Annotated in this window: 50 protein-coding genes (1 of these 50 cut by a window edge); 38 read left to right on the top strand and 12 right to left on the bottom strand. The window is 41.0% G+C overall.

Translation table 11 applies throughout. From position 1 onward, the window contains the following. Positions 1-26: 26 nt before the first annotated feature. Together prpF and J4G44_RS11705 are read left to right on the top strand one after the other, a co-directional pair. Positions 27-1,217, top strand: coding sequence for a 2-methylaconitate cis-trans isomerase PrpF (gene prpF / locus J4G44_RS11710; protein WP_207973678.1), 1,191 nt, complete (start codon positions 27-29; stop codon positions 1,215-1,217). A gap of 194 nt (positions 1,218-1,411) precedes the next feature. Beyond that, on the top strand, positions 1,412-2,347 hold the full coding sequence (locus J4G44_RS11705) for a polyprenyl synthetase family protein (RefSeq protein WP_178866902.1): 936 nt from the start codon (positions 1,412-1,414) through the stop codon (positions 2,345-2,347). Positions 2,348-2,471: 124 nt separating this feature from the next. Here J4G44_RS11705 and J4G44_RS11700 read toward each other — a convergent pair whose 3' ends face one another. After that, complete coding sequence (locus J4G44_RS11700; RefSeq protein WP_207973677.1) at positions 2,472-2,828, bottom strand: hypothetical protein; 357 nt, start codon at positions 2,826-2,828, stop codon at positions 2,472-2,474. A 440-nt stretch (positions 2,829-3,268) separates the two neighbouring features. On the opposite strand from J4G44_RS11700, the gene ndhC reads away from it, so the two are divergent. The 16 genes from ndhC to J4G44_RS11620 all read left to right on the top strand — a co-directional run bounded on the left by ndhC (position 3,269) and on the right by J4G44_RS11620 (position 20,144). Continuing rightward, positions 3,269-3,814, top strand: a complete 546-nt coding sequence (gene ndhC / locus J4G44_RS11695) for an NADH-quinone oxidoreductase subunit A (protein WP_004975445.1) — start codon at positions 3,269-3,271, stop codon at positions 3,812-3,814. 6 nt (positions 3,815-3,820) lie between these two features. Beyond that, on the top strand, positions 3,821-4,498 hold the full coding sequence (locus tag J4G44_RS11690; protein ID WP_004975447.1) for a NuoB/complex I 20 kDa subunit family protein: 678 nt from the start codon (positions 3,821-3,823) through the stop codon (positions 4,496-4,498). 85 nt (positions 4,499-4,583) lie between these two features. Then, the gene (gene nuoC, locus J4G44_RS11685; RefSeq protein WP_004975450.1) at positions 4,584-6,371 is read left to right on the top strand and encodes an NADH-quinone oxidoreductase subunit C/D; all 1,788 of its coding nucleotides are present in this window, start codon (positions 4,584-4,586) and stop codon (positions 6,369-6,371) included. A gap of 14 nt (positions 6,372-6,385) precedes the next feature. Then, entirely contained in the window at positions 6,386-6,895 is a 510-nt protein-coding gene (gene nuoE / locus J4G44_RS11680) for an NADH-quinone oxidoreductase subunit NuoE (protein WP_004975451.1), read from the top strand. Continuing rightward, positions 6,892-8,229, top strand: a complete 1,338-nt coding sequence (gene nuoF, locus J4G44_RS11675; RefSeq protein WP_004975453.1) for an NADH-quinone oxidoreductase subunit NuoF — start codon at positions 6,892-6,894, stop codon at positions 8,227-8,229. The genes nuoE and nuoF overlap by 4 nt, the downstream gene beginning before the upstream one ends. An 11-nt stretch (positions 8,230-8,240) precedes the next feature. Continuing rightward, positions 8,241-10,925 (top strand): NADH-quinone oxidoreductase subunit NuoG, encoded by a 2,685-nt coding sequence (nuoG, locus tag J4G44_RS11670; RefSeq protein WP_131261530.1) that lies wholly within the window; start codon positions 8,241-8,243, stop codon positions 10,923-10,925. Between the two features lie 3 nt (positions 10,926-10,928). After that, complete coding sequence (gene nuoH, locus J4G44_RS11665; protein ID WP_004975457.1) at positions 10,929-11,948, top strand: NADH-quinone oxidoreductase subunit NuoH; 1,020 nt, start codon at positions 10,929-10,931, stop codon at positions 11,946-11,948. 18 nt (positions 11,949-11,966) lie between these two features. Continuing rightward, on the top strand, positions 11,967-12,509 hold the full coding sequence (gene nuoI, locus J4G44_RS11660; protein ID WP_004975460.1) for an NADH-quinone oxidoreductase subunit NuoI: 543 nt from the start codon (positions 11,967-11,969) through the stop codon (positions 12,507-12,509). Next, a complete protein-coding gene (gene nuoJ / locus J4G44_RS11655) occupies positions 12,509-13,027 on the top strand; it encodes an NADH-quinone oxidoreductase subunit J (RefSeq protein ID WP_171062597.1) in 519 nt (172 codons plus the stop codon). Before nuoI ends, nuoJ begins: the two co-directional genes overlap by 1 nt. After that, a complete protein-coding gene (nuoK, locus tag J4G44_RS11650; RefSeq protein WP_004975463.1) occupies positions 13,027-13,335 on the top strand; it encodes an NADH-quinone oxidoreductase subunit NuoK in 309 nt (102 codons plus the stop codon). Before nuoJ ends, nuoK begins: the two co-directional genes overlap by 1 nt. After that, positions 13,332-15,227 (top strand): NADH-quinone oxidoreductase subunit L, encoded by a 1,896-nt coding sequence (gene nuoL / locus J4G44_RS11645; protein WP_131261529.1) that lies wholly within the window; start codon positions 13,332-13,334, stop codon positions 15,225-15,227. Before nuoK ends, nuoL begins: the two co-directional genes overlap by 4 nt. Before the next feature lies 1 nt (position 15,228). After that, a complete protein-coding gene (nuoM, locus tag J4G44_RS11640) occupies positions 15,229-16,842 on the top strand; it encodes an NADH-quinone oxidoreductase subunit M (protein ID WP_004975471.1) in 1,614 nt (537 codons plus the stop codon). Between the two features lie 3 nt (positions 16,843-16,845). Next, positions 16,846-18,339 carry an NADH-quinone oxidoreductase subunit NuoN gene (gene nuoN / locus J4G44_RS11635; RefSeq protein WP_154320447.1) on the top strand — a complete coding sequence of 498 codons (1,494 nt, stop codon included), beginning with the start codon at positions 16,846-16,848 and terminating at the stop codon, positions 18,337-18,339. Positions 18,340-18,465: 126 nt separating this feature from the next. Next, positions 18,466-19,101, top strand: a complete 636-nt coding sequence (gene upp / locus J4G44_RS11630; protein WP_004975475.1) for a uracil phosphoribosyltransferase — start codon at positions 18,466-18,468, stop codon at positions 19,099-19,101. Positions 19,102-19,182: 81 nt separating this feature from the next. Further along, positions 19,183-19,476: a cold-shock protein gene (locus J4G44_RS11625; RefSeq protein WP_004975478.1), complete on the top strand. Its 294-nt coding sequence runs from the start codon at positions 19,183-19,185 to the stop codon at positions 19,474-19,476. Positions 19,477-19,562: 86 nt separating this feature from the next. Further along, positions 19,563-20,144 (top strand): cold shock domain-containing protein, encoded by a 582-nt coding sequence (locus tag J4G44_RS11620; RefSeq protein WP_207973676.1) that lies wholly within the window; start codon positions 19,563-19,565, stop codon positions 20,142-20,144. Positions 20,145-20,178: 34 nt separating this feature from the next. Here the strand turns inward: J4G44_RS11620 and gigC are convergent, their stop codons facing one another. Then, positions 20,179-21,060, bottom strand: coding sequence for a LysR family transcriptional regulator GigC (gene gigC, locus J4G44_RS11615; protein ID WP_019837525.1), 882 nt, complete (start codon positions 21,058-21,060; stop codon positions 20,179-20,181). 84 nt (positions 21,061-21,144) lie between these two features. On the opposite strand from gigC, the gene J4G44_RS11610 reads away from it, so the two are divergent. Then, a complete protein-coding gene (locus J4G44_RS11610; protein WP_179988594.1) occupies positions 21,145-21,906 on the top strand; it encodes a ferredoxin--NADP reductase in 762 nt (253 codons plus the stop codon). A gap of 7 nt (positions 21,907-21,913) precedes the next feature. Continuing rightward, positions 21,914-22,585, top strand: coding sequence for a hypothetical protein (locus tag J4G44_RS11605; RefSeq protein ID WP_207973675.1), 672 nt, complete (start codon positions 21,914-21,916; stop codon positions 22,583-22,585). 138 nt (positions 22,586-22,723) lie between these two features. Here the strand turns inward: J4G44_RS11605 and J4G44_RS11600 are convergent, their stop codons facing one another. After that, positions 22,724-23,146 (bottom strand): hypothetical protein, encoded by a 423-nt coding sequence (locus J4G44_RS11600; protein WP_004975486.1) that lies wholly within the window; start codon positions 23,144-23,146, stop codon positions 22,724-22,726. Between the two features lie 201 nt (positions 23,147-23,347). On the opposite strand from J4G44_RS11600, the gene J4G44_RS11595 reads away from it, so the two are divergent. The 4 genes from J4G44_RS11595 to J4G44_RS11580 all read left to right on the top strand — a co-directional run bounded on the left by J4G44_RS11595 (position 23,348) and on the right by J4G44_RS11580 (position 26,205). After that, a complete protein-coding gene (locus tag J4G44_RS11595) occupies positions 23,348-23,626 on the top strand; it encodes a hypothetical protein (protein ID WP_004975487.1) in 279 nt (92 codons plus the stop codon). 254 nt (positions 23,627-23,880) lie between these two features. Beyond that, positions 23,881-25,602, top strand: coding sequence for a mechanosensitive ion channel (locus J4G44_RS11590; RefSeq protein WP_180005977.1), 1,722 nt, complete (start codon positions 23,881-23,883; stop codon positions 25,600-25,602). A 95-nt stretch (positions 25,603-25,697) separates the two neighbouring features. Then, positions 25,698-25,868 (top strand): hypothetical protein, encoded by a 171-nt coding sequence (locus tag J4G44_RS11585; RefSeq protein ID WP_171501094.1) that lies wholly within the window; start codon positions 25,698-25,700, stop codon positions 25,866-25,868. Between the two features lie 169 nt (positions 25,869-26,037). Next, entirely contained in the window at positions 26,038-26,205 is a 168-nt protein-coding gene (locus J4G44_RS11580) for a hypothetical protein (RefSeq protein ID WP_004975492.1), read from the top strand. Between the two features lie 183 nt (positions 26,206-26,388). Here J4G44_RS11580 and J4G44_RS11575 read toward each other — a convergent pair whose 3' ends face one another. Both J4G44_RS11575 and J4G44_RS11565 read right to left on the bottom strand, forming a co-directional pair. Then, complete coding sequence (locus tag J4G44_RS11575) at positions 26,389-27,591, bottom strand: BaiN/RdsA family NAD(P)/FAD-dependent oxidoreductase (RefSeq protein WP_207973674.1); 1,203 nt, start codon at positions 27,589-27,591, stop codon at positions 26,389-26,391. Positions 27,592-28,209: 618 nt separating this feature from the next. Next, a complete protein-coding gene (locus J4G44_RS11565; RefSeq protein ID WP_180079853.1) occupies positions 28,210-29,082 on the bottom strand; it encodes a 1-aminocyclopropane-1-carboxylate deaminase/D-cysteine desulfhydrase in 873 nt (290 codons plus the stop codon). A 124-nt stretch (positions 29,083-29,206) separates the two neighbouring features. Between J4G44_RS11565 and J4G44_RS11560 the strand changes: the two genes are divergently transcribed. Both J4G44_RS11560 and J4G44_RS11555 read left to right on the top strand, forming a co-directional pair. Beyond that, positions 29,207-29,416, top strand: coding sequence for an NF038215 family lipoprotein (locus J4G44_RS11560; RefSeq protein WP_178867172.1), 210 nt, complete (start codon positions 29,207-29,209; stop codon positions 29,414-29,416). Positions 29,417-29,491: 75 nt separating this feature from the next. Beyond that, on the top strand, positions 29,492-30,115 hold the full coding sequence (locus J4G44_RS11555; RefSeq protein WP_207973673.1) for a LysE family translocator: 624 nt from the start codon (positions 29,492-29,494) through the stop codon (positions 30,113-30,115). Positions 30,116-30,176: 61 nt separating this feature from the next. Here the strand turns inward: J4G44_RS11555 and J4G44_RS11550 are convergent, their stop codons facing one another. The 3 genes from J4G44_RS11550 to metG form a co-directional block, all read right to left on the bottom strand. After that, positions 30,177-31,154 (bottom strand): MBL fold metallo-hydrolase, encoded by a 978-nt coding sequence (locus J4G44_RS11550; protein ID WP_180079857.1) that lies wholly within the window; start codon positions 31,152-31,154, stop codon positions 30,177-30,179. A 46-nt stretch (positions 31,155-31,200) separates the two neighbouring features. Continuing rightward, positions 31,201-32,745: an LA2681 family HEPN domain-containing protein gene (locus J4G44_RS11545; RefSeq protein ID WP_207973672.1), complete on the bottom strand. Its 1,545-nt coding sequence runs from the start codon at positions 32,743-32,745 to the stop codon at positions 31,201-31,203. Positions 32,746-32,809: 64 nt separating this feature from the next. Next, a complete protein-coding gene (gene metG / locus J4G44_RS11540; RefSeq protein WP_207973671.1) occupies positions 32,810-34,867 on the bottom strand; it encodes a methionine--tRNA ligase in 2,058 nt (685 codons plus the stop codon). 278 nt (positions 34,868-35,145) lie between these two features. On the opposite strand from metG, the gene apbC reads away from it, so the two are divergent. From apbC to J4G44_RS11505, 7 genes are all read left to right on the top strand, one after another. Continuing rightward, positions 35,146-36,399 carry an iron-sulfur cluster carrier protein ApbC gene (gene apbC / locus J4G44_RS11535; protein WP_207973670.1) on the top strand — a complete coding sequence of 418 codons (1,254 nt, stop codon included), beginning with the start codon at positions 35,146-35,148 and terminating at the stop codon, positions 36,397-36,399. A gap of 371 nt (positions 36,400-36,770) precedes the next feature. Further along, positions 36,771-37,364: a LysE family translocator gene (locus J4G44_RS11530; RefSeq protein ID WP_179991473.1), complete on the top strand. Its 594-nt coding sequence runs from the start codon at positions 36,771-36,773 to the stop codon at positions 37,362-37,364. Between the two features lie 460 nt (positions 37,365-37,824). Then, on the top strand, positions 37,825-38,394 hold the full coding sequence (gene dcd, locus J4G44_RS11525; RefSeq protein ID WP_004975507.1) for a dCTP deaminase: 570 nt from the start codon (positions 37,825-37,827) through the stop codon (positions 38,392-38,394). A gap of 242 nt (positions 38,395-38,636) precedes the next feature. Next, the gene (locus J4G44_RS11520; RefSeq protein ID WP_207973669.1) at positions 38,637-40,727 is read left to right on the top strand and encodes a hypothetical protein; all 2,091 of its coding nucleotides are present in this window, start codon (positions 38,637-38,639) and stop codon (positions 40,725-40,727) included. Between the two features lie 13 nt (positions 40,728-40,740). Continuing rightward, entirely contained in the window at positions 40,741-41,457 is a 717-nt protein-coding gene (locus tag J4G44_RS11515) for a hypothetical protein (RefSeq protein WP_004975509.1), read from the top strand. Positions 41,458-41,490: 33 nt separating this feature from the next. Continuing rightward, positions 41,491-43,737: a DUF6160 family protein gene (locus J4G44_RS11510; protein ID WP_180044334.1), complete on the top strand. Its 2,247-nt coding sequence runs from the start codon at positions 41,491-41,493 to the stop codon at positions 43,735-43,737. 14 nt (positions 43,738-43,751) lie between these two features. Beyond that, positions 43,752-45,158: a hypothetical protein gene (locus tag J4G44_RS11505; RefSeq protein WP_167846168.1), complete on the top strand. Its 1,407-nt coding sequence runs from the start codon at positions 43,752-43,754 to the stop codon at positions 45,156-45,158. 58 nt (positions 45,159-45,216) lie between these two features. Here J4G44_RS11505 and J4G44_RS11500 read toward each other — a convergent pair whose 3' ends face one another. The 4 genes from J4G44_RS11500 to J4G44_RS11485 form a co-directional block, all read right to left on the bottom strand. Continuing rightward, positions 45,217-46,932: a proline--tRNA ligase gene (locus tag J4G44_RS11500; protein WP_179988582.1), complete on the bottom strand. Its 1,716-nt coding sequence runs from the start codon at positions 46,930-46,932 to the stop codon at positions 45,217-45,219. 123 nt (positions 46,933-47,055) lie between these two features. Next, entirely contained in the window at positions 47,056-50,160 is a 3,105-nt protein-coding gene (locus J4G44_RS11495) for an efflux RND transporter permease subunit (RefSeq protein WP_207973668.1), read from the bottom strand. 63 nt (positions 50,161-50,223) lie between these two features. Beyond that, positions 50,224-51,357: an efflux RND transporter periplasmic adaptor subunit gene (locus J4G44_RS11490; RefSeq protein ID WP_004975519.1), complete on the bottom strand. Its 1,134-nt coding sequence runs from the start codon at positions 51,355-51,357 to the stop codon at positions 50,224-50,226. 49 nt (positions 51,358-51,406) lie between these two features. After that, positions 51,407-52,051, bottom strand: coding sequence for a hypothetical protein (locus J4G44_RS11485; protein WP_131261508.1), 645 nt, complete (start codon positions 52,049-52,051; stop codon positions 51,407-51,409). Positions 52,052-52,327: 276 nt separating this feature from the next. Here J4G44_RS11485 and pilG point away from each other — a divergent pair, with 276 nt between their 5' ends. From pilG to J4G44_RS11460, 5 genes are all read left to right on the top strand, one after another. Next, a complete protein-coding gene (gene pilG, locus J4G44_RS11480) occupies positions 52,328-52,711 on the top strand; it encodes a twitching motility response regulator PilG (protein WP_004975524.1) in 384 nt (127 codons plus the stop codon). A 32-nt stretch (positions 52,712-52,743) separates the two neighbouring features. Next, a complete protein-coding gene (locus tag J4G44_RS11475; protein ID WP_004975526.1) occupies positions 52,744-53,112 on the top strand; it encodes a response regulator in 369 nt (122 codons plus the stop codon). A 3-nt stretch (positions 53,113-53,115) separates the two neighbouring features. Further along, positions 53,116-53,652 carry a chemotaxis protein CheW gene (locus tag J4G44_RS11470; protein ID WP_180051661.1) on the top strand — a complete coding sequence of 179 codons (537 nt, stop codon included), beginning with the start codon at positions 53,116-53,118 and terminating at the stop codon, positions 53,650-53,652. A gap of 46 nt (positions 53,653-53,698) precedes the next feature. Next, on the top strand, positions 53,699-55,774 hold the full coding sequence (locus J4G44_RS11465) for a methyl-accepting chemotaxis protein (protein WP_179988579.1): 2,076 nt from the start codon (positions 53,699-53,701) through the stop codon (positions 55,772-55,774). Between the two features lie 169 nt (positions 55,775-55,943). Next, positions 55,944-57,671, top strand: partial view of a hybrid sensor histidine kinase/response regulator gene (locus tag J4G44_RS11460; RefSeq protein ID WP_180044340.1) — the start only. It continues 2,847 nt past the right edge of the window; only the first 1,728 of its 4,575 coding nucleotides appear in the window; the start codon lies at positions 55,944-55,946; its stop codon lies off the right edge, out of view.

Genomic DNA, 57,671 nt, shown 5'->3' with positions numbered 1-57,671 from the left:
AATCAAAAAACAAGGGAATAAAATTCATGCGTTTTGCACCACAAGTTAAAATTCCAGCAACATATATGCGTGGCGGTACCAGTAAAGGTGTATTTTTTAAACTTGATGATTTACCTGCAGCAGCGCAGCTGCCAGGCAAAATTCGAGATCAAATTTTATTGCGTGTGATTGGCAGTCCAGACCCTTATGCCAAGCAAATTGATGGAATGGGCGGTGCAAGCTCAAGTACCAGTAAAACCGTAATTTTAGCCAAAAGCACTCAACCCGATCACGATGTCGATTATTTGTTTGGGCAAGTTTCGATTGATCAGCCATTTGTCGATTGGAGTGGCAACTGCGGTAACTTAACAGCTGCAGTCGGTGCATTTGCGATCAGCAATGGCTTGGTCGATGCCAGTAAAATTCCAGAAAATGGCATTTGTACTGTACGTATCTGGCAAAAAAATATTGAAAAAACCATTATTGCGCATGTGCCTATGGCGCATGGTCAGGTGCAGGAAACGGGTGATTTTGAGTTGGATGGCGTGACTTTTCCTGCCGCAGAAGTACAAATTGAATTCTTAGACCCTGCCGATGATGGCGAAGAAGGTGGGGCAATGTTCCCAACTGGAAATGTGGTGGATACTTTGCATGTGCCAGATATAGGAACATTCCAAGCGACCTTTATTAATGCGGGTATTCCAACAATTTTCCTAAATGCAGAAGAAATTGGTTATATAGGCACAGAACTGCAAGATGCAATCAATGGTGATGCACAAGCTTTGGCACGTTTTGAAACCATTCGCGCTTATGGTGCTAAACAAATGGGTTTGATTCAGGAAATTGCTGAAGCTGAAAAACGCCAGCATACGCCAAAAATTGCCTTTGTTTCTGCGCCAAAAAGTTATGTATCTTCAAGTGGTAAACAAATTCAGGCTGAAGATACCGATTTATTGGTACGTGCATTGTCGATGGGTAAATTACACCATGCCATGATGGGTACAGCAGCAGTCGCGATTGGTACAGCTGCAGCCATTCCGGGAACATTGGTCAACTTGGCTGCGGGCGGGGGAGAGCGTGAAGCAGTGCGCTTTGGACATCCATCAGGTACGCTTCGTGTGGGTGCGCAAGCCTTACACGAAAATGGACAATGGCAAGTGAAAAAAGCCCTGATGAGCCGTAGTGCACGTGTATTAATGGAAGGTTGGGTGCGTGTACCTGCGGAAACATTAGAATAAGTTTTGTTTGCAGTGCAAGGCGCAGTGAAGGATAGGATAGACGAAGTGTCATAGATTCTAGTTAACTAAATACAGCCTCTATTTCGATAGGGGCTTTCTTATGGCTGAAATGTTATATCAGTTCAGTTAAGGCTTAAAAAACTTTGAATTACAGGTACAATGCTGCAACACAGGCAGCTTACTGCTTATTAGACATGAACCAACCACTCGAGGCGAATGTGTCATCACTTCACGATTTACAGGCGCATGCATTAACCGCAGCCCAACAACGTATTCAGCAAGACTTGCTTACCGCTTTAGAGGCTTTTGCATTGCCAGAACCGTTAAAGTCTGCCGTGCATCATGCCGTCATGTTGGGTGGAAAACGTGTTCGCCCTGCCTTGTGTTATGCCACCGCAGCATTAAGACCGAATCAAAACTCTGCTGCGGTACGCCGTGCTGCAGTTGCGATTGAGCTGATTCATTGCTATTCATTGGCACATGATGACTTGCCGTGTATGGACAATGACTTGTTGCGTCGTGGGCAACCGACGTGCCATGCAGCGTATGGTGAAGATACAGCATTGTTGGCAGGCGACATTTTACAGTCGATGGCATTTGAAATTTTAGGCAGTCGTTTGTTTGATCAGGCTGTTGCAGTAGATCAAGGCATTGTGCTCAAACAGATGCAAATTTTAGCCACCGCTTCTTCAAAAATGGTCTGTGGTCAGGTTTTAGACTTGCAGTCTGAAGGTAAACAGGTAGATCAGGCGACTTTGGAAAATATCCACCGTAATAAAACAGGGGCGTTAATTTCTGCAGCGGTGATGATGGCCGCTGTGACCGTGTTTGATGGACGAGATAAAGCGATTCCGCAATTGCGTGAATATGCGCAGGCGATTGGTTTAGCCTTTCAGGTACAAGACGATATTTTAGATATTATTTCGGATACTGAAGTACTAGGTAAAACTGCAGGGAAAGATGAACAAGTTGAAAAATCGACCTATCCTGCACTCATGGGCTTGGAAAAAGCACAAGCTTATGCACAAGAATTGCACGATCAAGCCTTTGCTGCGTTGGCATATTTTAAAACTGATACCGTCTTAGAGTTACAGCAAATTTCCGAGTTTTTATTGTCACGTAAAAGCTAAATTATTCTAGATGGAGGGCTTGTGGCTCTCAATACTCAAAAGCGAGCAGATGCTCGCTTTTTTGTGCTTTATGAAAGTGTTAGCTGTTTTAAGCGACACACTTTAATGCAGATTCTATACGGCTTTATTCTTGTAGCGTTGCATCAGGTGGTAAAATTGCTTTGCTTTGTTTTAAGCTGTCTAAAGCCTCGCGGTTAAAATCTACCAACAAAGAATTATTTTGTGGATCAATCGCATAACGGCTAATTAATTTTTGATCGCCTTGTAAGGTTTCAAGGCGGTATTCATCTGCAATATTCATAATGCCGTCTAAATTAATGGTGGCAGATGCTTTGTCTTGGCGAAATAACTCGTAAATATCACGCAGGTCAAAAATTGCATTTTGTGCGTCAGGATGTTTTTCAAAATAATTTTGCAAATGACGAATAAATAATTGCGCAAACATAAAGTAATTTGGTTTGTGGGTATAGTCTAAGCTCATGTGTTTACTCCTTATTATTCAAATTTTTAATGCTTACTAGGAATAGCACACTCTGGGTGAAAAATTAAAGAAACTCAGGGGCTAAGTTGCAAAAACTACACAAAATTTTGTGCGGCTTAAACTAAGCTGAAACCTGAAGTTGCGATGATCTCTCTATAAATTTAAAAACTTTGCAACGAACCGCTCAATTGGTGTTTTGGAAAAAATAATCACAACTGACTTATCTATTTGTTAAAGCGATTAAGAGCCCTACGGAGTAGTGGAATTCTAAAATATCAAGTATTTGAATAAAAAATCATCCGAAAGACTAAGACTTATGAACTAGCAAGTGAAATCATAAATCAGGTACAATTGGCGTGATTAATTTTGTGTTTGGTGTATTTGAAGGCCAATACATACATTCTTTGTTAATAAATAGGCCTGCCAGGAGTTATCCCCGCATGAGTGCCATTACTCCATACGAATGGGCAATTATTGCCTTCGTGATCGGCGTTACATTTTTATGCGTCTTTATGCTGACCGTTCCTTTACTCCTTGGGGGTAAATCATGGGGGCGTGCGAAGCAAGAGCAGTTTGAGTCGGGTGTTGTAGGTGCTGGTGGAGCACGTATCCGCTTATCTGCAAAGTTCTATTTGGTTGCAATTTTCTTCGTTGTTTTCGACTTAGAAGCACTTTATCTATACGCATGGGCAGCTTCTGTTCGTGAAGTAGGTTGGGTGGGCTTTGCAACGGCTGCTGTATTTATTTTAGTTTTACTCGTTGGCTTAATTTATGAATTATCAACTGGTGCGCTGAACTGGGCTCCATCTGATAAGCGTAAAGCAGCAGGGATTAAACCTAAAATTGGTTCGCCAAATATGGATCTTGCAGAAATCACACGCTTTAACTCAATTGAAGAATTGGTAACGGACCCTACCGGTCAAATTCCAGCTCAATCCTCTGGTCGTGTAAAAAAATCTGCGACTACCTCATCTGACAAGGAGTAACTCGGGATGAAATATACCTTAACCCGTGCGAATCCCGATGCTGATCAATATCCACTTCAAGAGCGTCAGATCGTAACCGATCCGCTTGAAGAAGAAGTGAATAAAAATGTGTTCATGACTCGTTTAGAGGACTTGGCACATACAGCAGTAAACTGGGGACGTAAGAACTCAGTTTGGCCGTTTAACTTTGGTACATCGTGCTGCTACGTAGAGTATGCAACTACCTTAACAGGTGTGCATGACTTGTCACGTTTTGGTGCAGAAGTTATTCGTGCTTCACCGCGTCAGGCAGACTTGATGATTGTTGCAGGTACGTGTTTTGTGAAAATGGCACCTGTAATTCAACGTTTGTACGAGCAAATGCTTGAGCCTAAGTGGGTAATCTCAATGGGCGCATGTGCAAACTCAGGTGGTATGTACGACATTTATTCAGTTGTGCAAGGTGTGGATAAAATCATTCCTGTGGATGTGTACATTCCGGGTTGCCCACCACGTCCTGAAGCATTAATCCAAGCATTGATGTTATTACAAGACCAAATTCAATTAGAGCGTCGTCCGTTGTCTGCGGTGATTGGTGATGATCTTAAGCCAGTATATAAGCCGAAGATGATGCCAGAACGTGACCGTAAGAATGCGCAGCGTATTGCGGTGAAAAACTTACGCTCTATGGATGAAATTAAATAATTTAAACGTACAAATATTGATGCACCCGACGGGTGTAGTTGTCGTTTAGGTTGACTGAATTTGTATTAAATAGGAAGCCAAGCCAATGGCTGAAACTGACATTGCTATGCCAGAATCAACAGCAGTTGATTCACGCCCAGCATTTGCAATTGTAGAAGAGCTCAAAACCAAATTTGGTGAGAACTTCTATGTGCAAACGACTTTTGAAGATTTTCCAACAGTCTGGGTTGAGCGCGCACGTGTACAAGAAGTTTTAATGTTCTTGCGTACAGTGTCACGTCCATACGTGATGTTGTTCGACTTGTCTGCGGTAGATGAGCGTTTGCGTACTCACCGCGATGGTCTACCTGCGTCTGACTTTACTGTGTTCTATCACTTGTTATCGCTAGAGCGTAACACGGACATTCGTATTAAAGTTGCGTTGAATGAGAGTGATCTCAATATTCCAACAGCAACCAACATTTGGCCAAATGCCAACTGGTACGAGCGTGAAGCTTACGATATGTTTGGTATCAACTTCGAAGGGCATCCAATGCTTCGTCGTATCTTGTTGCCAACATATTGGGAAGGTCATCCGTTACGCAAAGAGTATTCTGCACGTGCAACGGAATATACACCGTATATGCAGAACCAAGCCAAACAAGACTTCGAGCAAGAACACCTTCGCTTTGTGCCTGAAGATTGGGGCTTAAAGCGCGGTAATAAAGACGAAGACTTCATGTTCCTGAACTTGGGTCCTAACCACCCATCTGCGCACGGTGCGTTCCGTGTAATTTTGCAGTTGGATGGTGAAGAAGTGAAAGACTGTGTGCCAGATATCGGCTATCACCACCGTGGTGTGGAAAAGATGGCTGAGCGTCAAACTTGGCATTCATTCATTCCTTATACAGACCGTGTGGACTACTTGGGTGGTTGTGCGCAAAACATGCCGTATGTCATGGGTGTGGAACAACTGGCAGGCATTACTGTGCCAGACCGCGCACAATGTATCCGTGTCATGATGTCGGAATTGTTCCGTATCAATAACCACTTATTGTTCATTGGTACTGCAATTCAGGATGCGGGCGGTATGACCCCTGTATTCTATATGTTCGCAGACCGTCAAAAAATCTACGATGCGATTGAAGCTATTACGGGTTACCGTATGCATCCAGCATGGTTCCGTATCGGTGGTACCGCACACGACTTACCAAACAACTGGCAACACCTGATTCGTGAAATCTTAGAGTGGATGCCAAAACGTATGAACGAATACTACACTGCGGCATTACGCAACTCGGTATTCATGGGTCGTACGCAAGGTGTAGCGCAGTATGATGCGAAATCTGCCTTGGCTTGGGGTGTGACAGGTACTGGTTTACGTGCAACAGGTATCGACTTTGACGTGCGTAAATACCGTCCATACAGTGGTTATGAAAACTATGACTTCGAAGTACCTGTAGAGTACGAAGGCGATGCTTACGCTCGTGTACTGGTTCACTTCCGTGAAATCGAAGAGTCATTGAAAATCATCAAACAATGTCTAGATAACATGCCATCTGGTCCATATAAAGCAGACCATCCATTGGCTGTTCCACCACCAAAAGACAAGACATTACAAGATATTGAAACCCTGATTACGCACTTCTTAAGCGTGTCTTGGGGTCCTGTAATGCCTGCTGGTGAAGCATCTGTAATGGCAGAAGTGGTGAAAGGTGCATCGAATTACTACTTGACTTCAGATAAGTCAACGATGAGTTACCGTACCCGTATTCGTACACCAACTTTCACGCATTTACAGCAAATGCCTTCTGTGATTAACGGCAGTCTGGTATCTGACTTAATCATTTATTTAGCGACCATTGACGTCGTAATGGCAGACGTGGATCGCTAAGGGGTAAACGCATTATGATGATTTTGACTGATAAAAAGCCACGTGTGAATGTTGAAGGGATTTTGACTGCGGAAGAAATCCATGAAATTGAACATCACATTGGTCATTATCCGTACCCACGTGCAGCATCTTTAGATGCCTTGAAGTGTGTACAGCGCCGTAATGGCTGGGTAGATGATGCGCAGTTAAATGCGATTGCACAGCTTCTAACCATCAGCGTTGCTGATTTAGAAGGTGTTGCAACATTCTATAACCGTATTTATCGCCAGCCTGTAGGTCGTCACGTGATTTTATTGTGTGACTCGATTGCATGCTTTTTGATGGGTGCAGAAACACTTGCAGAAGCATTCCAGCGTGAATTAGGCATTCAGTTTGGTCAAACGACTGCAGATGGTCGTTTCACGTTATTGCCAATTTGCTGTTTAGGAAATTGCGATAAGGGCCCAACCTTGATGATTGATGAAGATACTCACGGTTTAGTTGAGGTGACATCGGTGCAACAGTTATTGGAGAAGTATGTATGAATACCGAACCAAGACCAATTTATGGTGACGGTAACCCAGAAACGCATCCATTAACTTGGCGTTTAAGCAAGCAAGAGCACGTGCGTAATGCAGATGATTACGAAGCACTAGAAGGTTATGCAGGCTTTAAGAAAGCGATTTCTATGCCGCCTAAAGATGTGCTTGAAGTCATTAAAGCTGCGACAGTAAAAGGTCGTGGTGGTGCAGGCTTCCCAGCAGGGATCAAATGGTCACTGATGGCGCCAAACGACAATTCAGGTCCACGTTACCTGATTTGTAATGCCGATGAGATGGAACCGGGTACTTTCAAAGACCGTTTGTTGATGGAAAAACTTCCACACCAACTGATTGAAGGTATGCTGATTGCTGCGTACACGCTTGAAGCAACCCACGGCTATATCTTTATCCGTGGCGAATACATCGAAGCTGCACAGTACTTAAATGAAGCGATTGAGCAAATTCGTGCCAAAGGTTATTTGGGCGAAAACATTTTAGGTACTAACTGGGGCTTTGAACTATACGTGCACACGGGCGCAGGCCGTTATATCTGTGGTGAAGAAACCGCATTGATTAACTCGCTTGAAGGTCGTCGTGCTAACCCACGTACTAAACCACCATTCCCGCAAGTTGCAGGGGCATGGGGTCGTCCAACGATTGTCAACAACGTAGAAACCTATAACAACTTACCTGCAATCATGTTGCGTGGTGCAGAGTGGTATATCGGTTTATCTGCAGGTAAATCGAAAGACCCTGGCACAAAAATTTACGGTGCTTCTGGTAAGGTGAAATTCCCAGGTCTATGGGAGCTTCCATTTGGTACGACTGCACGTGAAGTAATTGAAGACTATGCGGGTGGCATGCGTGATGGCTTGAAGCTAAAAGCATGGTTACCGGGTGGTGCATCTACCGACTTCTTGGCAGCAGAACACATTGACTTGCCAATGGATGCAGAAAGCATCATGAAGGCAGGTTCACGTTTAGGTACGTGTTTGCTTATGGTGGTCGATGAAACCCAGTGTATGGTTTCTGCAACCCGTAACTTAGAAGAATTCTTTGCGCGCGAATCATGTGGTTTCTGTACCCCATGTCGTGATGGTTTACCGTGGGCTGTAAAAGCACTCAAAGCAATTGAAAATGGCGAAGGGAAAGAAGAAGACATTCAACATCTTCAAGAACTCACCAAAAAATTGTGGATTGGTAAGACCTTCTGTGCTCACGCACCAGGTGCGATGGAGCCATTAATGGGCGCACTCAAATATTTCCGTGGCGAGTTTGAAGCAAAAGTGGCAAATAGCCGTCCTGCTGCTCAAGCTAGCAACGTAGAACAAGCTTAAGGAATTCGACTATGGCTACAATTCATGTCGATGGAAAATCGTACGAAGTCAATGGCTCGGAAAACTTGCTGCAAGCATGTTTGAGCCTTGGGATCGACATTCCGTACTTTTGTTGGCATCCATCCTTAGGTTCTGTCGGTTCTTGCCGTCAATGTGCCGTGACCCAATATGCGAACCCTGAAGATACTCGTGGTCGCTTGGTGATGTCATGTATGACACCTGCTGCTGACAATACCTATATCTCGATTGAAGACAAGGAAGCAACTGAGTTCCGTGCTTCAATTGTAGAGTTCTTGATGACCAACCACCCACACGACTGTCCAGTCTGTGAAGAAGGTGGTCACTGTCATTTACAAGATATGACTGTAATGACACAGCACGATCGTCGTCGTTACCGCTTTACTAAACGTACTCACTATAACCAAGAGCTTGGTTCGTTCATCGCGCATGAAATGAACCGTTGTATCGCGTGTTATCGTTGCGTGCGTTACTACAAAGACTATGCAGGCGGTACAGACTTTGGTGTCTATGCCAACGCATCGCGTGTTTACTTTGGTCGTCCTGAATCGGGTACTTTGGAATCTGAATTCTCAGGTAACTTGACTGAAGTCTGTCCAACAGGTGTATTCACCGACAAAACTCACTCTGCGCGTTATAACCGTAAGTGGGACATGCAGTATGCGCCTAGCGTATGCCAAGGCTGTTCTTCAGGTTGTAACATCTCTCCGGGTGAGCGTTATGGCGAATTGCGTCGTGTAGAAAACCGCTTTAACGGTGAAGTCAACCAATACTTCCTATGCGATAAAGGTCGATTCGGTACAGGTTATGTGAACCGTGAAGATCGTCCACGTCAGCCTCAGTTCCGTAACGGTGCGAGCGTAGAAACCGTTTCTGTAGATGCTGCACTTGATACGATTATTGCCAAAGTTCAAGGCAAAAAAGTTTTGGGTATTGGTTCACCGCGTGCATCGCTTGAATCAAACTTTGCTTTGCGTGAGTTGGTTGGCCAAGACAACTACTCAACAGGTTTATCGCAAAAAGAGCAAAACTTGGTTGAACTTGCAGCTTCAATCATGCAAACCGAAGGGATTTACAACCCGGGTATGCGTGAAATTGAAGACTACGATGCTGTGTTAATTTTGGGTGAAGATTTAACCCAAACTGCACCACGTATGGCGTTGTCTGTTCGTCAAGCGGCGAAAAACAAAGCCAAAGAAATGGCGGCAGAGCGTCGTACGCCAGATTGGTTGGCTGAACCTGTGCAACGTATTGCGCAAGATGCAAAATCACCAATTTACATTTTGGCTGCAACGCAAACTCGTTTAGCTGATGTCGCAACAGGTGAAGTGGTTGCTTCTCCAAATGATATCGCACGTTTAGGTTTTGCCATTGCTGCTGCGGTTGCAGGTGACGTGATCACAGGTTTAGATGACGATGCGAAAGCATTTGCACAAACCATTGCTGACACGTTAAAAGCTGCGAAAAAACCATTGGTGATTTCAGGTACAAGCTTACTAGACGCTGCCATTATGGAAGCGGCTGCACAAGTGGCACAAAACTTGGGTGAAAACGCAGGTTTAAGCTTAACTGTGCCAGAAGTGAACTCAATGGGCTTGGCTATTTTTGGTGGTCAAAGCTTAGAGCAAGCATTTGCGCAAGATTACGATGCTGTGATTGTGGTTGAAAATGACTTATATCGTCGTTTACCTGCAGTACAAGTCGATGCAGCTTTAGCGAAAGCACAAGATGTCATCGTGCTAGATCATGCTGAAACCGCAACTGTGCAAAAAGCCAATATCGTACTTTCTGCAGCAAGCTTCGCGGAAGGTGATGGTACGGTGGTGAGTCAGGAAGGTCGTGCACAACGCTTCTTCCAAGTTTATGACCCAAGCTACTACAAACCTGAATTGGCGATTAAAGAATCTTGGCGCTGGTTACACGCACTTGAAACAGGCTTAAAAGGCAAAGCAATTGCTTGGACTGTTTTAGATGACGTGATTGAATCTGTAGTGAAGAATGTTCCAGCACTTGAAGCAATTCAAGATGTTGCACCAGATGCAGGTTTCCGTGTACATGGCTTAAAAGTTGCGCGTGAACCACGTCGTTACTCAGGTCGTACCGCTATGCGTGCACCGTTATCCATTCACGAACCAAAACAACCTGTCGATGTAGATTCAGCATTAACATTCTCTATGGAAGGTTATGTGGGTAATCAAACGCCAGCGGCACTTGTACCATTTGCTTGGTCTGCAGGTTGGAACTCGCCACAAGCTTGGAACAAATTCCAAGACAACGTGGGTGGTCACTTAAAAGGTGGTGACGCAGGTATTCGTTTATTCGACCGTTTGGCGAAACGTCCTGCACGTAGCTATGTTGCACCTGCACCAGTACTTGCAAATCCAGACAGCTTCCGTTTAATTCCAATGCATCACATTTTTGCATCGGGGGAATTTACGGTGAAAACTCCTGCAATGGAATCACGTATTCCTGAAGCAGTATTTGCTGTAGGTACGCAGGATGCGCAGCGTTTGAATCTACAAGATGGTCAAACAATTACTGTACAAGCAGGCGAAACATCTATCGTGTTGCCAGTACAAGTGATTGAATATTTACCTACAGGTTATATTGGCTACCCAATTGGTCTTGCACCAACGGTATCTCTTGCAGAGCCTGTTTCAGTCGCGGTAGGAGTGTAATTCATGCAACAAGAATTAATCCGTCAGACGCCGCTGTGGGCTGAGAACTGGCCAATTGCCTATTCAGTCATTCAAGCGATTGTCATCTTACTGGTTGTGGTATTGATTGCTGCACTCATGTCTTTTATTGAGCGTCGTTTACTGGGCTTATGGCAAGACCGTTATGGTCCGAACCGTGTAGGTCCAGGCGGTATGTTCCAGATTGTTGCCGACATGCTGAAAATCATGTTCAAAGAAGACTGGACACCAAAATTTGCCGACAAACTTACGTTCCGTATGGCACCAGCAGTTGCAATGGCAACTGCGGTACTGTCGTTCATGGTTATTCCTGTATCACCTTATTTAGGTGTGGCAGACATGAGCATTGGCCTGTTGTTCTTTATGGCAATGGCAGGTATCGCAGTGTATGCGGTGTTATTTGGTGGTTGGTCATCAAACAACAAATACGCATTGCTTGGTGGTTTACGTTCAGCCGCTCAAACCATTTCTTATGAAGTGTTCTTGGGTATTTCACTCATGGGTGTGGTTGCTATTGCAGGCTCATTCAACATGCGTGAAATTGTTGAAGCGCAACGTGATGTTTGGTTTGTGATTCCACAATTCTTAGGTTTCTTGATTTTCGTGGTTGCAGGCGTTGCGGTAACTCACCGTCACCCATTTGACCAACCAGAAGCAGAACAAGAATTGGCTGAAGGTTATCACGTCGAATATGGCGGTATGAAGTGGGGGATGTTCTTCGTTGCAGAATATGTCAACGTGGTACTGATCTCTGCGCTTATCGTGACTCTATTCTTCGGTGGATGGCTAGCGCCGTTTAACCTTGAAATTCCATTCATTCCAGCAGCTTTCTGGTTCATTATCAAAACAGCATTCTTTGTGATGATGTTTGTCTTGGCTCGTGGTTCTTTAATGCGTCCACGTTATGACCAAGTGATGAACTTTGGTTGGAAAATTTGCTTGCCATTGGCGCTTGTTAACCTTTTGGTAACTGGTGCTGTGATTCTTATGAATCATTCGGCCTAAGACAGCAGGGAGAACAATATGTTTAAGTTTCTAGCTGGGTTTGGGTCAATTGTACGTTCACTGTGGATGGTTTTCTCACACGTGACACGTAAACGTGACACCATTTTGTATCCGGAAGTGCCAGCCGAAGAAATTGTACCTCCACGCTTCCGTGGTCGTATTGTGTTAACACGCGATCCAGATGGCGAAGAGCGTTGTGTAGCATGTAACCTCTGTGCAGTTGCCTGTCCAGTTGGTTGTATTTCACTGCAAAAAGCAGAACAGGAAGATGGTCGTTGGTACCCAGAGTTTTTCCGTATCAACTTCTCACGCTGTATTTTCTGCGGTATGTGTGAAGAAGCATGTCCAACGACTGCAATTCAGTTAACACCTGACTTTGAGTTAGGTGAATATGTGCGTCAAGACTTGGTGTATGAGAAAGAACACTTACTCATTTCAGGTCCTGGTAAATATCCTGACTACAACTTCTACCGTGTAACGGGTATGGCTGTTACAGGTAAAGACAAAGGTCAAGCGCAACGTGAAAGCGCACCTATTGATGTACGGAGTCTATTACCATGATGTGGCCGTTTTACTTGATGGCACTCGTGGCCATTGTTTCTACGGTTCGTGTAGTGACTAACGCGAACCCAGTACATGCTTTATTAAGCTTGATCGTGTCATTACTTGCGGTTGCAGGCATGTTCATGATCGTGGGTGCACCATTTGCTGGCGCCTTGGAAATCATTGTTTATGCGGGTGCGATCATGGTCTTGTTCGTATTCGTGGTGATGATGCTCAACCTTGGTCAGCAAACTGTTGAGCAAGAGCGTAAATGGTTGACTTCATCAACTTGGGCATACCCAGCTTTGATGAGCTTCCTAATTGGTTTGGTTTTAGTGTGGTCATTAAGCTCAGACTACACTGCACCAAGCGCGCTTATGGGCACCGAAATGGTGGGTCCAAAAGCAGTGGGTCAAGCACTCTTTACTCAGTACTTATTGTTGGTTGAAGTTGCCGCAATGTTATTACTTGCAGCTTTGGTTGCAGGCTTCCACATCGGTAAACGTGAACCAAGTGCAGAAGAGGAAAAAGAATAATGGGCAACATCCCTTTAGAACATGGTTTGATTGTCGCGACCATTCTTTTTGCACTCGGTTTTTATGGTGTGATGGTGCGACGCAACCTACTATTTATTTTAATGGGCCTTGAAATCATGATGAACGCTGCGGCATTGGCGTTTGTCTTGGCTGGTAGTGCATGGGTACAACCAGATGGTCAGATCATGTTTATCTTGATCTTGACACTTGCTGCGGCAGAGGCGTGTATCGGTCTTGCGATCGTCCTTCAGTTCTATCATCGCTTCCATCATTTGGATGTGGATGCTGCTAGTGAGATGCGCGGATGAGTTATTTATATCTAACAGTATTGTTTCCGCTCATTGGTTTTATCCTTTTAGCGGCAGGGCGTAACAACTTACCTGAAAAAGTTGCTGCGATTATTGGCGTAGGTTCAGTGGGTCTGTCTGCATTATTTGCGCTAATTGCAGGCATGGACTTTGTGAACAACGGTTCGGTTGCAACGACTCAACATTTATGGACTTGGTTCAATGTGGGTGGTTTTGCACCTGCGTTTAGCTTGCACTTAGACGGTTTATCTTTGCTCATGCTGGGCATGATTACAGGCGTGGGTTTCTTAATTCACATCTTTGCATCATGGTATATGCGTGGTGAAGAAGACTTTGCACGTTTCTTCTCTTACTTCAACTTGTTCGTTGCGAGCATGTTGTTGTTGGTACTTGGCGATAACTTGGCGTTATTGTTCCTAGGTTGGGAAGGTGTAGGTTTGTGCTCTTACTTGCTGATTGGTTATTACTACCAAAACCCTGCAAACGGTTTTGCAGCAATCAAAGCATTTACCGTAACACGTGTGGGTGACGTTTTCCTACTGATCGCGTTGTTCTTGTTGTATCAACAATTTGGTACGTTGAACACACAATACATCGTAGAAAATGCAGCCAATGTAATGACTCAAAGCTCGTCGATCACCATTTGGACAGCGTTAATGTTGTTCTTGGGTGCTGCGGGTAAATCTGCACAAATTCCGTTGCAAACTTGGTTAGCCGATGCGATGGCAGGTCCTACACCTGTATCTGCATTAATCCACGCTGCAACCATGGTAACTGCGGGTGTTTACTTATGCTGCCGTATGTTCAGCGTATTTGAACTTGCACCTGAAGTGATGTTATTCATTTCAATTACAGGTGCTGTGACCTTGCTAGTTGCTGGTTTTGCAGCATTGGTTCAAACCGACATCAAACGTATTTTGGCTTACTCAACTATGAGTCAGCTGGGTTATATGTTTATGGCAGTTGGTGCAGAAGCATACCAAGCGGGTCTATTCCACATGTTAACTCACGCATTCTTCAAGGCATTATTATTCTTGTCTTCTGGTGCGGTGATTTTGGCTTACCATCACGAACAAAACATTTTCAAAATGGGTGGCTTGTTCTACAAGAACAAATTCCTATTTGCATGTTTCGCAATTGGTGGCGGTGCATTGGCAGCGATTCCATTCTTGACCATTGGTTTCTTCTCAAAAGACGCTATTTTGGCAGCAGTTTGGACGCAAAGTCATATCGCAGGTATTCCGCTATATAACACCTTATATTGGGTGGGTGTAGCAGGTGCATTCTTAACGTCAATTTATACATTCCGCTTAATTTGGGTTGTATTCTTTGGTAAAGAAAACACACCGTATCACGAAATCAAAGGCGCAACTTACTGGTTCCCATTGGCAGTGCTTGCAGTACTTTCAACTGGTTTAGCGATTGTATTAAAAGCGCCAGTGATGAGCATTCTTGATGCTGCAAAAATCCCAGCATTTGTGATTCCTGAAGCATTAGAAGCAGGTGCACATGGTGCAGAGTATGTTGCAATTGGCGTGGCTTTGGCTGGTTTAGCTGTAGGCGTGGTGTTATTTGCCTTTGCTTACAACGCTGTAAAAGGTTTCGCGCAAACTTCATTGGGTGCGGGTCTTGCCAATATTTGCCGTAATGCACTTGGTTTCGATGCGTTGTATGACATCGTATTTGTAAAACCATACTTGCTGATTGCCAAACTATTAGGTCGTGATCCAGTGGATGGTATGTGGTTAGTACTGCCTGCACTGGTGAAAGGTGGTCATAGCTTCACAAGTTCACGTCAAACTGGTTCATTACGTGAGTACGCATCGAGTATGGCACTTGGTGTGGTGGTCTTACTAATGATCTTGATCGTGATTCAGGTCGTGGGGAAATAAGATGGATACTCCAAACAATTTAATTCTACCCGCGCTGATCCTTGTTCCGTTCATTGCAGGTTTTATTTGCTGGTTGGTCGATAAACTCGACGATAAATTACCGCGTTACATTGCTTTAGTGGGCATGCTCGTTACTTTGGGCTTAACTGTCGCATTGTGGCAAGGTGCTAGCTATAACTATGAATTAGGCGCTCAAGTTCCAACTTGGTCGGCTGAATTTATGTTGCCTTGGATTCAAACCCTAGGCATCAACATTCACTTAGCGGTGGATGGCTTATCTTTACTCATGGTGGGTTTAACCGCATTACTGGGTATTTTAGCGGTAGGCTGTTCATTTGGTGAGATTCAAAAGAACGTCGGTTTCTTCCACCTTAACCTTTTATGGTCTTTGGGTGGGGTAATTGGTGTATTCCTTGCGATTGACTTGTTCCTGTTCTTCTTCTTCTGGGAGATGATGCTTGTACCAATCTACTTCCTGATTGCGTTATGGGGTCATAAAGGTTCAAACGGTCGTTCACGTGTTTACGCTGCAACCAAATTCTTTATCTATACGCAAGTTGCTGGTTTAATCATGTTGATTGGTATCTTAGGTCTAGTGATCTACGGATACATGATGTCAGGTACAATTTCATTCAACTACAACTATTTATTGGCTGTAGCGAATACACTTGACGCACAATTACCAGCAGTCGCTTATGCCTTCATGATCTGTTTATTCATCGGTTTTGCGGTAAAACTTCCAGTTTTCCCATTACACGGTTGGTTACCAGATGCACACGCACAAGCGCCTACAGCGGGTTCTGTCGACCTTGCAGGTATTTTGATTAAAACTGCGGCATACGGTTTATTACGTTTCGTGATTCCATTCTTCCCAGCGGCTTCTGCTCAGTTTGCAGACATCGCCATTATTTTGGGTTTAATTGGTGTGTTCTACGGCGCGTGGTGTGCTTTCCAGCAAACCGATATGAAGCGTTTACTTGCCTATACCTCAATTTCGCACATGGGCTTCGTATTACTTGCAATTTATGCAGGTAATATCCTGACTTACCAAGGCTTAATGATCATGATGTTGGCACATGGCTTGTCATCTGCTGCATTGTTCATTATGTGTGGTCAAATTTACGAGCGTGTACACACACGTGACATGCGTTTAATGGGCGGTATTCGTGGTCAATTCCAATACCTTTCATTCTTCCTGATGTTCTTTGTGGCTGCGTTAGTCGGTATTCCTGGTTTAGGTAACTTTATTGGTGAATTCCTGATTTTGATGGGTTCATTTGAACAGTTCCCAGCCTTCACAATTATTGCGGCAATCAGCTTAGTTTTTGCAGGTGTTTACGGTTTAATCCTGATTCACAAAGCTTTGTTTGGTGTACCAAATGAAGAGCAAAAACAGCACTATGCAAATCCGTTAAAAGATTTAAATGCACGTGAAGTTGTGATTCTTTCAATTTGTGCGCTGGGTCTAGTATGGCTTGGTCTGTATCCACAAACCTTCCTTGATATTTCAAATTCAAGTATGGCGTGGTTAGCAAATAGCTACATCCCAGTTCAAGAAGTAGTTGAAGTTACGCAAGAAGTAACAGCTCAACTCGAAAATGTGGAGATCCAATAAGCCATGAACTTCACAATGTCATTTTCTGAGCTTATGCCTTTAGCTCCTGTGATGATCGTGGCTTTAACTGCGATTATCGTGATGATCCTTACTGCAATTAAGCGTAACCATAACTTAATTGCTACAGCATCAGTGGTGGGCTTGAACCTCGCTGCTGCTTACCTTTTACTCATGATGTTTGGCGGGAATTTTGCTCCTGCCAGCGTGATGGGCATGTTTATGATTGATCCGTTCACCTTGTTATATCAACTGGTGATTCTGATCGCTGCATTAGCATGTTCTACTTTGTCACATGCGTATATTGAAACGTATAAAGACAACCGCGAAGAACTCTACATCTTAATGTTGTGTTCAGTGGCGGGCGCTATGTTGATGGTGTCAAGCTCGCACTATGCGTCGTTCTTCATTAGCCTTGAGTTAATGTCAATTCCTGTTTATGGCTTATTGGCATACACTCACCAACGTTCTAAATCTTTAGAAGCAGGCGTGAAGTACTTAGTCTTGTCTGCAACCGCATCTGCAATGTTGCTCATGGGTATGGCGTACATTTATGCATACACTGGTTCATTGTCTTTCTATGACTCTGTACAAGCATTAATGCAAAATATCCAACAGCCATTGGTAGTTTTAGGTCTAGGCTTAATTGTCTTTGCTGTTGCATTTAAATTGTCGTTGGCACCATTCCACAAATGGACGCCAGACGTTTATGACGGTGCGCCTGCACCAATCGCAACCTTTCTTGCGACTGCAGCAAAAGTAGCAACCATTGGTTTGTTTGTACGTTACATTTTGGGTTCAGGTGCAATCCTGATCGACTCAATTGTAACCATCATGACCATTATTGCTGTGCTTTCAATTTTGGTGGGTAACTTCCTAGCTGTACGTCAAGTTAACTTGAAGCGTATTTTGGCTTACTCATCTATTGCGCACTTTGGTTATTTGTTGATTGGTTTAATCAGCATGACCTATGCAAGTTTGGGCAATGTCAGCGTTTATGTGATTACTTATGTCTTAACCACTATTGGTGCGTTTGGTGCAGTCGCATTAATGTCTAGCCCGTATAACAACGTAGCTGAAGCAGAAAGCTTGGCTGACTACCGTGGTTTGTTCTGGCGTCGTCCAGTATTGACTGCTGTCTTAACCGTAATGATGCTTTCTCTTGCGGGTATTCCACTCACTGCAGGCTTCATTGGTAAGTTCTTGGTAGTGATGGCTGCGGTCACGACTCAGCACTGGTTCTTAGCTGCGATGATCATCGTAGGTTCAGGTATTGGTTTGTACTACTACTTGCGCGTTATGGTGGTGATGTATATGACACCGCCAGATGAACCAAAAATGGACGCTGTTGATCATTGGGGTCAAAAAGTGGGCGGTATTATGGTATTGGCTGCAGCTTTAGCGGTATTGGTGATTGGTGTTTATCCAGACCCAATTATCAAAATTGCACTTGAAGCTGAAATTTTGTCACCAATCCATTTCATGCTGTCACAGCAATAATTTGAAAGAAGTTTAACTTTCAGTCAAAAAGCCTTCATAAATTGAGGGCTTTTTGGTTTATATACACAATAAAAACAGCATATAATAAAATGATATTTGCTTTTCTTTCCTTTTAGGTGTTCTCCCGTGGCTATTCATGAAATCCGACATCCGCTTATTCGTCATAAATTAGGGCTATTACGTCGTGCTGATATCAGCACCAAAAACTTCCGTGAATTGGCACAAGAAGTCACCATGTTGCTGACTTATGAAGCGACCAAAGATTTGCCTATGGTCGAGCACGAAATTGCGGGTTGGAATGGTGCAGTCACTGTAGACCGTATTGCGGGTAAAAAAATTACGGTTGTGCCTATTTTACGTGCAGGTATTGGCATGTTAGATGGTTTCTTAAACTTGATTCCAAGTGCCAAAGTGTCTGTACTTGGCTTGGAACGTGATGAAGAAACTTTAGAAGCGCGTACGTACTACAAAAAATTAGTACCAGATGTACAAAACCGTATTGCGATGATTATTGACCCTATGCTTGCCACAGGTTCATCTTTAGTGGCAGCGATTGATTTGCTCAAAGCCAGTGGTTGTAAAGACATTCGTGTGATGGTTTTGGTTGCAGCGCCAGAAGGCATTCAACGTGTAGAAGCCGCGCATCCAGATGTGGTGATCTTTACTGCATCGGTAGATGAAGGTTTAAACCAAGATGGTTATATTGTGCCTGGCTTGGGTGATGCAGGCGATAAAATTTTTGGTTCAGTGCAAAAAGATTAAGCCGAATGTCGGTGAAAAAGAGGCATTAACTGCCTCTTTTTTATATACTCATATAAAGTGCAGCTCGTAAAAGGTTAAGCCATGAAATCTGAACAATATCAAGGGAAAATCAAACAATATAATGCCGAAAAAGGCTATGGATTTATTGCCGCACCTGAAGGTGAAGTGTTTTTCCATATCTCGGATTTTCCTGCGGCTGAAGGCGAGCCAAAGCGCAATGATCGCGTTAAATTTAATGTGGTTCAAAATGGTGATCGTTATAAAGCCATTAATATTGAACCTGTAGAAGATAAATCCAAAAAAGCAAAAAAAGCCAAAGCGGTTGCTGCGAATACGTCGATTACGTCTGCATTGTTATCAAACTTAAAGCGTTAGTTTTAAATGTTTTCATGCACAGAAAAGAGGCATTTTCGCCTCTTTTTTTGTACAATAATCAAAAATTAACGTGAAAAGAGTAATTTATGTTTTTAGAAGGGAAAATAAAAACTTATAACGAAGAACGAGGCTTTGGTTTTATTCAAATAGAAGGAGAGCCTAAAGATTTATTTTTTCATATTAAAGATTTTCCCAATAAAAATATTCCACTAAAAGTGGGAGAAAATCTAAAATTTCGTAAAGTAGAAGAAAATGGCAAGTTCAAAGCAGATAATATTGTCCGTCTAGATATTAAGGTTGCAGTCGAAAGGCATACGCCTCAATCAAGGGCAATTCATACGACAAAGCAGATTCAAAAAAGACAGCAGAAGTCTGAAAATAACTCATCCAATTTTGTGACTTATATGGGTATATTGATTATATTCGGCTTGGCTTATGCAGTATTTAATAAGTACCAAGCTTGGCAAAATAGCCAGCCTGAAGCTTTATCAGTACAAAAAGCAGTAGAAGTTCCAGTTGTCGAACAGAACTTTACTTGTGATGGGCGTGAGCACTGTAGTCAAATGACGTCTTACGAAGAAGCGTTATTCTTTATACGAAATTGTCCAAATACTAAAATGGACGGTGATGGTGACGGCATACCATGTGAGAGTCAGTTTAATCGCTAAAAAAAGAGTACCATCATCGGTACTCTTTTATAAACTATTTCGCGTCGCAAAATTTCATAAATGCCCTTAAACCAGGCCCTTGGTATTTCTGACGATGCACCAACATGAATAACGGGCGCGTCAGTTGCCAGAAAGGTGTATCCAAAATTACCAATTGACCTTTTTCTAGTAAAGGTTCAATCGCCAATCGTGAAATACACGACATACCAATCCCACCTGCGACAATTTTTAAAATCGCTTCGTTATGACCCAAAGTTAAACGAATATTGGCATCAGGCAGGTCTTTTAAAATTGCATTGTCAAACACTTCACGGGTACCTGAACCTTCTTCACGTAAAATCCACTCGGCATCTTCAAAATCTGCAATGCTTAAAGCACGGTTTAACTGCGCTAGAGGATGACTTGGCGCACAGCACACTGCAAGTTCATCATCACGCCAATGAATACATTGGAGTTGGGGTAAGTGACAAGAACCTTCAATCAGTGCTAAATCTAGCTGAAACTGATTTACAGCTTCAATCATTTGGCGGGTATTGCCCACTTGTAACTGTAAATGCGCCTGCGGCTGAATTTGCAAAAAGTCTGCCATTAAATCAGGCATCAAATAGTCACTAATGGTAAGAGTTGCACCTAAACGCAAATCAATACTTTGTAGCTCGCCTTTAGCGGCTTGCTCAAATGCTTCACAACGACCCAAAATTTCTAAGGCTTGTGGCAATAAAAAACGACCTAAATCGTTCAGCTGTAGGCGCTTACCCAAACGGTCAAACAGTGGAGCGCCTAAGCCATCCTCCAAATCTGCTAAGGCCATACTTGCAGCACTTTGGGTGAGCTTAACGGCATCACTGGCTTTGGTTACTGTCCCTTCTTGGGCAACTGCTACAAAAACCGCCAACTGGCGTAAAGTCATGCGCATGAATCAAGCCTTAACATTTAAAAATATTCATAAATTACCCCAACATGCTAACATGAGCACAGTCTTTCATGCCACGCTCAAATCATGTCAATTGAAAAATTTACTTTAGAAAAAGTGCTTTCGGTTCATCGTTGGACCAACACCTTGTTTAGCTTCATTATGACCCGACCCGCGCATTTTAAATTTACTGCAGGGCAGTTTGCACGTATCGGGTTAAAAGTGGGCGATGAATTGGTGGTACGTGCTTATTCGGTGGTGTCATCACCCTTTGATGAAACTTTAGAGTTTTTCTCAATTGTCGTGCCAGATGGTGCGTTTACTTCTAACTTGCAGCACCTTCAAGTGGGGGATGAGCTGTACTTGGAAAAAATCCCTTATGGTTTTTTGACCTTGGCGCGTTATCAATTGCCTGCCCCACACGATTTATGGTTACTGGCCACAGGTACAGGTCTTGCACCGTTTTTATCCATGCTGCAAGATTTTGAAACATGGACAAAATATCAACATATTTATTTGGTTTATAGCGTGCGTACCGAAGCTGAATTGGCTTATGTCGATAAAATTCACGAGATTGCCGAAACTTTTGGCGAAGGGCATACAGGCTTTAAATTTATCCCAATTATCACTCGCGATCCTCAAGCTGATTTGCATGATCGTTTGCCTATATTAATTGCAAATGGTGAACTTGAACAGGCTGCGGGTAGTGTACTCAACCCTGAAACCAGCCATGTGATGTTATGCGGTAACCCTGCCATGGTCGATGACACCAAAGAAGCCTTAAAAGCGCGTGGTTTAAGCATGAACCGCCGTGGGGAAGGCAATATTGCAGTTGAAAATTATTGGTGAGGATGTGATGCAACTATTCAAATATCAACTGTTCAAATATATAGCCAGCGCAGGGCTGATGTTTATAGTCGCACAAACCGTACAGGCTGAAACGGTGGAAACTCAGGTTGCTGTGCAAGATCACGTACTCATTTATGATGGGCCACTTAGCCCTGAAGCCAACACACGTGCAGCGGAATTACTTAAACAGTCAGACAAAATTGATACCTTAAAAATCAACAGTCGTGGTGGCGAGATCAGCTTAGGTATTGATTTGGGTAATTTGGTCTTTGGCCATCAACTGAATGTTGAAGTTGGACAGTATTGCTTTTCTTCTTGTGCCAATTATGTATTTCCTGCGGGCAAAGTAAAATATTTAAACTTGCGTAGTCAGTTGGGTTGGCATGGTGGCAGTTTGCAAAAAATGCAATTTGAAAGTGCCGAAATGGAACAAATGTATAATGAATATATTGGCCCAATCCGTGCAAAGGAAACCGCTTTTTTTCAGAAAATTAAAGTTCAGCAAAGCTCAACCATTGCAGGGCAGACTCCTGAATATGAGAAGTATCAAGACTGTGTCGGTTGGCGTTATACATCTAAGAAAATGCGCAGTTTTGGCATAGATCAGGTGCGTTTTAAGCAGGTTTTGTGGCTGCCTAAATCGAGTTTTGAAAATAAATGTATTTTCACAATTCGCTAAAAATTGGTTGTTGAGGTGATCTTCACCATTCATATAAAAACCTCATCTACAACGCTGCAGATGAGGTTTTTGCTTGGTGCGATTCAATTTTGAAAGCAACTTTTGAACGCAATGCTTGAAAGTGACTCTTCAAAGAAATTAGTGCACAAACATATCCATATATTCGCGGATTTCCTGAATCGCGCTATCGACATCGCTACTTAGCCAAGTCGGTTCAAAAAAACCTGCATAATGCTCTAAGCGCTCTTGAGGAACCACCAAACGCACAGGACATTCTTCTTCAAGTAAGCGCCACGGTAAAATTGGCACTTCATTATCCAGAAATGCAGCAATGTTGCGAATATCAATGATCATGGCATTCACACAATCTGGAAATGGCATGACCGAAAATTCTTCGGTACGACGACGGAAATATTCCAAATCGCCCCATTTGAGCAGATAGCTGGGCTTGCTAAATTCAATAATACCAATGAGATGCCCATCACGGGTATAGTGCAAGGCACATTGATGAGTGACGTCAGTGTCAAGATCAAGCGATACACTTTGTTGACGATACGCCATAAAGTTCAAAGTACACAAAAAAACGGTACGTGATTATAGCGCATTTCCCCGTGAGAGGCAGCTTTGTCGATATTGGGCAACATAGGTGGTACTTGAGGTATATTACATCTTTTCACCATCTTGCTATGTATTGTCACACAATAAGCGTGAGGAGCTTGTTAGTATAAAAATTCATCAGATAAATACATAAGTGAGGGGAACATGCCACATGATTTCAATAAACCACCTCATGTAAACTCAGCTGAAGACATTAAGCGAAAAAAACGTATTCCAGTCTATATGCTTCTACTGGTGGGAATCTTTTTATTGGCATTGCTGATTTACATGATGGCGGATCGCAATCCGAGTCCGAGCGAAGCACCTCCTGGACATCCTAATCCAACCGTACAACAAGCAACGCCAAATAGCACGACAACGGGCACAGCTGGAGATGAAGCACGTGCAGAGGACAGTAATACTGCAACAGCAACAGATCGGTAGCTTAGCCTAAGCGTCAAAAATTCATATTTACAAATTCAGCCTTGCCTAGATGCAGGGCTTTTTTGTGGATTTTCGCAAGGTTTATTGTCCCTCCTTTGTAGAATTGTTGCGATTCTGCATCCTAAGGTTGAATAAAAAATATGCAAATTCTATGGTGAATAGAGCTTTACTCAATAATTTGAATCGATAAAAAGCAGTTTTGCGCCGTGGTGCAAACCTAAAAATGAAGCTAATCACCATGAGGATTAAACAAGATGAATGATTATTTTAATGGGAACCTACATGGCAGAGGTTTTGATGCCATGTATTATTGGGAGCAATTTCAACCCATTTTAGCTGCAGTCGCAATTTTACTTGTCGGGTGGGTGATTGCATTATTGGTTGCGGGTGGAATTAAAAAGGTTCTACAAAAATTAGGTACCGATCAAAAATTATCAAATGCAACGGGGCATCGTTCAAATATTGAAGTGATTGTGTCGCGGGTCGTGTTTTGGGTGATTTTAATTATTGCGGTCATTGGTGCGCTGAATGTGTTGAATCTGACCAGTGTCAGTGGGCCATTCAGTAATATGATTCAGCAGTTCTTACTGTTTATTCCTTCTTTACTGGCTGCTGTAGCCGTTGCTTTTATTGGGTGGATTTTGGCAAATCTGGTCAAAGTGGGGATGCAAAAACTGTTGGCACGTACCCAGTTGGATGAAAAACTCAGTGCCGATGTGGGTGTGAGTGGCTTAAGTCAAAATATCAGTGAAATTGTTTATTGGCTGATTTTATTGCTGTTCTTGCCAATTGTGCTGTCAATTTTAGGCTTAAACGGTCTGTTGTTCCCTGTGCAAAACATGGTGAATGAAGTTGTGCTGTATTTACCGAACATCTTCATTGCAGGCGTGATTGTTTTTGTCGGATACATTCTGGCAAAAATTGTTCGTGGCATTGTCGAAGGTTTATTAGGCAGCCTGAATATTCAACAGCATGCTGAAAAAGTTGGCATTTTTAAAAATTCAAATTTACCTAAATTACTCGGTTCGTTTGTTTTCGCCTTGGTGATCATCACCGCCTTGATTATTGGTTTTGAGGCACTTGGCATTGAAGCCATTTCACAGCCTGCGACTGCCATGCTGTATGAAATTATGAATGCGATCCCGCATATTATTGCGGCAGGTCTGATTCTTATTTTGGCTTATGTGGTGTCGCGTTTTGTAGCCAATATTGTGGTGGAAGTGGTTGCAGGCACAGGAGTCGATGGTATTCCTGCCAAACTCGACTTACAGCGCTTTTTAGGTACAACTAAAATTTCATGTGTGGTTGGTTATCTGATCGTATTCTTTACCATGCTATTTGCGGTATCTGAAGCGGCGAACCGTTTGGGCTTTGATCAAGTCAGCGGCTTGATTGCCATGTTTATCCAGTTTGGTGCAGATATCCTGTTGGGTGCTGTCATTTTGGTGGTGGGTTTCTGGCTCGCGAATTTGGTCGCCAAAGTGGTACAGCGCGGTGAATATAACAGCTCACGTTGGTTGGCAAACTTAGTCCGTATTTTAATTATGGGTTTGGTGGTAGCCATGGGCTTACGCGCGATGGGTATTGCCGACTCGATTGTGAACTTGGCCTTTGGTTTAACTCTCGGTTCTGTTGCAGTGGCTTTCGCACTTGCCTTTGGTTTAGGTGGTCGTCAACCTGCAGAGCGTGTGTTAACTGATTTGATTGATAAAGCTAAACGTGAGGCAAATCAACCGAATCCTTTGCACAAGACAGAAACGGCAACGTCAGCATCAAGTGTGATGACACCTATTGTATCTGAGCAGCCGCAAGCGTCTGTAAGTGATGTGACTACAACACCTGAAGCGGCAACTGATCATGCAGTGCCAGATACCTTAAAGGTTGATCCTGAACATCCACCAGTCAACAACCCATTTGGTTCGACAGGTGAGGCTGAACCAGATGTCGATGAACATCCAAAAAATGACCCGAAATAACCTATTCAAATTTTGATTTGAATCGCTAAGATAATCGGCCAATCACCGTATTGGTCGATTTCTTTTCGGTATTTATTAAAAAAGAGGAAAGACTAATGTCCAAATCAGTACCCAATAAGTTTTTTGCCCCAATAGTGATTGCTGGCATCACCATCGGTTTTTTTGTTGCCGCTTATAAGTTTGTCTTTGCTAAACCAGAAGCAACGGCAAAATCAACTGAAAATGTTGATAAAAATCACCCAAAGGAGGATAGACTAAGCTCTTAAATTATGTTAAAAATTAATCAACTTTGGCAGGAATGAGCCAAAGACTGATTTGGATAAATCAGATCAATAACTTGGAAAGCTTGATGAGGGTTTAAGGGAAAAATAAAAAACTTGGGTTTTAACCAAGCTGAAATATTTGAGTCTTAAAATTCGCGCAAGGATGACAATAATGAGAGAAATCAATATGCTAAACAAATTACGTATCAGTTTAAAAGTTCAAGTGGCAAATTCGTTACCTATGCATCAACAAAATGCTGTGCTTAAAATGCAGCAAACTGAATCACGTTTGGCAAATACGCCAAAATTGGTATTATTTCGTACCGATTATTTAGAATAAAATAACAGGATTCACGTATTGCTAAGTCTTTATAGTACGTGACGGTGTTAAAGAAAAAGCCAGTTTAGAAAAAACTGGCTTTTGTCATTTTGCAATTTGATCGGCAAGATCAATATTATTCTGTTTAGACTAGAATCATTTTTATCACATTCATTTGTTTGCATGTTTCATCTAAAAGCAAACTTAAACATACTCCGATGCCGCATGTGCAGATGACCACGCCCATTGGAAATTATAGCCGCCCAAATGTCCTGTTACATCTAAGACTTCTCCGACAAAATACAAGCCTTTTTGTTTTTTACTTTCCATGGTTTTAGAGGAAACTTCTTGGGTATCGACTCCGCCTAAAGTGACTTCGGCAGTACGATAACCTTCTGTGCCCGATGGTTTGACTTCAAAGGCATTTAAACGTGCTGCAATCTGTTCTAGTTTTTCATCACTGATATTGCCAATTGCCGTTTCAGAGAGCGTAGGCCAGATCAGTTGCTGCAATTCAGCCACTACACTTTTTGGCAAATGTTCGCTGAGCAAGGTGCGTAGTAAAACTTTAGGACTGCTTTGCTTTTTGTTTTTAAAAAAGTCATAGAGTTCTAAGTATGGCAAAAAGTTAATTTTAAAACTTTGTCCGACATCCCAATAATTAGAAAGCTGTAAGGCGCTTGGCCCACTCAAACCACGATGGGTAAATAGCAATGCTTCGGTAAAACTATTTAATGAATTTGATAAAGTCGCATCCACCGCATTACCGCTTAAACGTGTAGTGACTTCTTTAAAGCTGTCTGAGAAGGTAAAAGGCACTAAACCTGCACGGGTCGGGTAAACACGATGACCAAACTGTTTAGCAATTTCATAGCCAATTCCAGAGCCACCTAAAGTTGGAATAGATAAACCACCTGTGGCTACAACCACAGCGCTTGCTTGGAAATACCCTAAAGTCGTTGCAATTTGGAAACCTTGATCATCTACCGCATTCACGGCTTTGACTTCACAATTGGTTTGAATATCGACCAATTTGGTTTTTTCACATTCGGCTAAGAGCATGGCTAAAATTTCTTTAGCGCCGTTTAAAGTGAATAATTGTCCGTGTTTGCGTTCTTCATATTCAATGCCGTATTCGCAGACTAAACCAATAAAATCCCAATTGGTATAACGGGTGAGTGCAGAAATGACAAAGTGTGGATTATGTGAAATATAATGGTTTGGCTCGACTTCTAAGTTGGTAAAGTTACATTTACCACCACCCGACATCAGAATTTTTTTGCCCACTTTATTGGCTTTTTCTAGCACCAATACTTTACGACCACGTTGTGCTGCCATGTAAGCAGTCATCAGCCCCGATGCGCCCGCACCTAATACCAAAACATCATATTGATTTGCAGTTGCCATGTTGCACCGAGAGAAATGAGAAAGCGCATTATTATAGACTCTATCGTTTGTCGTTGCCGCTTTTTTGCAATTGAATTGTGGTTGAGATGTTTATCTTTTTTAATAAAACATGAGGAATTTATCATCAAATAGACCATCGTTGTGTTGCACTCACTTCGTGTGTGTTGCATTAACCTATCTGTTAAGACTTGTCCTACAATATAATTTTAAAATGAATAAGCCTACAATTAAACTTTATCGTACCACCCATTTGTCTTCATATAACTGAGCGCATCAATCGAGGAAATATTGCCATTTGGTTGGATCCAGAACTAGGCATTAGTCTGCACAATCAAAAGGCAAAAGCGACGAAAACAAACAAACTTCGACGCAGCCATCAAATACTTTCTAATTAAATCCTTGAAGTTGGGTTGAAACTAAGATGCATTGCATCAAATGATCAGGAGATAAACTCAGCGCAAGTCGCTTTAATTGTCAAGTCAATGAAATGTTCGTACCTGTAGCAGTCCTCAACAGATTTACGCTATTAGGTCGAACACTTACCCAAGTTACGCCTTAAATTTGGCTGAATTCGGGGCGCTTTGCCTTTCAAATCTTTGTGCAAAAAAGCCTGTTGAATCAGGCAGGTGCAATACGCCTGCCTTGTAAACCACCTGTATGAATCACCAAAATACGCTTTTTATGATTCAATTCATTTCTTTGTAGCATTTTTGACAATCCCCATAGCATTTTTCCGGTATAGACCTGTTCTAGGGGAATTTGATATTGATCTTCAAAGGCGCGAATAAACGTCAGTAATTCAGGTGTGGTTTTGGCATAACCGCCACAGCAAAACTCATCAGTGATTTGCCAATTTCTTTTCATGGTCAGTTGTTTAACATCCTGCGTTAAAAAATCTCCCTTTAATGCAGAAAAACCCAAAATCTGTTGATGTGGATGACTCGCTTCAATCAAACCTGTAAGCGTGCCACCTGTGCCAACGGCACAACAAATCAGATCAAACTGATGCAAATCATCGGCACTTAAAATTTCCTGACAGCCCTGAATTGCCAATGCGTTAGTACCACCTTCAGGAAGAATATAAGCATCGGGATATTCATGCTGCAAATCCTGTAAAAACTCGGGACTGCTTTTCTGACGATACATTTCACGTGAAACAAATTGAAATTGCATGCCCATCTCATGGGCTAAAGCCAAAGTTGAGTTCAAAGGGCGTTGTGCCAACTCTTCACCACGGATGATTGTGGTACTTTTCCAACCAAACAATTGAGCGGCAAAAGCGGTTGCAGCAATATGATTTGAATATGCGCCGCCAAAAGTCAGAACGTGTTGATAACCCTGCGCTTGGGCAGCTAAAAAATTATATTTTAGTTTGTAAAACTTATTGCCCGAAATATAGGGATGCACTAAATCGAGGCGTTTAATCCACAGTTCACGACCATAAAAATCAATACGTTGTAATGGAATTTCTTGAGCGATGGTATCGAACATACAGATCAGCAATAGGATTAGACACATAATTATAAATGGCACTTTATTAAACACAATGAATTTACGTGCTGAATGAATGTTATGCTCGAACTATAAATATAAATAGAAGAACAGGAGAAAAATCATGTCATTCTTTTCTCATCAATGGTGTTCTGTATTTTTGCTTGGTGTGGTTGTGGGTTTATGTGGATGTGATGCCGCAAGTGTGCAAAAGACACAAACTCAAAACTCACAAAAAATAGAAACGCGCGGCATGATTATGGTGGGCATGCCTGTACATGAACATGACTATCAATTGGTTACGACATCCAGTAGGAAAATTGCCAAGAAATAATTTGATCAAATAGTACAACCATGCAGTAAAAATTGTAAAATAATAGAATCGATTTTGTTGTGTCGGGTGTTGGTTTTGGAATCCTTGCTTATATTAGGTTCAATTGCGGCAGCATTAATGCTAGGTGCAATGAGTCCTGGGCCTACCTTTATTTATGTGACAAAAAATTCCATAGCCATTTCACGTAAGCATGGTTTATTTACGGCTTTAGGCACGGGTACGGGTGCCGCAATTTTTGGTTTATTGGCGGTAATGGGGTTGCAGGCTATTTTATTGGCAGTGCCTTCAGCATATTTTCTGCTTAAAATTTGTGGTGGTTTATATTTGTTGTTTTTGGCTTATAAAATTGTGAAGCATGCCAAAGCGCCTATTCAAACCAATCTTGCGGATGGGCAGCAAATGTCGCTTCGCCGTGCGTTTACTACAGGTTTAATTACGCAGTTATCTAACCCTAAAATTGCAATTGTCTTGGCGAGTATTTTTACGGCTTTGTTGCCTAAAGAAATTCCGAACTATTTTTATGTGGTGCTGCCAATTCTGTGTTTTTTTATTGATGCAGGTTGGTGTTCATTGGTTGCAGTGGCTTTGTCTGCAGAAAAACCGCGTCAGGCTTATATTAAGTTTAAGGCTATTTTTGACCGTGCAGCAGGGGCGGTAATGACAGTATTGGGCTTAAAATTAATTTTTGGGATGAAATGATGCAGCAGAAAAAAGCGACAGAGAAGGTCGCTTTTTATTGCCTAGAATCAGCTTGTTCAGCTTAATCTTTAAAATGTACAGGAATCCATTGATAGCTTTTTTCATCCGCAGAGTAAATATGTCCAATGCCGGGGAACGGTAAATGTGGAGCGGCAATGGTTTGTCCATTTTGAGCAAAATTTGCAAATTGCTTTAAACGTGTTTGAACCGCTTTTTTCGGGTCTATGTCGTATTCAATTGCCGTTTCAGGTTTATCAAATTGCACAGTATGTGAATGTACGATATCTCCAATAAACACCACGTTTTCATCTTTGGTTTTTAGCTCATAGCTAAAATGCCCTGGTGTATGTCCTGCCGTATTAATGACTTTAAAGCCCTGAATGTCATCTCCGAGTTTATAGGTTTTAAAGCGTTGTTTGGATTGGTAAGGCGCAATCGCTTTTTTAATTTTCTCAACCGTACCTGAGTAATTGGCTTGTTTTTCTTTCGGTAGTTTTGTTGCTTGTTTCGGATCTAACCAATATTTTGCTTCATCATCAGATACATAGACTGTCGCATTAGGGAAATTGGCAACGCCATCTTTACTGATTCCACAGACATGATCGGGATGTAGATGTGTGAGTAGAATGGTATCGACTTGTTCAGGTTGATAGCCTGATGCTTTTAGGTTCGTTAAAACTGAACCTAAATGAGCACCAAAACAACTCGCTGCACCGCTATCCACTAATACTAGAGATTTTCCTGTATTAACGAGGAAGGCATTGACGGAGGTTTGTACGCCTTTCTCTTGATCTGCATAGTATTTCTTTAAAATCTCGTGAACTTCTTGTTGTGGAATGTCTTTAAACAAGCTTGGTGACATAAAGTTTGTACCATCGAGCAGGGCTGTGATTTGTACATCATCTGCTTGGTATTGGTAATAGCCAGAGACTTGTTTTTGTTGTTCAATGACTGGTAGGGTTTTGCTAGTTTCTGCATGGGCGAGTAAAGGAACGCTGCTCAAGAATGAGATGGAAAGGAGTAGGACTGTTTTTTTCATTTATAAATATTCTCAAAATTTATTGAATGGTCTACTTTTTAACATGCTATGGAAAACCGTTAAACTCTTTTTTGTGAATTGTTATTTCAATAGAAGTATCTTTATCATCTGGTATTTTTTGACGTAGATCCTCAACAATTGCGAATACACTTGAAAATATAGCTGATCTTGTAAGCTGAATTAAATTAAGCAAACTACTTTCAAATTCACTAATTTTTACATAAGTGTGAGTTGAATCGTTCGATAGTTCAAAGTTATCAGGGACTAAGAACAAAATATGATGCTCAAGCGAATTTCTCCAAGTTTTATAGAAGCCAAATTGCCCATTTTTTTCATTTAAATCACAGATAAGACTGTTAATTGCGATTAAAGCAAAATTTTCTTTTTCTTCTAAAATTTTTTTGTTGTCATACCAAAAATTATTGAAAGCTGTATTAGGTCTAGTTTTAAGAGAAAAATACTGACATAAAAAGATTGCCAACTTATCCAAGATTGAAAAACACAGTCTGAAACAAGCTCTAAGTTTTTCTGTCCTAATATTAATAATTTCTCTATCATTTAGTTCAGAATAACCACTTTCAAAATCATGGCTAGAGCTATCAGAGAATTTAGATTCATATAGCATCAATCTCATCAACGAAAACTCAGCTTTTAATCTATTTAAGTATTGTTCATATTGAAGAATATTAGTCGATGAAATTATATTTTGAAATAGAGTTAAATTATCTCTTTCATTTGCAATACATGAGCAATACATGCCATGAATATTTAAAGTTAAAGATTCTACTATACACCATTGTCTAAAATGGCTCATTGAGGAATATTCTTTTTGAGTTTCTATTTCATCTTGATCTATATTTTCAGAGTTTAGTTGGTTGTTTAAGAATCTACTTTTATGTAAGTAGAAAGGTTTCCAATCAATAGGTACTAATTGGGATTCACAAGCAAAATCATAACCTTTGATAATTTCAATGATCATCTTATTAGTTCTATGATTTAATAGTTCATCAATTTTTTCTAAACACGAGCTTCTGTTGAGCCAAGCTTGAGGAAAAATTGTATTTTGATTTATTACTAAATTATAAAGCTGTAGCGCTTCAGAAAATCGAAATTGTTGTTTTAGAACATTAGCAAGATTAATTAAATTTTGTTGATATAACTCATAGTGTTGTTTCTTATCGATTAATTTAAATGTCTTCCAATATAGATTTTTTACCTCATTAAATAATTCTATATTTTTGAAATTTACTCTTTCATTTGAATGACCGCAGTCATTTGCAAGAGAAAGCTTTCCATTAGCTAAATTATAAAAAAAATTTATATTAAAATTTTCTTCAAAATATTCAGAGTTTTGCTCTAAAATTTTTATTCCTTTTGAAATTGCATCTATATTTTTTAAATATGTTCCAACATCAATAAAGTGGCCTGCTAAATTAAAGTACAACTTTAATACAATACTGTTTTTATCATATTTATCCAACGCATTTAATGTTACTTCACAACCTAGTAGAGCATCAGACCATTCATCTTGATCAATATAGTTGGAAATAGCATTTATCGTTTCGTTAATTTTTTGTAGTTCCAGTTTCATTTTGAATTTTTTATAAAAAAGCCCTACTTGAATATAGCAGGGCTTTTTATAAGTGTCTAAAATCTTAAGAAACTTTATCGCCTGCTTTAGCACCAGATTCAGGTGAAATCACCCAAACGCCGTCACCATTACCCGCTGCAAGTACCATACCGTTAGAAATACCAAAACGCATTTTACGTGGTGCAAGGTTTGCAACCATTACCACGAGTTTGCCTTTTAAGTCTTCAGGTTGATAAAATTCACGAATACCGCTAAACACGTTACGTGGCTCAGCTTCACCTACGTTTAAAGTCAATTGAAGCAGCTTATCAGAACCTTCAACGGTTGCAGCCTCTAAAACTTCTGCAACACGTAAATCAATTTTGACAAAGTCATCAATCGTGATAATTTCCGCTTCACCGACTTTTGGTTCTGCTTTTTTCTCTTTGGCTTTTTCTTTTTTCTTTTCCGCTTTTGGTGCTTCAGCAGGGGCGGCTAAAGAATCTTTAGATGCATCCACCATGGCTGCTACAGCTTTCGGATCAACACGTTGCATCAATGGTTGGAACAATGCAATCTCATGACCGATCAGAATTGTTTCACGAGAAGCGAAATCGAAAGTATCTAACTGCAAGAAAGCTTGAACCTGTTCAGCCAAGGTTGGCAGTACAGGCGCAAGATAAATCGCCAATTGACGGAATAGGTTAATCCCTACAGAACATACGTCATGAACTTGCTGTTCTTCGCCTTCAATTTTGGCTAAAGCCCAAGGCTTTTTCTCATCAATATATTGGTTGGCGCGGTCAGCAAGCGCCATAATTTCACGAATTGCCGCAGAGAATTCACGCTCTTCGTATGCTTTGGCAATCGAGTCACCTGCAGCAATAAAGCTTTGTACTAACTCAGGTTCTGCACAGCTCGCACTTAATTTGTTATCAAATTTGGTGTTGATGAATTTGGCACAACGGCTGGCAATATTCACCACTTTACCTACAAGGTCAGAGTTTACTTTCTGCACAAAATCATCCAGATTTAAGTCTGAGTCTTCAACTTTGTCAGACAGTTTTGAGGCAAAGTAATAGCGTAAATATTCAGGGTTTAAATGCTGTAAATATGTTTCTGCTTTAATGAATGTGCCGCGAGATTTCGACATTTTTTGACCATTTACAGTTAAGAAACCATTTACAAATAAACCTGTAGGTGTGCGATAACCCGCACCATCTAACATCGCAGGCCAGAATAAAGCGTGGAAATAGACGATGTCTTTACCAATGAAGTGATAGACTTCTTTGTCTGAATCTTTTTTCCAATAATCGTCAAAATTTAGGTCAGGGCGTTTGGTTTTTACGTAGTTTTCAAAACTCGACATATAACCAATTGGTGCATCAACCCAGACATAAAAATATTTATTTGGTGCATCTGGAATTTCAAAACCAAAATATGGCGCGTCACGTGAAATATCCCAGTCATTCAAGCCATTTTCAAACCATTCATCTAATTTGTTGGCGATCGAAACTGGCAAACGACCTTCATCGCGCGTCCATTTTTGCAAATATTCGCCAAAATTAGGCAATTTAAAGAAGTAATGATCTGATGATTTTTCTACTGGCGTTGCACCGCTCAAAGTCGATTTTGGATTAATCAGCTCAGTCGCGTTATAGGTTGTGCCGCAAACTTCGCAAGAATCGCCGTATTGATCTTCCGCTTTACATTTCGGGCACGTGCCTTTAATGAAACGATCAGACAAAAACATGCCTTTTTCAGGATCAAATAATTGCGTAACAGGACGCACAGCAATATTGCCTGCATCACGGTTTTTGACATAAATTTCGCTGGCACGTGCGCGGTTGGTGTCGCTATGCGTTGAATCATAATGATCAAAATGCACACCAAAACCGTCAAAATCGCGAATGTGTTCTTGTTGCACATTGGCAATTTGCTGTTCAGGGCTAATCCCGTTGGCTTCGGCACGCAGCATGATTGCTGTACCATGCGCATCATCCGCACAGACATAAGTCACGTCATGTCCCATTGCACGCATGGCGCGAACCCAGATATCTGCCTGGATATAACCGAGTAAGTGACCCATATGGATCGGACCATTGGCGTATGGTAGGGCGTTAGTGACTAAAATTTGACGCACGGATATAACTCTCTCAAATAGGGACGATGCAATTCGGGCAATTTTACCTTAGATAGCACATAGATGCACAAGGGATTCCAGGAATTCTTTTCAAATCCGCTTAGAAGGCTAAATACAATATCGAAACAAGCTCTTGGTCTGCATTTGAAGATAAATCATGTCAAAAACCAAGCAATATACTCAGAATTAAGTATTTCAGTGATAGCACGACTTAACCTTATACTGAATTATCGTTACACTATCAAAATCGCGGTATTTCCAAACTTTGGAGTAAATCTATGTCTTGGCTTTCTTCACTTAAATCAGTTTTTTCACCTTTGCATACGGTGAATGAGGAAGCTATTCAGCACGTGCTACAAAGTTATATATTGCCTGAATCTGAACATGCTTTAAAAGATCGTATTTCTCAAGTGAATGTGCAAGGTGATATTCTGCAAATCACCATCAATACTTATCCTGAAGAAAAACAACATTTACAACAAATTCATGATGAACTGGCAGATGCTTTAGAAAAATGCGGCATTAAAGAACTGAATATGCATGTGATTCAGCAGAAATCTGGACAGAAAAAAGAAAGTTGTGGGCATCAACATGCTGAAGATGAAAGCTGCGCAACATCGACCACACAGACTGCAACATCTCATTTACCACCGGTGGTCGATGCTGCGGGCCAAAGTTCAATGCAAGAAGCCGATCCGAATAATCCACCGATTCAAAAAGCTGCGCCACACCAACGTGATGTGCCGAAACATCCGCGTATTCAAAACGTAATTTTGGTATCTTCAGGCAAAGGCGGGGTTGGAAAATCTACCACTACAGTAAATTTGGCTTTAGCTTTGCAAAAGCTCGGCTTAAAAGTTGGCGTATTGGATGCCGATATTTATGGTCCAAGTATTCCGACCATGCTCGGCAATGCTGGCAAAACTCCAATGATTGAAGCTGAGCAATTTGTACCATTGGATGCTTTTGGGATGCCTGTGTTATCCATCGGACATTTAACAGGTGACCACAATACACCTGTAGCGTGGCGTGGACCAAAAGCCACAGGTGCATTAATGCAGCTCTTTAATCAAACTTTATGGCCAGATTTAGATGTGTTGATGATTGATATGCCACCAGGAACGGGGGATATTCAATTGACACTTGCACAGCGTATTCCTGTAACGGGAGCGGTGATTGTGACTACACCACAAAATGTTGCCTTAATGGATGCTGTCAAAGGCATCGAACTATTTAATCGTGTGCAAATCCCTGTCATGGGCGTAATTGAGAATATGTCGACGCATATCTGCTCAAACTGCGGCTACGAAGAACAAATTTTTGGTCAAGGTGGTGGCGATAAACTGGCAGAACAATATGACATTCCGTTACTTGGGCGTTTACCATTGAATGTCAGTATTCGTGAAAATGTCGATGCAGGTACGCCGTCAGTGATTGCAGGCGATGATGCTGCCGATAGTTACATTGCGATTGCTCAGCAAATTGCAAAAAAACTGCCTAAAGCTGAAAAAGATCAGAATCGTATTTTCTAGTGAGGGATCTCAGCTTGGAATGATTGCAGTTGCAGTCATTAAGTTATCATTCTTTAAATTTTGACTGATTCATCTTTAAAAGCTAAGTCACAATATTTTGAAAATTTGGCTCACTTCGGTGAGCTATTTTTTTGATTAAAAAATACACAAGCATCTGATTTAATGGTGTTTAATCTCTAAATACCTTAAAAATGTTAAGATAAAATGACTTATAAGTTACCATTTAATTAAAAAATATTTTTTATATAAGTGATTGAATAAAATAATAAATTTAAAATGTTAAACTGATCAAGAATTTGTCTTACAAAATACTTTTTGCCAATTGCAATGAACTATTTTAATCTGCGCTCATTCAGTAGTGAGGTCAATGCATGATTTCATGGTTTTTTATCGGTTTGGTGATCACAATTTTATTGACACCAGGGCCAACCAATACCTTGCTTGCATCATCAGGTATTCAGGTTGGTATCCGCAAATCTTTCCGATTAATTCCAGCAGAAGCATTGGGTTATTTGATTTCTATTACACTTTGGGGCGCCTTAATTGGTACGGTGTCTACTCATCTCCCGTTGTTGCCCACCATTCTAAAATTATTCAGTGCAAGCTATATTATTTTCTTGGCGATTAAATTATGGCGCACGGCTAAAGTCGAGCAAAGCTTTAATCAACCTACGATCCGTGCGAGTGAGCTATTTTTAGCGACTTTACTGAATCCTAAAGCATTGTTGTTCGCCTCTGCAATTTTCCCAACGATTGCATGGGTAAAAGCAGACTATTATGTGGCACACATGTTGGCATTTTTATGTTTAATCGTGCCGATTGCTTTTTTCTGGACATTTATTGGTTCGGTGCTCGCTAAAAATAAAATTAGCTGGCTCAATCAGTACAATCTACAAAAAACAGCTTCTATTGTGTTGCTGAGCTTTTCAATTCCTTTAAGTTATTCGGCTTTGTTGAGTCTATAAAGCCAACGTTGTATCTAAAAGTTGTATCTACTGGAAATAGGGTCTGTTGACATTTCATAAATGGCTTGCGCTGTAGGCTAAAACTGAGCAGATCAGGCATGAAACGCAGGGAATAGTGGGTCTATTGCCAAGTTTCATAACGCAATCTGAGAAAGTTTTAGCCACATGAGCGAGAACAAAGCATTGCTTTGTTTGCTGCGCAAGGGGACAAGCATATTTTTTGCTGCTATTGCGTTATGTGCCAGTCATTTAGAATGACTAAATTTCCTGTCCCATGCCTTATATCAGCTAAAAAACCTTGCGAGATATATCTCTCATGTCGCAAACATAGACGAATTGTCAACAGCCCCTAATCATTGCACTTAAAAAAGCGATGTGAGGGAAACGGCTGGTTTTCATTAACTTAGATTTCAGTTAAAGTACAGCACAGTTAAACATTCATATTTTGGATAGAAAATAAATGGCAATTAAGTCTGATCGTTGGATTCGCGAAATGAGCGAAAAACACGGCATGATTGAACCGTATGCAGAAAACCAAGTTCGTTTTGATGAAAATGGCGAAAAACTCATTTCTTATGGTGTTTCTAGCTATGGTTATGACGTACGTTGTGCACGTGAATTTAAAGTCTTTACCAATGTTCACTCAGCAATTGTCGATCCAAAAAACTTTGATGAAAAAAGTTTTATCGATATTGAATCAGATGTGTGCATCATTCCGCCAAACTCGTTTGCCTTGGCGCGTACCGTTGAATATTTCCGTATTCCACGCAATGTATTGACAGTATGCTTAGGTAAATCGACCTATGCGCGTTGCGGTATTATTGTGAATGTCACGCCACTCGAACCAGAGTGGGAAGGTCATGTAACTTTAGAGTTTTCTAATACCACGAACTTACCTGCGCGTATTTATGCAGGCGAAGGTGTGGCACAAATGTTGTTCTTTGAATCAGATGAAGTTTGTGAAACCTCGTACAAAGACCGTGGTGGTAAATATCAAGGGCAGACAGGCGTGACCTTGCCTAAAGCATAAGTGATTAACCCATCACAATTTTTCTGTTGAACAAGCGAGCCAATGTGCTCGCTTTTTTTCATTCATCGGAAAGCTGTGCTGTTTAGCCAGTTTGTTTTGCATTTGCATAAATATTCAGCATAATTAAATATGAGAATGGTTTGGCATAATCACGTTTTTAAGGATAAAAACACTCAAATAAATAGCCAAGCTATAGATAAATAAAAGAAAGATGCGGAGCATCAGATAAAAGGAAGGTCGAGATGACTGAACACGCAATTACTTTCCCTTTTCGTAAGCGTTGCTTAGCCACTGCGATAGGCTTATTTTTGACGAACCCGAGTTATGCTTTACAAGCACTCTCCGATGACTCTTTGTCAAATACCACAGGCGAAGGGGTTGCTTTAGTCCTTGATGACTTCAAAATGGTGTTTCAGCAACCGAATAATCTATCTACAGGGTCGAGCTATGCACGTGGGTTAGAAAACCCTAGTCAATATGATACGGGCTTTATTCGTATTATCCCGACGGGGGAGAATTATGTGCAGTTGGCAGAAAGTGCATACCATACGGTTTATAACAATACTTATAATCAAAGTGTTTTAAAAGGTAAGGCTGAGCATAAATATAACGAAACTTACCGTTCAACTTATGAACAAACCTATACAAATCAATATTCAACTTTGTATCAAGAATATACTAAAAATATTGAAGCTGATGTTGACGCGAAAAAAGAAACATTTACATTTGATGTTCGTGAAGGTTTTTTTAATAATGAGACACTCAAGTATTATTACAATCAACGTCTTGCAGACTATAGGGATGGGACTTCGGGGATTGGAAAGAGTTTAAAAAAAGATGGAACTACTGCATATACCACACGACCAGTTAGCGAGGATCCAACTGGCGTTTTAAAGTATGAAAAGAAAGCAAAAGAATATGCTATTACAAACACTTATGAAATGCTTGATCTTTTATATGGGAGTCGGTCGGCAGAAGCTAATAATGATTTATTGAATTCTGATTTTTATAAAGGGCTTGGCAACTTTACTCGAGCAGACCAAGTTGGCTCACAAGTAGACACATTAATACAGGCTGAAATAACCAAAGAAACAGCATCGGCTGATATTCGGGCTAAATATAATGCGAGTCAACTTGCAGAAGATACAGCCAAGTCTGCTGTGGCAGAAATTTATGCTCAAATTATACAATCGGCTGAACAGGCAGCGGCAATTGCTGCATCGGGTTCTCCTGTGCAATCATTAAGAACCAAAGCAGATGTCTTTATTTATGGTTTAGCCTTATCTAAAAGTGATAACTCATTAAGCAGTCGTTATAGCAATCAAGGCTTTAACTGGGGTTCAGCAGATAACCCATGGTTATTCCGTGCAGGCACAGAAAAAGTTAAACAATTTAAAAATGTAGAAAAAGATGTTGGTTATTTAGCACTAGAGGCACCACTCGCAACTACTACGCCAACTGAAAGTGATAATAATATTAAACTGGGCTTTTGGACTGATATTTTTTCACGTCAGTTGAACTCAAGTGCAGAGGTGGATCCAAGCACTGGGGCGCCAAAATCTGGTTTAGATAAAGAGCACCGTTTACGTACTCAGTTTGTTGCCAATGGTTTAAGTCTAAATGGTTCACAGACCCGAATATTTCAGACTTTAGACTCGGATAACCCAAATCATCATCAAACCTTGGGTATGGCAAGTGTATTGCGTTTAAATACCAATGATAATCCTGCGAATTTAAGTTTCACAGATTCAAACTTAGACAGTAAAGGGATCCGCATTAGTACAGCAGCGAAATCAGATACTTTGGATGGAACGGCGGTCACACCAGCAATAGATGGTTCATTGGCACCAGTTTTTCATGATACAGAGGGTTTGTATTTATACAGTCCGAATATCAATTTAGTTTTAGGGAATATGTATCAGCCTTTTGTGGTTGGTTCTGAGGGCAATAATATTGTGCTAGAAGTAACACGTATTCCGAATGTTCCTGAAATTTACAATAAAATTTATCAAAATTATGAAGATGGAAAGGGTGGGTATTTAGGTTCTACAGCATTTACAGGTTCTACCTGTAATGTGGTGAGTTGTGGCACACCGCTAAAAGCCAATGTCAATGACAGTGCTGCGATGTATCAAGGACGTAATGCGACGCATAGTAGTATTGCAATTGGTACTGTAGAACGCTTGCCAAATAATATGTTGCGTGCCAAAGATCATACGGATGCCACAGGTGTTGTATTTAAGGGTGTAGATGGTACTGCTAAGAATCTAGGTTCAGTTGCAATAGATGGTGTGCTGATTCAGCACCTTAAATTTAAAACAACAGGTCTATAAAAGGAGAATCATCATGTTGAAAAAACTGTCTTGTATTGCATTGATGTGTAGTCCTTTGACCCATGCCAATTTAATTGCACTGGAAAATCATGAATTAACGCAGGCTACTGGTCAAGGTGGAGCAGACCTCAGTTGGACGTTATCGTTAAACCATGAATATGCCGAAAATTTAGAACTCAGCAATATTTCTAAATTTAATGGTGGGACTAAACCTACAGAAGTTTATTATCGCTATAGTAAAAATTGTGCTGACAATAATGTGCTTTGTCGTTTAGCCATTGCACCCAATAACCATGAAGATAATAACGGCAATAAAAAATGGCTGGTATTTAAACAAATTCAGGGCACCATACAAATAGATAAATTTTCTTTAGATGGCACGACTATTATTAATCATAAAAATGACCCACAAACGGCAATGCAGCTTAAGTTTTATGATGATAAGCCATTAAAAATAAGAAATTTGGGTTTTGCAACCATGGCGATCGAAACAGGTACAGGGCAGGGAGCAAATGAAGGTTATGCAAATTCAGAGGTATATACCAAATTTCAAGGAAGAAATTATCAACAAGATGGTAGTTATAACTTAGTTCAGCAAGATGTACCTTTGTTTGATCAGGGCGCTGAAAAAGGATTTATGGGCTTAAATATTCACGGCAATATGCACATGTCTGGCAATGTGAAAATATTTAGCTACAACTGTACAGGTTCAGCAGCAAGTCGTTGTTGAATATAGGATTAAGTACAGTATAGGGAAATAACAATGAAAAAAATAATGCAGTTGAATTTATTAACATTGAGCGTACTTTGTGCGCAACAAGTGTATGCTTTAGAGCTGATTGCAGACCAGCATTTGTCTGATGTAAGTGGGCAAGATGGTATTGTAATCACCCATGAAATGTCTAAAGCCACGATTAATCAAGTCAATTGGTATGATCCTGATTTAGTGGCTGGAACTCAACAGGGTTTAGGCTTACATAATGTAGAAATTAAAGGACAGAATAACCAGCCTATTATCAGTAAGCTTGCTTTAGATGTGGGGAAAACTGATGTTGGCGCAGGTGTGCGTATCGATGCGAGTATTGATGCTTTTCAATCGACTGCAGATTTAAACTTGGTCAAAAAAAACTGTGTCGGAAATAGTTGTACTAAAGAAACACAAAGCTTGGGTCAGTTCGGCTTAGAAACTAAATCACCTTTAAAAGTTTTATTAGAAACCAAAGCAGGTTTATTCAATCAAAATGAAACGGCACATTTAAACTTCCAGTTACAGAATGCCAAAATTAGTCATGGTTTAGGTAAGCATGAATTATCTATGCATGATTTTAACTTTAATTTTGCGACTGACGGCTATATGTACATTGATGCCGATGAGGGATTGGTCTTTACCACTAAAAATGGCACCACCGACCATTTTGTGAATCTTGGACGAGTGAAAGACCTGAGTGATGTTGCTAGTAGCCGACAAAATGCAACTAACCCTGGGGTCAATATTGACTTGCGTTATGATGATAAAAATTTAATTCGCTTTGGTGCATCAGGTGCGGTAAGCAATGCGAAATTGTTTTTTAATGGGCATCAAAAAAATGTTGCCAATTTTGACGTTTCGAATAAGGTCAATGGTGTAATTGAAACTAAAAATACCGCAGTTACAGGCTACGATACTGTGGTGGGGCAAGGTGGTTTGCATTTGGGCTTATCTGCTGATTTTACCAATCAAAATACGGCAGGCTTGGCTGCAGGGCAATTACCAACAACCTTAGAAATTGGGCACACAGGAAAAGGCAGTTATGCGGTTGAGTTTTCGAATTTAAGACCGCTAACCACACGTGATGCACAAGGTAATTTACACAATAAAAATGCCTCTATCGATTTTGGCGATATTTATATTAATACCGTACAAGCGAAAAACCTCAATTTTTTAGTCAATGAAAATATTAAAAATACCATTGGTGCAACCAGTCCTATTTTAAACCAGTTGCTATCGAGTAAGCTTGAAGGTGACCAGTTCTCACTGATCGCTGTTCGTGGTATGGACTTTCAGTCTATTGCAGCCAAAGCTAGAATTATTTCTGACAACTCTTTAAATGAATTGACAGGAGATGGTGGTTCTTGGGGTATTGGGATTCCAATTTATAATTTAAATGCCAATGTGGCCTTGTCGGGTAAACAATATCTGTCACCTTATGATGGAACGAACAAAACTGGAATTGGTTATAACGCTATTGTTTCTACCGAAGGTTATGGCATTGATTCAAAAACAGGCTTACCAAGTACCACTTCTATTATCTTAATTGACGGGCAAGACAGCCTGCATGCTGGTGAAGCTGTCAACTATTATGCTGGTTTAAGAAATATTGATGCATTAATTCAGTCCGACGGTGTGATTGGTTATGAAGATGAAGGGATTTATATTCGTGCAGATCATTTATTAGTTGCAGCAAAAGCAGAGTTAGCGATTGGACAATTACCAGGTTCGAAATACAACTGCGTCACAGGATCAACTAAATGCGGTAGCTTTATACCTTATGATAATTTCTCTAAGAAAGATGATGTGTTGACCACAATCGCTTTTAAATTAGATGGCAATGGTGAGTTGTTGGTGATTCCTGGAATGGATCCTACCGATACTAATCCGAACTCAAACTTTTTGTCTTTTGATGCGAACTTTAAGTTTAGAAGTCTAGATAGCACAGAACAGGCTGATCCGAAGAATTTAGGTAGTTATTTTAGTTTGATTAATGAAGATCAAGTGAATAATGAAACTGTTCAAACGTCTTCTATTAACTTGAATCGTATGGAAGGTCATTTAGGTGTCAAAGGAAAAGTCGTCGTCAGTGCAGATACGGTCACTTTAGACAATCAAGTGAAATTTAATTATAAAAATGATATTGCTCAACCCTTTAAAACAAACTTTGCAATGTCTACCAATGGCAATATGCAGAAAATCGCATCTGTCGCACTTACAGGTGGAACCATGCGCAGCACATTGGGCATTACGCCACGCTAAAGGATAGAAATAAAATGAAAAAAACAATTTTAGTTGCATCTATTTTAAGTACAGCTTTTTCATTCAATTCTGCTCAAGCGATGCAGGCTTTAAATGATGATCAGTTATCTCATGTACAAGGTCAGGCACTTTTGAACCTGATGACTGCGACAGATCAATCGCAAGGGTTAAATTTTTATAAACTAAGTGTTGATGCACTCATGGAGCTTAATGCCAACATTAAAACGCTACAATTAGGTTGTGGCGGTGTAAATAACGCGATTGGTGGTAAAGCGGGATGTGATATTGATATTTCTAATATTTCGTTAAGTGGTTTGAATGAATCCTATGATTCAACAGGTAACCCAAAGTTTAATGGTGAACGTGCGGGTACCAGTGCACAAATTACCAATCCATTTATTGAATTTGCGATTAGTGGAAATAGTGCGTCAACACGTGAAGTGGTTGGTTTTCGCTTAGGTGCAGAAGAAATTTTAGGTCTACTGACTTTGGGTACAGATAACGTGCAAAACCCAAATGACGGGATTAAAAGTTTCAGTGGTTATATGAAAATGGCACAAACGCAAGGGCATTCATTTACTAAAGAAGCTAAATTTGGTAATGCCTCTGACCAAAAAATTAGTGGGATACTGACTGCGTTGGGGCAGGATCGTGTCTATACAAGTAAACCTGGCGCAGAAGGACATACTGGGATTACCGTTCCATCGATGCGAGCTGATTTTACGATGCCTGAAACAGTAGTGACTGGTCAGCGTATGGAGTCCGCTATAGTTACGGGTATCCGTTCAACATTAGCTTCTATTCCGCTAGCGGCAACAGAGTCTGGGACATATACTGGTGATGTAAATGGAACACCTGACTTTTCAAAAGACCAGTTATATGTCACATTTCCTCCTTTATTGTTTGGTTCTGTTGGTGATCACTCATTCTTTAAAATGAGTAAGGGTTCTACATTAGAAAATTTGAATATGGATATTACTTTTGTCCAAGCCCTAAATATGATTCACAATATTCCTCTGACAGGAACAGGTGGATATTTATCTTTACAAAGCAAGCCAGTGCAGTGGATGGGTGCAGATGAAAAAGATATTGCACAACAAGGTTGGTGGATGTCGTTTAAGGAACCAGTGCAATTAGGTTATTTGGCAACTGCGGATTTGGTAGATGTTTCTGCAGTACTACCACAGGTCGCAAAAGCATTAACTTCTGAGTTAATGCAAGATAAGCATAATGTAGATGTAAGTTTGTTAGAAGCATTAGGTTCATTGGCTGGTACACCAATCGAGCGTAAAATGAATATCGATGTTGGTAGTTACACAGGATATTACACGGGTCAACCAGCCAGATTAACACTTAATAATCAGGTTTTACAAAACCAAAATGTTACCCCTAACTGTTATGGTGGTATGAAATTCTGCTAATCCCAAATGAAAAAAATCCCGCAACTTGTGCGGGATTTTTTATACTCAGTCTTCAATCTTATTTGGCAATTTTGATGAGTAATTCTTCTTTCGTTAGGTTGCTAGATTCAGCATCACGACGACCTTTATATTCAAAAGTACCTGCATCTAAACCTTTCTCACCAATCACAATACGGTGCGGAATACCTGTAAGCTCAAGGTCAGAGAATTTCACCCCAGGACGTTCATTACGATCATCCAGTAATACATCATAACCCGCAGCTTGAAGTTCAGCATAAAGTGCTTCTGCTGCTTCTAATGTGCGAGGTGATTTATGTGCGTTCATTGGTACAATCGCAATTTCAAATGGTGCGATGGCTGCAGGCCAAATAATCCCTTTATCATCAAAATTTTGTTCAATGGCAGAGGCAACGACACGTGTGACTCCAATCCCATAGCATCCCATGGTAACAGTAAACGGTTTGCCATCTTCACCTAATACTTTGCAGCCCAGCGCTTCAGAGTATTTAGTACCGAGTTGGAAGATATGACCGACTTCAATACCGCGTTTAATTTGTAGAGTTCCTTTGCCATCTGGAGATGGATCGCCCTCAACGACGTTACGTAAATCGTAAACTTCAGTATATTGTGCATCGCGTTCCCAGTTCACACCTGTTGCGTGTTGATCAACTTGGTTTGCACCTGCAACGAAGTCAGACAGTACTGATGCAGCACGGTCTACAATCACAGTTATGCCTTTTTCAACCAAACCTTGTGGACCAACAAAGCCAGCAGTTAAACCTAACGCTGCAATTTGTGCATCGGTTGCAAAAGTAAGTGGTGCTGCAATCTGTGGATGCTTTTCTGCTTTAATTTCGTTGAGTTCATGGTCACCGCGCAGGAATAATGCAATCACAGGCACTTGACCTGTTTCATCTGCAACACCTTGAACCAAGAGCGCTTTGACTGATTGGTTACTATTTGTGCCTAAAAATGCAGAAACTTCCGCAATGGTTTTTTGGTTTGGTGTATCCACAATTTTGAGTTCTTGCGTTGCCGCAGCACGTTCACCCACCAAAATAGCTTCAGCCATTTCAATATTGGCTGCATAATCAGATTCGGTAGAGAAGGCGATATCATCTTCACCACTTGAAGCTAGAACGTGGAATTCATGTGAACCTGAACCACCAATAGAACCTGTATCTGCCTGTACTGGGCGGAAGTCTAAACCTAAGCGCGAGAAAATACGGCAGTAGGTGTCGTACATCACATCATAGGTTTCTTGTAAAGAAGCTTGATCGGTATGGAAAGAATAAGCATCTTTCATAATAAATTCGCGTGAACGCATTACCCCAAAACGTGGGCGAATTTCGTCACGGAATTTAGTTTGAATTTGATAGAAGTTGATTGGCAATTGCTTATAGCTTTTTAATTCATTACGCGCCAAATCGGTAATGACTTCTTCATGTGTTGGGCCAAGTACAAAAGGATTGTCGTGGCGATCTTTAAAGCGTAGTAATTCAGGACCGTATTGCACATAACGCCCTGATTCTTCCCAAAGTGAGGCAGGCTGAGTGACAGGCATAAAAGTTTCTAAAGCACCTGCGCGATTCATTTCTTCACGAACAATGGCTTCAACTTTATTTAGCACACGCACACCCATTGGCAGCCAAGTATATAAACCTGAAGCCAATTTACGAATCATACCCGCACGTAACATCAGCTGGTGAGAAATCACCTCGGCATCGTTTGGGGTTTCTCTTAACGTAGCAAATAAAAAGCGACTCGCGCGCATGGAAACTGTCCTAAAAAGTGAAGCGTTAAATGGATTTTTTTCAAAGCCAGATTATACAATAAAAATCGGGCTAAACTTGCGTTAAAATTTAGCCCGAACGATTGTGTGACTTTGCGTGAGATTTTAAGAAATCAGTTTACGCGTTTGGCGTAACATAAAATTCTTAAAATCATCTAAGTAAGTGAAAATGACAGGTACGACCACCAAGGTGAGTAGGGTGGATGTAATTACACCGCCAATGACTGCATGTGCCATAGGCGCACTTTGTTCGCCGCCTTCACCCAAGCCAAGTGCGAGTGGCACCATCCCCATCACCATTGCACTGGTGGTCATTAAAATAGGGCGTAAACGGGTTTTCCCTGCAGCAATAATTGCATCATAACGTGACTCGCCCTGATCCATGGATTTTTTAATAAAATCAATCAGTAAAATCGCATTTTTGGTGACCAATCCCATCAGCATAATAATACCGATAATAGAAAACAGGTTCATGGTCGAGTTAAAAATAAACAGTGCCAAGAATACTCCAATCAACGATAAAGGTAGGGAAGCCATAATTGCTGCGGGGTGAATGAAACTGTTGAATTGCGAACCTAAAACAATATAAATAAACACAATAGACAGGGTAATTGCAGTCAGTGCATAACCTGCAGATTCAGCCATGTCAGCATTGGCGCCTTGAGTGTCGAAGCTATAACCTGCGGGTAATTTAAAGTTATCCTGAATTTTTTGAATGTCGGCACCAATGTCCCCTGCAGGACGTCCAGCAGTGTTAGCTTCGACCAAAACTTCACGGGCCAAATCACGGCGGTTGATTTGCGCTGCACCTAAACTTTCTTCAAACTTCGCCACACTTGCTAGAGGCACTAAAATATTTTGTCCATTGGCATCGGTTTTTTGTGAAGTTAAATACATATTTTGCACATCGCTCGGCAAGCTACGATGGTTTTCTGTAAGGCGAACATTGACATCGTAGGTTTCGCCACGTTCATCTTGCCAAGTGGTGACATCATCCCCCGCAATCAGTGGGCGGATAATATTGGCAATTTGATTTACCGATAGCCCTAAATCGCTGGCAAGGACACGGTTAATATGAACAGCTAATGTAGGTTTAGGAGCTTTTAGCGAGCTTTCTAAATCGACAATACCATTCACCTGAGCAATTTCGGTCATAAAGCGGTCAGAGATTTTTTGTAATTCTGCTAAATCAGGGCCTTTAATAGACACCATCACAGGTTTTTGCCCACCAGAAACCGTTTCATCGGCAGATGCGACAGAGGTAATGGTGATGCCTGCAATACTTTGTAGACGCTGGCGAAATTCGTTATTGAGTTCGGTCAGCGTTTGTTGACGTTCATTACGCGGGCTGACAGTTACACGCAAGTTAACATGATTTTTCCCGCGATCTGTCACGCTGTTAATGGCTCCGTAAGTCGCGCGAACTTCAGGGTGTTGACGGATGATTTGATCTACTTGTTTTAATTTTGCTTGTGAATATTCAAGTGAGGCATCCACAGGTGTTTCAAATTTAATCCGAATCTCACCTTTGTCGGGTACAGGTACAAACTCCGTACCAATCAGTTTGGATAATCCGAGTGCTGCAAATAATGAGCCCACTGCAATCAATAAGGTAATAACGCGAAATCGTAGTGCTAATTTTAAAAGTTTTTCATAATGATGGCTTAAATTGTCGAGTTTGTTAGAAATCCAGTTTAAGAAGCGTTTTAACCGTCCAGGTTTTTTATTCGGATTTGCTTTTTCTGCCCAGTGTGCAGAAAGCATTGGATCCAGCGTAAAACTGACAAACATGGAAATCAGCACGGCAGTACTGACGGTGACACCAAATTGATAAAAAAAGCGTCCGATAATGCCGCCCATAAATGCCACAGGTAAAAATACCGCCACAATGGTTAAGGTGGTTGCTAAAACTGCTAAGCCAATTTCTTTAGTACCATCCAAAGCAGCCGTGACATGGTCTTTACCCATATCTGCATGACGCACAATATTTTCACGAACCACAATTGCATCATCAATCAATAAGCCAATACTGAGCGAGAGTGCCAGTAAGGTCATCATGTTGATGGTAAAGCCAAATGCCCAAATAAAGGTGAGTGTGCCGAGTAGGGCGATTGGCAGGGTCAATCCTGTAATAGCGGTAGAACGGAATGAACCAAGAAACAACAGTACAATCAGGACTGCCAGAATCGCACCTTCAATAATGGTACGTGCTACATCACGGATACTGCCACGAATCCCTTTAGAAGAATCCACCACGACTTTTGCAGTCATGCCAGCAGGCAGTTGGGTTTGAATACGTTCTAAGGTTTTATAAGTGTTATCTACCACTTCAATGACATTAGAGTCTGAACTACGCAAGATATCGACAGCAACCGCAGTTTGCCCATTTAAAAATGCACTGGTTTCCAGCTCTGCCTGACTGTCTTGAATTGTGGCAACTTGTTTTAAAAAGATTGGCGCACCATTTTTATTGGCAATAATTAAATCGCCAAAAGCCAGAGGATGAATGACTTTGGATTGGATTTCGACCACCAATTCACTATTGGCTTGTTTGAGTGTGCCGCCAGGTACTTCAATATTTTCAGCTTTGAGCGTGTTGATGACCTGATCTACACCTAAGCCAAAACTCATTAACTTTTGTGGATCTACCTCAATCCGAATTTGTCGCTGTGCATCACCCAATAAATTAACAGTTCCGACACCAGACACAGTGCGCAGTTGCGGTACAACTTGTTGATCTAAATAGGAACTTAAATCACGCAAAGACATTTGTGAGGATTCAAACACAATCGACATGACTGCATTGGCAGTTGGGTCGTAGCGCTCCACCACAGGGTCTTGAATTTCATCTCGAAAGCCTGCACTGACAGACGAAATTTTATCGCGTACATCTTGTGCCGCCACTGCCGAAGGAACATCTAAATTAAACTCGGCAATAATAGTAGATAACCCTTCACTGGATTGTGAAACCAGTTGTTTGAGTCCAGAAATGGTGTTGATCTGATCTTCCATTTTCTTGGTGATTTCAGATTCAACTGTTTCAGGTGATGCACCCGGATAACTGGTATAAACCACTACAAACGGAAAATCGACGTCAGGAAATTCTTCCACGCCCATACGTTGCCATGAAGCCAAGCCAAGCACCATTAGACAAAACATCATCATGATGGTAAAAACGGGATACTTGACGCTAACTCGGGTAAACCACATAACAACGATCCTGATTTTTTATTTATTGGACATCTGCACTACTGCATTGAGATGAAATTCAATTTATTGAGGGTTATTTTGAATGATCACCTGCTGCTGAATTTGATCGGGGTTGAACACCACTCGACTGACTAGATCACTGCTCTGTAAGCCTTGAATCACAGCAGTATTGTCACTATAGCGCTGTTCTAAAACTGTGATATCCACGCGGGCAATTTTTTGATCTCGAATCACCCAAACATAAGGTTTGTTTTGGATATCGTGAATGGTATTGAGTGGGATGATTTGCCCTGAAATTGTCGTGTTCGCTAAAATATAACCATCCACAAATGCCCCAATACTTAAAGAGGGAAGACGCTCAAGCGGGGTTGCAAAAAACTCAATTTGACGACTGGCTAAATCTGCCACTGGGGAAACGCGGCTAATTTGTGCATTAAATGTGTTTGCTTGCCCTTGGAGTTGATATTCAATTTTTTGACCAATTTTGAGTGCGGCTTGTAAGTCGCTTGGTAATTTCGCTTGAATTTCTAATTGGTTCGGATCGACGACTTCAAATAAGGTTTGTCCTGCAGCCACAGTTTGCCCAGGCTCAACTTGACGTTGGGTAATGACACCATGAATTGGACTGGTAATCGTGCCATCTTGATCGGCTTTTAGTGCAATATCGACATTGGCTTGTTGGGCGCGTACATTTTCCATTTGCGCACGATAATCTAACTGACTTTGCTCATATTCCACTTGTGAAATAAAACCCTGATCGAGCAAACGTTTTTTTCGTTGCATCATGTTGCGGGCTTGGTTGGCTTGCGCTTGCGTTGCAGCTAAATTGGCGCGAGCTTGTGCTAAACGCGCAGCATTATCCTGATTATTTAAGCGTAGCAAGGTTTGACCACGTTGTACGCTATCTCCCACTTTGACATAGACTGAGGTTGCTGTGGCAGTCACCTGTGCTTGAATACTGCTTTGATTCACAGCACGCACTGTGCCTGTAAAGGCAGTTTTACTGATTGCGCTGCCTTGTTGTGGTGTCACTAAATCTTGCTGAATGAGTTCAATTTTTTCTGATACTGTTGTTTTATTTTCAGTTTCTGTTTTTTGGCAGGCACTCAGCAAAATACATAAACCGATTGCACCGATACGAAAAATGGGTAAATGCTGCCGATTAAACCTAACTGCGATACGCTGTGCAATGTGCATGCATATTTGTCCTTATTGATTGCCAAAATGACAAGGTAATTCAAATCAACTATTCAAGTGCTTTTAAGCGAGTAATAATTCTGTCGTATTCTGCTTGTGTATTTCGATAGCTTGTTTGTAAAGATTGAATCATATCTTTTTTAAGCTCGATGTTTTTTAAGTTATTGTCCAAATTGGTTTTTAGTTGTGCAGGCACAGGTTTGACCTTGCGTAAATATTCCATTTCTTGACGTTTAAAAGTAATACGGTCGTTTTGCAACTGTTTGAGTTGTTCTTGTTGGAAAATAATTTGCTTTTTAATATGCGCTAAAGCGTTATTACGTTTGGTGATTGCAGTTTGACTATTGGTATAGGCGTTTTTCAAACGCTGATCAGATTCCATTTGATACGCTTGAGCAGCACGTTGTGGGGCTTTTTTAATATCCGTTTCGGTGTTGTATGGACGTGCGCGCTGAATTACTTGCATGTTACGGTCTAATGCTTCATAACCATGACGAATATGATTAGGTGTCACATTACTACTAATATTTGCAACGCCATGTTGATCATAATAGCGATACCACACCGCTTTGTTCTGGCTGTCAGCCATGAGTGGGGCAGAGGGCAATAGCAGTAACGCAAGCATGCCCAATTTGAGTGACTGCTTATTTTGTTTTAATTTTACAGCGAGTGATTTTGCAAAAAAAGTGCTCACGTTGTCCCCCACAATAAAGTTGACTAAATTACTTAAATTACACGTAATAATAGTGTTATATTAGATCAAAATTAGGAATTAAAAAAATACAACCGATAAAAAAATATCAATGGTCACACGAAAGTGTGAGCGGTTTGGTGATAATGATGTAAAAGTGTAGCTTTACACTAAATATGTTCATTGAAACTACAAGTAAAGATATGTTAAAAATACGATCAATGTGTAAAATTTTTCTACTCAGTTGCTTGTACAAACAAAAATGGGAAGGGTCATTGAATGGACGATAAATTCCAAAATCTAAAAGTCATGGTGATTGATGATTCAAAAACCATTCGCCGTACAGCTGAAACACTTCTACAGCGTGAAGGTTGTGAAGTGGTTACCGCAGTTGATGGATTTGAAGCTTTATCCAAAATTGCCGAATCAAATCCAGATATCGTATTCGTAGATATTATGATGCCACGCCTAGATGGTTACCAAACGTGTGCCTTAATTAAAAACTCGCAAAACTACCAAAACATTCCTGTCATTATGCTATCAAGTAAAGATGGTTTATTTGACCAAGCCAAAGGACGTGTAGTAGGTTCTGATGAGTATCTGACTAAACCATTTAGTAAAGATGAATTATTAAACGCCATTCGTAACCACGTGACAGCATAATTATTAGTTAGTTAGATTTATTGGGGAAAATAATGGCTCGTATTCTTATTGTAGATGATTCACCTACAGAAACATTCCGCTTCAGAGAAATCTTGACCAAGCATGGTTTTGAAGTCATTGAAGCAGCGAACGGTGCAGATGGCGTGACCATGGCGCAAGCTGAATTACCAGATTTAGTATTAATGGATGTGGTTATGCCAGGCGTGAATGGCTTTCAGGCAACACGTCAAATTTCGCGTGGTGATACCACTAAACACATTCCAATTGTAATTGTGAGTACCAAAGATCAGGCAACCGATCGTGTTTGGGGGAAACGCCAAGGTGCGAGCGATTATTTAACTAAGCCTGTTGACGAAAAACAATTAATTGATGTGATTAATCAACACCTTAATGCAGGATAAGCTATGGCTGCAAATGGTTTTATTGAATTACTTCGGTTATCTAAACGTGGAAACAAAAACTACGTTAGTACCGAAAATGAGGTAAACCGCTGGTCAGGCATTGCTTTTGAGATGATGGGGCAATATTTCGTTGCTCCATTAGGAGAAGTTTCTGAGGTTATTTATCCACCGAAATATACGCCCGTACCAAATACCCAACCTTGGGTAGTAGGTCTAGCGAATATTCGCGGAAGATTACTTTCAGTTTCAGATTTGGCACATTATGTTTCTGGGCAAAGCAGCCAATATTCACCTACTCAAAAAGTAATGTGTATTAGTCATAATGACCATTATGTCGGTTTAGTTGTAGATCAAGTTTTGGGTATACAGCACTTTAATAAGAAAAGTTTCTTTTCTAAACACAATGATTTAGATAGTAATTTACAAAAATATTGTCAGGGGTATTTTCACCAACATAACCAACAATGGCATGTTTTCTTATTTAGTCGTTTATTGCAAAACCCAAAATACATGAACGCATCTATAAAATTTATAAATTAACTGTCGCGCACCTAAAAAATGAAGGCGTCAATCGGGGAGAAGCTGCATGGGCTTTAAACTTAAAAAGAAAAATTCAGGCGAAGAAACCGTCCGTAAAGCAAGTGGTCCAGGTTTTTTTGCAAAATTACAGGCGCGAACAGAAGAGTTTGCGAGTGTATTTGGCGAAACAGAAAAATCTAAGCCACTTATTTTAGGCGCAGCTTTTTGTATCATCTTATCGCTTTTCCTGTTGTTATACCTTTTTTATAGCGTGCCGCGTAATAACGATTTTACCCGTAGTTTGGGTGATTTACGTCTGTTGTCACAAACCATTTCACGTCAAGCAACCGAAGCGACTGCATCAGGTACGCCTGAATCTATTAAAAACTTAACAGATTCACAAAAAGCCTTTGCTGCTCACTTAGAAACAGTGAAGGATATTCATGCCAGCACAGATACACTGCGTGAAGTGGAAACACAGTGGAAATCGGTTTCTGAAAATATTGATTTGATTGCTTCGCAACAAAAAATCATTAACCAACTCTATGACACCAACATTGCAATTGGTGAAACCATTCCGGGTATTCAGGCTGAATATAACTTGATGGTTGACCAAATGGCACGTCAAGACATGCCAAGTAGCCAGGTGGTTATTGCAAAGAACCAAGTATTCATTGCAGAACGTATTTTACGTTCAATCAGTTCTGTATTAACAGGTACAGACAGTTCACGTGAATCTGCAGATGACTTTAGTGCTGATACCGAAACGTTTGGTGCTTACTTGGCAGCACAGTTAAATGGTAGTGCGGAACTTGGTGTACAACGTATTACTCAAGAAGATTTACGTAGTTCATTAGAAGGTATTCAAGCAGAATATGAAGATGTATTGAAATCTGCTGCTGCAACAGTTTTAAATAACTCAACACAAATTGTAAAAGTACGTCAGGCATCATCTTCTATTTTTGATCAGTCAGATAAGCTTTTAACCAATTTAAATAAATTGTCTAGCGGTTCAGGTTGGTCTATTGCAATTCCTGCAATTGGCTTAATTGCAGCATTACTTGCGTTCTTATTCTGTGTATTCAAACTCTTGAACTTACGTGGTGAAGCCGATAAAACTCGCGTGGTTCGTCTACAAGATGAATATGACCGTAACCAGAACGCGATTTTACGTTTACTCGATGAGATTGCCGACCTTGCAGATGGTGACTTACGTTCATACGCAACAGTATCGGAAGACTTCACGGGTGCAATTGCCGACTCGATTAACTTCGCAATTGACCAATTACGTGACCTTGTATCGCGTATTCACGAAACATCGCACGAAGTTGCACAATATACGGCAACCACACAGAACATTACCAACCAGCTTGCTGAAGCATCTGAGCATCAGGCGCAAGAAATTGCAGGTGCATCTGCCGCAATTAACGAAATGGCAATGTCGATTGACCAAGTATCTGCCAACGCTGAAGAATCAGCAGCGGTAGCAGAACGTTCAGTACATATTGCATCGAATGGTGCAGACGTTGTAAACCGTTCAATTGAAGGTATGGATATCATTCGTGAGCAGATTCAAGAAACCTCTAAACGTATTAAGCGTTTGGGTGAATCTTCACAAGAGATTGGTAACATCGTTGCCTTGATTAACGATATTGCCGACCAAACTAACATCTTGGCATTAAACGCAGCAATTCAGGCGTCTATGGCGGGTGAAGCAGGTCGTGGTTTCGCAGTCGTAGCCGACGAGGTACAGCGTCTAGCGGAACGTTCAGCATCTGCAACCAAACAGATTGAAACACTGGTTAAAACCATTCAGACCGATACCAACGAAGCCGTAATTTCGATGGAACAAACCACATCGGAAGTTGTACGTGGTGCGAACTTATCTAAGGATGCGGGTGTTGCACTGGATGAAATTCAAACGGTATCGACCAACCTTGCGAAATTGATTTCTAACATTTCGGATGCTGCAAAACTTCAGTCTGCTTCTGCAGGTCACATTGCAACCACGATGAACGTTGTACAGGAAATTACCTCGCAAACGACCAGTGCAACTTTCGATACTGCACGTTCGGTATCTGAGTTGGCCAACATGGCAGAATCATTACGTGAATCTGTAACTGACTTTAAACTACCTGAATAAGCGGGATTCCAGCTTGGGGAAAGGTGTACCTATACACTGTTATGGGTACACCATCATTCAGAGATAAAGCATCGCAAAGATGAACTTAACTTTTGGGTTAGGGGCATTCAGGATGGTTACAATTAAGTTGAAGTGCCTTTTGGTGCTGAAAACGTAAGAAGCCTTAGCTATGAAAGAAATATTAAAAAATTTAGTCGAAACAATGACGCTTCCTGAAGATAGTTATCTTGAGCAAGATGCGGAAATTCTTGAAATTTTTGTCGAAGAAATTGAAGAAATCTTCGAAGAATTAAATCCATTATTTACAACTTGGTTTGCGAACCCAACAGATCAAGAAACTTTAGTAACTATTCGTCGTCACTTTCACACTTTAAAAGGCTCGGGTCGCATGGTGGGTGCGAAGTCTGCGGGCGAGTTGGCATGGACGGTTGAAGATACTTTAAACCGTGTGCTTTCGGGTGCGGTAACACTCAATACTGATATTCAAAAATACGCAAAAACTGTTTTAAATATTTATCAATACAAGCTTTATCCAATTTTTAAGCAAGTCGGTTTAATTGATCTTGATTTACGCCCATTGGTGCTTTTAGGACAACAATTACAGCAAAACCAAAGTCCTGAACCTGCATTGGAAGAGTTGCTGGTTTTAGCAGATCAACTGACTGCCACTGATATGCCGACAGGACTAGAATTGACGGATGCTGCAGTTGAAACAGCAGCTGTCGCAGCAGTTGAATCATCTGAAGATGTAATGACTGCTGAAGAAATGCCGCAGACAGAAGTTGCACAAGAAGAGGCTGCTGATGCGAGTCTATTGGCTGAAACTCTGGCTATTTTTGTAGAAGAAGCTGAAGAGCATTTAGCGACCATTGATCAGTTCTTGGCACAAGATCAGATTTACTCACAAGACTATAATGGCTTAATCCGTGCATTACATACACTGCGCGGCAGTTCGTCTATGGCGCAAATTGATCAAGTTTTTCAAGCCAGTTCTAAAGTTGAAAACTTGTTTAAAGCGTTTGTACAAGATGAAATTGAATCTACATCAAAAGAAACTGCGCTGTTGGTGCAATATGCAGAATTTGTCCGGGATTATCTGCATGTACTTCGTCAAGGTCACTGTGATGGTTTAGATGTAATCTATGCAACTTTTAATAAAGCATGGGATAGCTACGGCTTTAGCACCAGCGATACAGAAGACTCTAATCCTCAAGGTTTAGTATCGAAGCTAATCGAACTGAATATTGATCGTTTACTTGATGCCGAATTTGAATTTGATAAATTGGCGCAAGCGCAATTCCCAAGCTATTTAGAAGAACTCAGCGCACAAGCGCAATTGTTGGTAGAGCATACCGATAACCGTGCGTCTGTGGGTATTCATCAATTTACTGAAGAACTTAAAGCTGCTTACGACAGTGTTTTAGCCAAACCAATTCTGCTTAACTCTGAATATGGTTATGAGTTATTTGCACAGGCACACCAAGAGTTTATTCATTTATTCGATACCTTGGCTGCGGGACAGCGTGTTACGGTTACAGAAGACATTCAGAAAACCTTAAATGACTTAACTGCATTTGTGCAGCAAGACATTGATGCAATTGCACTTGAAGATGCTGAAACATCAGTGAGCGACAATGCTGTAGAAACAACAGTTGTTGCAGAACCTGAAGCGGTGCCTGCTGCAGTTGCTAGCGAAAATTCGGGCACAGTGAATTTGGCGCAATTGTCACAACGTATTGCATCAGATCAACAAAACATGCATGCCGATGATGCCAACAAAGACTTCGATCCTGACTTGCTGGATATCTTCTTGGAAGAAGCAGAAGAGCTTTTGGTGGGTATGGATGAAGATGTCAATACTTGGTCAAAAGACGCCAGCGATACTTCGGCTTTAAAC

Origin of the sequence: Acinetobacter towneri (assembly GCF_017498585.1) — a bacterium.
GTDB classification, from domain to species: Bacteria; Pseudomonadota; Gammaproteobacteria; order Pseudomonadales; family Moraxellaceae; genus Acinetobacter; species Acinetobacter towneri.
This window is presented reverse-complemented; position numbering and strand designations above follow the sequence as displayed.

Coding starts and splice junctions, on each gene's coding strand:
- J4G44_RS11550 (WP_180079857.1), bottom strand. CDS start 31,154: ATGAAAAAAACAGTCCTACTCCTTTCCATCTCATTCTTGAGCAGCGTT.
- J4G44_RS11600 (WP_004975486.1), bottom strand. CDS start 23,146: ATGGCGTATCGTCAACAAAGTGTATCGCTTGATCTTGACACTGACGTC.
- pilG (WP_004975524.1), top strand. CDS start 52,328: ATGGACGATAAATTCCAAAATCTAAAAGTCATGGTGATTGATGATTCA.
- J4G44_RS11575 (WP_207973674.1), bottom strand. CDS start 27,591: ATGGCAACTGCAAATCAATATGATGTTTTGGTATTAGGTGCGGGCGCA.
- J4G44_RS11495 (WP_207973668.1), bottom strand. CDS start 50,160: ATGTGGTTTACCCGAGTTAGCGTCAAGTATCCCGTTTTTACCATCATG.
- ndhC (WP_004975445.1), top strand. CDS start 3,269: ATGAGTGCCATTACTCCATACGAATGGGCAATTATTGCCTTCGTGATC.
- J4G44_RS11625 (WP_004975478.1), top strand. CDS start 19,183: ATGAAATCTGAACAATATCAAGGGAAAATCAAACAATATAATGCCGAA.
- J4G44_RS11505 (WP_167846168.1), top strand. CDS start 43,752: ATGAAAAAAACAATTTTAGTTGCATCTATTTTAAGTACAGCTTTTTCA.
- J4G44_RS11585 (WP_171501094.1), top strand. CDS start 25,698: ATGTCCAAATCAGTACCCAATAAGTTTTTTGCCCCAATAGTGATTGCT.
- J4G44_RS11465 (WP_179988579.1), top strand. CDS start 53,699: ATGGGCTTTAAACTTAAAAAGAAAAATTCAGGCGAAGAAACCGTCCGT.
- J4G44_RS11520 (WP_207973669.1), top strand. CDS start 38,637: ATGACTGAACACGCAATTACTTTCCCTTTTCGTAAGCGTTGCTTAGCC.
- J4G44_RS11610 (WP_179988594.1), top strand. CDS start 21,145: ATGTCAATTGAAAAATTTACTTTAGAAAAAGTGCTTTCGGTTCATCGT.
- J4G44_RS11490 (WP_004975519.1), bottom strand. CDS start 51,357: ATGCACATTGCACAGCGTATCGCAGTTAGGTTTAATCGGCAGCATTTA.
- nuoM (WP_004975471.1), top strand. CDS start 15,229: ATGGATACTCCAAACAATTTAATTCTACCCGCGCTGATCCTTGTTCCG.
- J4G44_RS11565 (WP_180079853.1), bottom strand. CDS start 29,082: ATGTTCGATACCATCGCTCAAGAAATTCCATTACAACGTATTGATTTT.
- J4G44_RS11515 (WP_004975509.1), top strand. CDS start 40,741: ATGTTGAAAAAACTGTCTTGTATTGCATTGATGTGTAGTCCTTTGACC.
- nuoN (WP_154320447.1), top strand. CDS start 16,846: ATGAACTTCACAATGTCATTTTCTGAGCTTATGCCTTTAGCTCCTGTG.
- nuoL (WP_131261529.1), top strand. CDS start 13,332: ATGAGTTATTTATATCTAACAGTATTGTTTCCGCTCATTGGTTTTATC.
- nuoC (WP_004975450.1), top strand. CDS start 4,584: ATGGCTGAAACTGACATTGCTATGCCAGAATCAACAGCAGTTGATTCA.
- J4G44_RS11470 (WP_180051661.1), top strand. CDS start 53,116: ATGGCTGCAAATGGTTTTATTGAATTACTTCGGTTATCTAAACGTGGA.
- J4G44_RS11705 (WP_178866902.1), top strand. CDS start 1,412: ATGAACCAACCACTCGAGGCGAATGTGTCATCACTTCACGATTTACAG.
- J4G44_RS11510 (WP_180044334.1), top strand. CDS start 41,491: ATGAAAAAAATAATGCAGTTGAATTTATTAACATTGAGCGTACTTTGT.
- nuoH (WP_004975457.1), top strand. CDS start 10,929: ATGCAACAAGAATTAATCCGTCAGACGCCGCTGTGGGCTGAGAACTGG.
- nuoJ (WP_171062597.1), top strand. CDS start 12,509: ATGTGGCCGTTTTACTTGATGGCACTCGTGGCCATTGTTTCTACGGTT.
- nuoE (WP_004975451.1), top strand. CDS start 6,386: ATGATGATTTTGACTGATAAAAAGCCACGTGTGAATGTTGAAGGGATT.
- nuoI (WP_004975460.1), top strand. CDS start 11,967: ATGTTTAAGTTTCTAGCTGGGTTTGGGTCAATTGTACGTTCACTGTGG.
- J4G44_RS11475 (WP_004975526.1), top strand. CDS start 52,744: ATGGCTCGTATTCTTATTGTAGATGATTCACCTACAGAAACATTCCGC.
- dcd (WP_004975507.1), top strand. CDS start 37,825: ATGGCAATTAAGTCTGATCGTTGGATTCGCGAAATGAGCGAAAAACAC.
- prpF (WP_207973678.1), top strand. CDS start 27: ATGCGTTTTGCACCACAAGTTAAAATTCCAGCAACATATATGCGTGGC.
- J4G44_RS11530 (WP_179991473.1), top strand. CDS start 36,771: ATGATTTCATGGTTTTTTATCGGTTTGGTGATCACAATTTTATTGACA.
- J4G44_RS11545 (WP_207973672.1), bottom strand. CDS start 32,745: ATGAAACTGGAACTACAAAAAATTAACGAAACGATAAATGCTATTTCC.
- J4G44_RS11580 (WP_004975492.1), top strand. CDS start 26,038: ATGAGAGAAATCAATATGCTAAACAAATTACGTATCAGTTTAAAAGTT.
- J4G44_RS11500 (WP_179988582.1), bottom strand. CDS start 46,932: ATGCGCGCGAGTCGCTTTTTATTTGCTACGTTAAGAGAAACCCCAAAC.
- J4G44_RS11620 (WP_207973676.1), top strand. CDS start 19,563: ATGTTTTTAGAAGGGAAAATAAAAACTTATAACGAAGAACGAGGCTTT.
- J4G44_RS11605 (WP_207973675.1), top strand. CDS start 21,914: ATGCAACTATTCAAATATCAACTGTTCAAATATATAGCCAGCGCAGGG.
- nuoG (WP_131261530.1), top strand. CDS start 8,241: ATGGCTACAATTCATGTCGATGGAAAATCGTACGAAGTCAATGGCTCG.
- nuoF (WP_004975453.1), top strand. CDS start 6,892: ATGAATACCGAACCAAGACCAATTTATGGTGACGGTAACCCAGAAACG.
- J4G44_RS11595 (WP_004975487.1), top strand. CDS start 23,348: ATGCCACATGATTTCAATAAACCACCTCATGTAAACTCAGCTGAAGAC.
- J4G44_RS11700 (WP_207973677.1), bottom strand. CDS start 2,828: ATGAGCTTAGACTATACCCACAAACCAAATTACTTTATGTTTGCGCAA.
- J4G44_RS11590 (WP_180005977.1), top strand. CDS start 23,881: ATGAATGATTATTTTAATGGGAACCTACATGGCAGAGGTTTTGATGCC.
- gigC (WP_019837525.1), bottom strand. CDS start 21,060: ATGCGCATGACTTTACGCCAGTTGGCGGTTTTTGTAGCAGTTGCCCAA.
- nuoK (WP_004975463.1), top strand. CDS start 13,027: ATGGGCAACATCCCTTTAGAACATGGTTTGATTGTCGCGACCATTCTT.
- J4G44_RS11690 (WP_004975447.1), top strand. CDS start 3,821: ATGAAATATACCTTAACCCGTGCGAATCCCGATGCTGATCAATATCCA.
- apbC (WP_207973670.1), top strand. CDS start 35,146: ATGTCTTGGCTTTCTTCACTTAAATCAGTTTTTTCACCTTTGCATACG.
- J4G44_RS11560 (WP_178867172.1), top strand. CDS start 29,207: ATGTCATTCTTTTCTCATCAATGGTGTTCTGTATTTTTGCTTGGTGTG.